The sequence below is a fragment of the Deltaproteobacteria bacterium genome (assembly GCA_013151235.1).
Lineage (GTDB): Bacteria > CG2-30-53-67 > CG2-30-53-67 > CG2-30-53-67 > CG2-30-53-67 > JAADIO01.
Window position 1 is genome coordinate 1 of record JAADIO010000041.1, and the last position, 42,076, is coordinate 42,076.

Genomic DNA, 42,076 nt, shown 5'->3' on the forward strand with positions numbered 1-42,076 from the left:
CTCCCCACAACAGAGGAAAACTCCCCTGCCCCTTGTCCCTATCCCGCGAAGATACCATCTCCCTTTCTTCTCTCCCTTACGACCTGCAGTAATGAACCGATATCTTATCATAAAAAAGGTTTCAGGAGCAGGAAAATCGTAATGGGACAGATTCATGCTCAGTGTCAAGGGGCGGTCTGCCCCGGAGGGTCTTGACGAGCCGACCGGAATCGATTTAAATCCCCCTGATAGAAGTCCGACCATGAATCCTGCCCCTGCCGATGAAAAAGGTTGTCGATCACCTGGAGATCGGTCAGGCCGATTACGTTGGATCATCCAGAACAGCATTGGACACCTGTGTCTTGCTATCCGGGAGGACCTTTCGACAGTCCAAACCGTGTACGCAGATCATTTTTCTGCGCCCGGTAGCCCTCGGGCGCCAAACGAATAAACCGTTCGGAGACCTTGGCGGCGCCAGCCGGGTTTCCTGTCAGCAGATAGGCCCTCGCCAGGTTGTACATGGCATCGTAATAGTAGGGGTTGCGCTTCAACGCCTTTCTGTAGGCATCCTCGGCTGCAGAGTAGTCCTTCGATATAAAATAGAGATTCCCGAGATTGTTGAAAACGGGACTCTCGGCTCCGTCAAGTCGTGACGCCCTCTTCAGATATTCCCCGGCCTTTCTGTAATCATTTTTCTTCAGGGCCAGTTCGCTCATGTCGAACCAGAGTCGCCAGTTGCCCGGATCGATCGATACTCCCTTTTTCAGGCTCTTCTCCGCTCCGGTCAAGTCGTTCCGGTCAATCAGGGCCTGTCCCAGCATACCGTAGAAATAGCCATCTTCGGGATATGCCCTGGAAAGCGTACCGAAGAACGAAACCTCATTATCGAAATTCGGTATCCGCTGCATCGTGCCTGCCGCATACAATACCAGCACCCCTGACACGGCAACGGCGGCCAACATGCCCGGCGAGACAGCGGAGGCATTCTTTAACGTAGAGCGCGCAATGGAGGCGCCGACAATGAAGAGCCCGACGGATGGAAGATAACTCATGTGGTCCGCTGATGCGTACAGGCTGTTGATCGGCATGAATCCGAGGACCGGCAGGAGAAAGATGATGAACCACAGCCCCCCGAAAAGGACCGTCCGCTCTTTGCGAAGAAAAAAGAGCAGGAACAGGAATGCAACGTCAATCACCACGGAGCCGGAGAAAGATACCCCTTTGAGGAAATAGAATCCGCTCAGGTGAACAGGCAGAAGGGATATGCGGAGATACTGCGCCAGGTTAACCGGAACATTCACCAGCCAGTCGGCAACCCTGATCGACCCGAGGCCGGCCCCCACCCTGCCGATCACGACGCGATGTACGACGACGAAAGCTGCAAGAATGAGCGTATAGATGCTGAAATCTCTCCATCCAATCACCGCTCGAAGATCCCGGTTCTTTCCACGCGACTCGTGCAGGTCGACGAGGAGGATGGTTGCGGGGAAGACAAACGCCAATTCCTTCGAACCGAGCGCAAGGAGGAAGGCGATACATGAAAGCACGAGCGAGACGGCTGGGCTACATCCCCTTTTCCGCCGGATGTAAAAGATCAGCGCCGGCAGAAGAAAGAATGAACAGAGTATGTCGGTCCGCCCGGCGATCCATGCGACCGACGGAGCACGGGCCGGATGGGCGGCGAACAGGAGGGCCGAGACCATGGCAATCCAATAAGCGTCCAGCAGGAACCATATGAGGATAAAGACCTCGAACGAGACCAGACCGTGCATGACGATATTGAACAGGTGATAGGAGAAAGGGGCTCGCCCCGAAAGATCATAGTTCATCAGATAGGTTATCGATGTAACGGGACGGTAGTAGGCGGACTGCCTTCCTTGCCCGATCGGACCGAAGGGGCTGGAAAATATCTGCGGGATAGACCGGTTCTCATGCACCTTCGGGTCCTTCAGGATCAGGCTGGTATCATCCCAGAGAAACCCGGCACGCAGGTTTCCCCTATAGAGGACGAGTACTTCCAGCAATATCAGAATGAACCCGGCGATAACCCGTGACGGTTTCATCGTCGTCACCCACCCCTTCCGCTCCGTTTGAATAGCGACTCCGGCGCCGCTTCTACAAGCATCATGATGTAGCGCCATATCCAGTGTGTATAAATCACGTTCCGTCTCCTCTGCTGCCCCCGGTATATCGACCGTGCCACAGCCTCCGGAGTGGATGTCAGCAGGGAAGGCAGGTTCATGCCTGCGGTCATCCTGGTCCTGACGAATCCAGGCTTCACCGTCATGACATGCACCCCTGCGCCGTATAGTCTGTTCCTGAGCCCTGATAGATAGGCGGTGAGCCCTGCCTTTGCCGATCCGTATATGTAGTTGCTCCCCCTCCCCCGGTCACCGGCGACCGAGCTGATCCCGATGATAAACCCCTCTCTTCGCCTTTCGAGATCACCGGCAACGATATCGAGGAGACCGGCCACACCGGTGTAATTCGTATTGATAATCCGACGCGCTTCGACCGGATCGTGCTCGGCTCTTTCCTGGTCTCCCAGGAACCCCACGGCCGAAACCACCCCGAGCGGTTTCTCTCCCAGCCCCTCGTAAAATGCCTCGTGTGAATCAAAGTCGAGTATGTCAAGTTCCCTCGCCTCGGCCCTGCGTCCGGTCCTCACACCAATGTCCGCCACCAAGGGAGCAAGTGTCTCCCCGGCATCCCGCGCAGCAAGGATCAGGTCCCAGCCGTGCCGGGCATACTCGAGCGCAACCGCTCTTGCAATATCGCTCTTGGCCCCGATGATCAGCAGAATACTCATATTCCCACCCTTTCAGACTGGAGCGACCGAAACGTACGGTCCATTCCGTTCTCCTTCCGGAATCGCCTGAACCTGTCTATCATCGGATACCCCTTTTCGAACGTATTCCTCCTTACGCGTACATCCTTTGCCAGATAGATCCGCCCCCCGTGATCGAGGACGAGTTCGTCAAGCCTGTCCAGAAGCGAAAAGAGTCCCGGCTCGATCTTAAAATCGAGCGCAAGGCTGTACCCTTCAAGGGGAAAGGATAGATAGTTGTCGTTTGCCGGTCCGTAAAGTTTCAGGACCGCCAGGAACGACCCTTTGCCGGAAGCGGATATGGTATCAAGAATCTGTGACAGGCCTTTGTAACTCATCTCCATCGGGAGTATAAACTGGTACTGCGTGAAGCCGTTTCTCCCATAGATCCGATTCCAGTGATCTACTGCGTCGAGGGGATAGAAAAATGTGTCCAGATCGACCCTGCTGCGTGATATCCGTCGGCGTATCCTTCCGTAATATAACCCGTTGAATGCCCGGACAGTCCGGCTATTCAACATACATGACGGAAGATTGAACGGGACGCCTGGTCTGCGGGACGGCCGGTAACACAAATCTCCGTCATCGGCGAAATCTCCGGTCATCAGTAATGCACGCCCAAGCTCCGGCCCACTCGCCAGGCAATCGATCCATGCAACAGAGTAAGGCACCTCCCGATATTCCTTGAAGGCCTCAAAGGTCTCGCTCAGGTCTTTTGTCTTAATGGTGGTCTGTTCCACATGTACAGAATGGATTCTTTTCATGCGGATCTTCGCGTCGAGTATGACGCCGGTCAAACCCATGCCTCCGCAGGTCGCGTGGAAGAGTTCGGAATTCATGCCGCTGGAACAGGTAAGGACCTCTCCGTCCGGCGTCATCATCCGGAATTCCACCACGCAACTACTGAAACAGCCCGCCACATGGTGGTTTTTGCCGTGCACATCGCTCGCAATGGCACCCCCCACCGTGATCAGCTTGGTGCCGGGAGTGACCGAGAGGAACCACCCCCGAGGCACAAAAACCTCAAGTATCCCGGAGAGAAGCGCTCCCGCCTGAATGTGGAGAATCCCTTGCTCACGATCAAAGCCGAGAAAACAGTCGTGCGGCACAACCTCAATCAGACTCCTCCCGAGGGCACTGTCTCCATAACTTCTTCCGTTCCCCCGCGGGATCATCTCATCGTTTGAATGCATAATATCCACGAGATCGCTCTCCCGCTCGAACAGGAGACGCCGACACTCTATTTCAGGATACATCCCCCAGCTCGTACAGAGCATAAGCTGCTATCCTCATTATTCGGTTCGAAGCCGCCGTAGACCAATTCGTCATCATCCGGCAAGTTTACAGATAGAGGATCCATGCAAAACAGACAATCCATCCGGCCAAAGTCCACTGGATGAAACGATCCTTCATTATAATCCTGGTGGGAGAACTGCTATCCTCCATGACCAGCGTAATCTGGAGATAACGGAGAATCCCCAGGATGACGAAAATAACGGTGATGTAGAGATAGTGACTGTGGAATTTTTCAACAATATCCTCCGATGTTGTGTAGATCGTGTATGCCACGATCACCACGGACGCCATGATCCCCATCGCTGTATTGAGAAAATGGATATTGTAGCCGTCGATAATCTTCCGCATCTTCTCTCCCGTGTCCAGATAGATCAACACATCGTCTCTCCTTTTTGCCAATGCCAGGAACAGCGCAAGGAGGAAGGTCATGACAACAATCCATATTGAAAGGGGGATCCCGGTCGCCGCCGACCCGATGAAGAGACGGAGGACGAACCCGATAGCAATGGTAATAACATCGAGTATTGCAACATGTTTTAGATAGAGGGTATAGGCGATATTCATGGCAGCATAAGCAGCAAGAATGAAAAATGCAACTGCTCCAAGGATGCTGATCAACCCACCCCCCGCGGCAGCCAACATAGCCATCAGAAAAAACGCCTGCGTGGCGGATGCGGCACCCGAGGCAAGGGGTCGGTTCCTCTTTTCCGGATGATGACGGTCCTTCTCCATGTCGTGATAATCGTTAAATATATATACAGCACCGGCCGTGAGCGAAAAGGCGGCAAAGGCAATGAATGCGTTCCACACAAGCTGGACATTCCCCACCCTGCCGGCGAAGAAAAGAGGTGCAAAGACAAAGAGATTCTTGATATGTTGATAAGGTCGCACTAAAAGCAAAAAATTCAGTCGGATATTCACTGGATCGGCACATCCCTTAAACGTCGACAATCAGTCTATTCCCTTGAATGGCAGGATTAGATATTACAGAGAGGCATACAGTCCGTCAAGAGGAATCCGTTCTGGACTTCCCCCAATTTTCAACGACTTCCTCCCCCTCTCACATTCTCTTTCCCTGGAGAGAGGATACTGAGAAAACGACGTTGGTCGCTTCGATTGAGAGAATGGAGATATTTCCCAGAATACTCAATAATGGATACGATCAGAATGGTCTCGCAGGTGCGGTACGTTTGTAGAAGATCGGATTGGAGATAATGCGGTGTTTCGGCGCACGAATCTCCACACGGATGTACCCCTTGACCCGCAAAGGGATAAATTCATACTCCTCGTCAAGGGGAAGTCTGCCGCTGAGAGTCTTGACGAGCCGACCGGAATCGATGAGGTCGGCCTCACAGAAGAGCTTTTCCTTTCCTTCGAGATAGACCGAGAGATGAACCTTCAGCGGCTTTCCCGCGCTCTTCACGGTCTCACCGGCATACGACCAGCTCAATCCGTCTTCGGTCGTGATGGAGAAATCGTCCAGCCGGAACCGATTTGAATCCCCCTGATAAACGGCATACATCCGCCCCCTGCGCATGGCGTCAAGCACTGCGTTGCGGCTCTTCTCTTTCACCAGGAAGATGGTCTGTCCACGCCGGAAGTCCGACCATGAATTCTGCCCCTGCCGGTGAAAATCGAGACCGCAGATCCCCCAGGGGGGGTTCTTGCGTTTTCCCGCGCAATACTGCAGAAGTGTACGGTCCCATTCCTTCCCCGGATCCGTCGCATGGATGGTATCTCCGTAGAGGGCTTCAAATCCGGTGTAGCCGTAGGTCCGCACAAGGTCCGATGGATGCGGCCCGGTATGCATCCGCACGGTCGGCAGGGAGATCCCGGCGATCTCTTTCCGGAAGACAGCCTCCCGGTCCCCGTAATGGGCCTCGGGATGGGCCCAGAAGGTCATCCCGCCATGTTCACGGACATAGTCAATCAACCGTTGATAGGGTGCAACCCCCTGGTCGCCGTGATAGGGGTCGAAGGGGGAACTCCGGAAAGGCTGCGCGTCCAGACCGCCGAGAATACCGATGATCAGCAGCACTTTGCCGGCGGTGCGGAAGATCCCCTTCCAGGAGATCAGTACCACACCGGCCAGCAGGAGCCCAAGGTAGACAAGGAAGCGGGGCAACAGGGCACGGACATTCTCCGTGGAGAAGCCGTTGTCCAGGATCGGAAGGTTGTCGATCACCCGGGGATCGGTCAGACCGATCACGTGGATATGTTTGCGCCAGTCGTGGGTAACCAGTTCCCCGCTACGGAGGGCCCCGGTCCAGTAATAGAAGGGAGCCGACTCCAGGCCCGGCACGAGGATGATCTCCGGATGGGCCGCATCGACGGCATCGACACGGGCCAGGTATTTCCGGATCCCTTCCTTCAGAACGGACCTGCGGGAACGGGTGAAAGAGAAGAGATGGGGAAATGGCGGCAGACCGTAACTCATCGCAATCCGGTCATGGTCGCTCAGAACGATGACATCGACCTGCCGCTCCCGGGCAAGTTTCACCAGTTGGTCAAGAGTGTGCGCACCGCTGCTGAATTCCGAGGTATGGACATGAACCACGCCGGTGAGGGAGATCCACCCGCCGGCCTCTCCCGGGATGCAACAGACAAGGCCCCAAAGGATCAACCCTGCAAGAAAGGCGGTAGACCGTATGACAGTCCTCATGGGACGTCCTCGTTCTCTTTCAGAAACTTTTTGACAAAAGATGGATCTCTCTTCGCCATCTTATGCAACCTCCACGGCATCGCGCAAAAGGTCCTGGACGATCCCGCCGTTCCCCGGATATTCGACGACCCGCACCTTCAGGGTCATAGGGTGAGTCCCCTCCTGCGCCAGTGTATTGTCAAATATGGTTTGCAAGCGTTCGATCAGGTAGCTCATCCCTTCCCCTTCCTCCGGGGTCATTACCACAAAACTCTCCCCCCCCATGTAGGAGACTACATCGGTGGCCCGGACATTTTCTTCAAAGAATCGTGCAATCCTTTGAAAACACCGTCTCCTCTCCTCCGGGTCGGAAAAGGCGGAAAGACGGCTCTGCAACCCTTTGAGATCAAAAAGTAGGAGGGCAAAGCTGTGATCACCGTAGCGGTCGCACCGCCGGATTTCGTCGATGACCCGTCGGCTCATATATTGAAAACTGGGCAGGCCGGTCTCCCGGTCAACCATGGCCACCTGTTCCGACCGGCGGAGACGTACGGCCAGTTTCTCTTCGACAAAGCCAAGGGTTTTGAGTGCGAAGAGGATTCCCATGGCAATCAGCGCCAGCATCATCAGAGTGTATTCCGAGGGAATCAGGGTGAGGACGAAGGCGGTCAGGCCGAGGTGAATACAGAAGAAATAGATCAGGAGGACGACTTTCTTCTCCCGGATACCGAGTCGAACCAGGCGGTGATGGAGATGTTCCCCGTCGGCGGAGAAGATATTCTTCTTGACCTTGCTTCGACGGATCACGGCCATCAGGGTGTCGAGCACGGGCACCCCGAGCGCAGCGAGGGGGATCATGAGGGCCATCATGGTCGCCCCCTTCTGCAATCCCTCAATCCCGACGACAGAGAGGACAAAACCTAAAAACATGCTCCCGGCATCCCCTAAAAAGATCCGGGCCGGAAAAAAATTATACCGGAGAAATCCGAGGCAACTCCCGGCCAGTACGGCCGTCAGCACCATCCCGGTCAGGTCGCCCCGGTGCCCTGCCACGGCAAAAAGCGTCAGGGATCCGATGAGGGCGACCCCCGAGGCCAGGCCGTCAAGCCCGTCGATCAGGTTCATGGCATTGACCATGGCCACAACCCAAAGAACGGTGACGATCCCCCCGGGGACCGGGCCGAGATGAAAATTCCCGCCCAAGGGGTTGGTGAGAAATTCGATTCGGACACCGGCCCAGGCAAGAGAAATCCCGGCCAGGATCTGCCCCCCCAATTTCCAGCGGGGCCGAAGAGAACGGAAATCGTCGACCAACCCGGTGAACAGGACCAGGGTCCCCCCGCAGAGAAATCCCGTGACCGCCTTTTCTTTCATATTCAGGAGATCGGGAAATTTGATCGCCGTAACGAGAAAAACCGCCATGAACCCGGCAAAGATCGCCACACCCCCGAAGTAGGGGATATTCCGGGCATGGATCTTTCTCCCGCCCGGCCGGTCAACACAGCCGAGCCGCAGGGCAAGATGTCCGGCCACCGGGGTCGTAACAAGAGATGAGAGCAACGCTCCGGTAAAAAGAAAGAGATAAAAGATCCAGGGGGTCATAATGTTATCCGGTCTTCCGGTTTGCGATCACCTTCTCGAAATCGCAGCGCTTCAAAGATAATTCAGGTACGGCGATCCCTTTTTGCTTCAGGCAAAGATCGTACACCGCAACAATCTCATCGACCATGGTCCCGGCATCAAACTTTTCGCCAATCCGCCGCCGGGCATTTTCCCCCATCCGAAGCCGCAGGCCCGGATCGTTGAGAAGCCGGAGCATCGCCTCCGCAAGGAGAGACGGTTCCCCGGGAGGAATCAATATCCCTGTTTTCCCGTCAACCACGACATCGGGGATCCCCCCGACGGTTGTCGCCACCACGGCTTTCCCGGAGGCACCGGCCTCGAGGAGGACTCGGCCCATCCCTTCGTAGAAGGAAGGAAGGATACAGAAATCACAGAGGGCCGTGATCTCGGCAATCTTCGTCCGGAATCCCGCGAAGATAACCGATGCCTCGATCCCGTATTCCCGGACCCGTTCACGCAGGGAGGGTTCCAGGTCTCCCTCTCCCACGAGGAGGAGTTTTACATCAGGATGTTTCTTCAACACACCGGTTATCGCCTTCAGCGCGACGGTGTGTCCTTTGCCTTCCCAAAGCTTCGAAACAAAACCGATCACCGGGTCCGTCATCCCGAGACCGAGTTCGTTCCGGAGCCGTCCCTGTTCCGCCCGGTCATACTTACGAAAGGCCTCCAGATCGATCCCGCTGTAGATTTTCGAGTACGCCCCCTCCTGGAGGATTCCTTCCCGTTCCGCCCAGTCGATCATCGGCTGGGAGATATAGATCATCCGGTCCGCCCATCGGGCGGCCCGCCGTTCCAGTCTTTTAAAAAGAACCCGCCGGATCCACGGTTCATTGTCGTGGAAGGAAAAACCGTGGACCGTATGGATCACTACGGGGGTCTTTGCAATCTTCCCGGCCAGTCGGCCCAGGAACCCCGCCTTGGAGTTATGGGTATGGACGACGGTGATCTCTTCCCGGCGCAGAATCCGCACCAGTTCGAAGAGGGCCCGAAGGTCCTTCACCGGATGGAGCGGCTGCACCATGTTCCGCACCTCGTGAACGGCCATGCCGTTTCCCCGGACAATGTAATTAAGCATCCCCCCCGGGGCGCAGGCAAGAGAAACCTCGAAACGATCCCGGGGCGTCCGTTTCATCGTCAGGTAGGTGTTGATCCCCGACCCGCTTACGATCGGGAGGGTATGGACGTGCAGGACCTTGATCCGGTTCATTCATGCCACTCCATGTCTGGCAGACCTGTCCGCAAATTCGACGACATTCGAGTGCGGCAGGGCAGCCTCCGCCCCGCGCAGAGAAACCAGTGGTCCCTCACCTGCGGCGGCAGCCCTCGGCCCTGCGGCAACAGTTTCCTCCACGACCTTTAAGACCTCCTCCGGACGGATTGACCAGAGGCAGTCCCGGTCCCGGCAATCAAAATTCGTACAAGGGCTGCAGACCACTGGATGATAAAGCAGATGATGAAACCCCTCCCCCCCGTAAGGACCATACCGACCCGGCTTGCCCGGTCCGAAGAGGGCCACGACGGGGATCCCGACCGCCACGGCCAGGTGCATCGGGCCCGTATCGTTCGTAACCACCAGGTCACAGGTTTCGAACAGCGCCGCCAGCTCGGGAAGGGAAAGTTTTCCGGCCAGATCGACGGGACGATGGTCCATCTCGGAGATAATCCGTTCTACAACAGGACGGTCGGCCTCACTACCGACGATCAGGATCTCCGCACCGGTCCTTTCCGTCAGCCGATCGGCAAGGGAGGCGAAATACTCCGCCGGCCACCGTTTATAGACGGCATCGCCCCCGGGGTTCAGGACAATACGAAGGCTTCCTCTTTTCCCCGCCTCCCCGGCCTGAAGAACCCCGGCGACACGGGAACGGTCTTTATCACTCACCGGAAACGCAAGCCCCTCTCCGGGATCTTCCGCCCCAACGAGGCGGACCACATCAAGGTTCAGGTCAACCTCATGACGGGAGGCAAAGGCCGGGTCCTCCCAGGAGTCATCGATTGCGGCATCATAGAAGGTTCCCCGTCCGTCGGTGTTCCTCCCAACGGAAAATTTCGCCCCCACCACCTGCAACAGCAGCCGGAAGCGGAAGGCACCGCGGCGGGAAAAGAGATGATAGAGATTGACCGCCAGATCGTATTGTCTGCTCCGGAGCTGACGGAGAAGATGGAACAACGGCTTGATCTCGGAGAGGACGATCCGGTTCTGCATCCCTTCCGTAGGGATCTCGAAAACATGGTCCACATAAAGGCATCGCTCCAGAAGAGGAACGCATTTCGGTGTCACCAGAAGATCAATCACCGCTTCCGGGAAGCGTGCCCGGAGAGCACGAAGAGCCGGTACGGCGAGGATCAGATCGCCGATTCCCGCCGCCTTGATCACCAGAATTCTCCCGGCCTTGCCCGACCATATTTTCGAGATCATCTCAACCCGCTCCTGTAAGAATACCTTCACGATGGGAGATTCGTTCCCGGTCAAGATAAAGACGGCACCAGACTTCCAGGGAAAGAAGCGCCCAGATCTGGTGCGTCATGACCCGTTTCCCCTGGAAATGATCGGCGATCATCGTCTCAAGACAGGCGGGCCGGAAAAACCCCCGTGCCGTCGACCGCGGGGCCAGCAGCATCTCCCGCACATACCCCTCCAGGTCCCGGCGGAACCAGGAACCGATCGGGACCATGAACCCCTGTTTTTTCCTGTTCAGGATCGCAGACGGCAGGACCCCTTTCATCATCTCCTTCATCAATCCCTTCAGACGGAGCCCCCTCATCCTGAACGAGGTGGGGAGGGCCGACATGAACTCCACGAGACGGTGGTCGCAGAAGGGAACCCGGAGTTCCAGGGAATGATTCATGCTCATGGCATCTCCCATCAAAAGGAGGTCCGACGGGAGATAGGTCGTCAGATCGTGCAGCACAACATTCCCGACATAGTCCCCTCCCCCCAGGCACAGCCGGGCCGCCCGCCGGGCTTCCCCTCCCTCCACCGGCAGCAGTTCCCGGAATTCATCCGTATAGAGGGAGTCTTTCATCTGCGGAGTCACGAAGGTCGTCCAGTCGAGATAACGCTCCGCCGGATCGGTAAGCCCCCCCCGGGCAAAACGCTTGATCCAGCCGCCGATATTCCGGCTCCGGGTACTCTCGGGGATCCGCTCCGCGAGGGGCGGGACCACCCCCCTGCGAATCCACGACGGGACACGGTCATAGAGGCGGGAAAGACGCGCCCCTAAATAGCGGGGATAGCCGAGAAAAATCTCATCGCCACCGATCCCGCTTAAAGCCACCGTCACAAAACGGCGGGTCTCCCGGGAGACGAGAAAGGTCGGGAGGGCCGAGGAATCGGCGAACGGTTCCCCCACGGCTTCGATGATTTCCGGAAGGAGGGAGACCACATCGGGAGCCAGGATAAATTCATGATGATCGGTGCCGAAGGCGTCCGCCACGATCCGGGCCTCGGCCAGCTCATTATAGGAGGCATCTTCTTCTCCGTAACCGATGGTGAAGGTCTTCACCGGCTCGCTCATGCACTCCGACAGGAAGGCGACGATACAGGCCGAATCCATCCCGCCGCTCAGGAAGGCACCGAGGGGGACCTCGCTGATCATACGGGACCGGACGGCATCACGCAGCAGGGCAAGGGCCTGTTCCTTCGCCTCTGCGAAGGAAACCTTCTCCCCGGCCTCAGGCATGGGGGGCGTCCAGTAACGGCGGATGTTGATCTCACCCCGGTGCCAGGTCAGGCAATGGCCGGGAAGAAGCTTTTGGACGGAACGGAAGATACTCATCGGCGCCGGGACATAGAGAAGGCTCAGGTAGGCATCGACCGCCTCAGTCCTCAGGGTATTCAGCGATGGGTCGGCGGCAAGGAGCGCCCGGATCTCTGAGGCAAAGAGGAGACGGTCCCCCTGTTCGGCGTAGACCAGCGGTTTGATTCCGAGGCGGTCCCGGACCAGCAGGAGACGTTCCGCCCTGCGGTCCCAGAGGGCGAATGCGAACATCCCCTGGAGACGGGAAAGGCAGTCCTCCCCGTAATCTTCATAGAGATGAACGATCACCTCCGTGTCGGAAAAGGTGGAGAACTCATGGCCTCTCCGGACAAGGTCCCGCCGCAACTCCCGGTAGTTGTAGATCTCTCCGTTGAAGACCACACAGACCGATTTCTCTTCATTGAAGATCGGCTGGTGTCCCGAGGCAAGGTCGATAATCGCAAGGCGCCGCATTCCGAGGGAGACGGAGCGATCCAAAAAGACCCCTTCGTCATCAGGGCCGCGATGAAAGATGGACCGGCACATCACCGACAGCAGGGATGGATCAGGCCTGCCCGCAATTCCAACGATTCCGCACAAAATTCCCTCTTTTCCAAACAAAATCAGGGAAGGATAAAAAGAGCTTTCTATTTAATTTTAATACAGTCAGCAAATTTAGACAATATTTTATTATCCAAAACATTGACGGGAAAAAGGGGTCAAAGGGGTCAAGTCTGCTCTTGGCTCACATTGATCCAGAAAAATTTTTCGTAAGGTAAGTCAAGAGCAGACTTGACCCCTTTATGGTTGAGATAACGGTTGATTTTAAGTATTGTTTAATTTATAATTTATATATAGTTATGTTGTTTTATTGGAGTAATACTTGAGATATTTTACCGTGGCCAACAAGAAGAAAAATCATGAACCGGAGAGACGGCTCATGACCCTCCTGAACCGGATCACCGGACTCGATAGGGAAGCCATCGGAACACTCCTTGAAAAAGGGCGGGACTGGGATTCTTTTTGCCGGACTTCCGTCGCCCTCCTTGCCGCTCCTCTCTTTTACTGGAACCTGAAACCGTGGGAAGGGCAGGAACCGATCGCCACCGAACTCATCCCCTTTCTCAGGGAGGAGTACCTGGAGACCCTGGCCCGGAACCTGTATCTCTTTCATGAGTGCGATACCGTCCTGGAAAAGCTGGCCGGCAAGGGGATCCCCGTCATCCCCCTGAAGGGAGCAGCCCTGGCACGGGACCTCTACCCTTCCATCGCCGTCCGTCCCATGTTCGATATCGATCTCCTGGTCCGCAGGGAGGATCTTCCCGCCGTCGACGAGGTCCTGCGGAAGAACCGGTACCGTCCCCTGTCCGCTCCGGACCCGGGTAAGGGTTTCACTTACGAAAGCCACTACATCAAGGAGACGAAGGCCCCCGTCGTTCTCGAGATCCACTGGAACCTGGGGGAAGAGAACCGCTACCGGCTCGACATCGACGGGATCTGGAGCCGGGCCGTCCCGAATGCCGGGGGAACCGGCCTTGCAATGTCCGCCGAAGATACGCTCCTCTACCTGGCCCAGCACTTCTTCAAGCACTATCTCTTCAAGCGGCTGATCTGGCTCTGCGACATCCACGAGTGGATCGGGCGGGAAGATATCCGCTGGGATCTTCTCATCGAACGGGCACAGTCCCAGTCGATCGCCACCTTCCTCTTCTATACCCTGAAGATCTACGAGGACTTTTATGAAACGGACCTTCCCATCCGTCCGGAATCGATCCTGAAGATCGGCCCCCTCCGCAAAGCCGTCCTGAACGGCTATGTCCGCCGTTTTCCCATGTTCCGCTCCGTGGAAAAGGAGAACTACCTCCGCCAGCGGATCTTCGCCTTCAGTTGCATCGACCGGATGCCCGACCGTCTACGCTTTACAATGGATGCACTGCGGCGGGACCGGGAACGGCGGTCTGCCTGAACGCTTTGCGGAAGGCCCTGAAAACTTCATCCGGGAGAATCCCCCGCATACAATCATGGGTCTTCACCCTGCACCAGCCCCGGTTACAGCCGATACAGGGAAGATCATTCATACGAAAGACATGGTGTTCCATGCCCTGCGGCCACCATTGAACCGCCTTCGTCGGCCCCATGAAAGAAAAGGTCTTTGTCCCCACGGCACAGGCCAGATGGAGGGGCCCGGAGTTGTTACAGATCAGAAGATCGAGCCGGGAGAGAAAGACCGCGAAATCCCGCAGGGACGGAAAGGGGGGCGCAACCTCCGGCCTCATCCGCATCCGTTCCTGTACCCGGCGGAGAATCTCCCAGTCGGACGGTCCGCCGCAAAGGACAACCCGTGCCGATCCTTTTTCAATCAGGAGATCCGACAGTTCAGCGAAATACTCCACCGGCCAGCGTTGCGTCCAGTGGGTGCCGCCGGGATGAACCCCGACGAGGGGAATTCCCTCATTTTTCCGGCCCACCGGATGACCCGGCCGGAACGGCTCCGTGGCGTTACCCGGCAGATCCAGCCGGACTTCCCGGGAGGGATTTTCAACCCCCAGCGGCACGAGGAGCGCAAGGAGCCGATCGACGGTATGTTTTTCACCGTCCGGTCCCGGCACAACCTCATCGAAGAAGACGCCCCTTCCGTCCTGACCGTAGCCGACGGAATAACCCGATCCGGCCAGTCCGGCAAGAAACGCGGGGAAGAGCAACCCGTCGGTGTTCAGGTCAATAACAAGATCAAATTCGTTTTCCCGGAGCGACCGGACAAGTCTCCGTATCCCGGTCAATCCTCCCCGACAGGTACCGACCATGACGTCATCCACCCCGGGACAAAGATCGAAGATTTCTCTGACGGCCGGAGGGCAAAGCACAAGGATTCGGGCGCCGGGGAAACGGCCCCGCAGGACGGAAACGCAGGGAAGGGAAAGAACGGCGTCCCCGAGCCGCTGCTGGGAAATAACCAGGATCCGTCCGGGAGATTCCGGGAACTTCCTTTTTGGTCTTCCCGCCCCGCAAAGAACGAGCAGGAAAAGCCCGCCCCTGCGAAGGGAAAGCAGGGATTTCTTCAGGAGGGACCGCATCCGATGAAAGATCATGAGGCCAGGATCTCCTCGTAGAGCAACTCGACCCTGCGTGCATGTTCCCGGAGGCTGAAATATTCCCGGACACGCTCCCTGCCCTTCTCTCCCATACGTAACCGCAAGGCAGGATCGTCCGCAAGTTTCCGCATCGCATCCGCCAGGGCATCGACATCCCCGAAGGGGACGAGCAGTCCCGTCACGCCATCTTCCACGATCTCAGGAACCGCATCGACGGCAAAGGCCACGACCGGTTTTCCGCAGGCCATCGCCTCGATGAGGACACGGCCGAAGGCCTCCGTCCGGGAGGGGAGGGCCAGTATGTCAACGGAAGACATGACGCCGGGGATATCTTCCCGGTAACCGGCAAAGGTCACGGTACCGGACAATCCCAGACGGGCCGCCTGCCTTTCCAGATCCTTACGATAGGGCGTCCGCTCTCCCACGATCAGAAGATGGAGACCGGCACCATCCTCACGTGCCTTCCTGAGCGCCCGGATCAGCTTGTCTCCCCCCTTGTCCGGCTCGATCCGTCCGATCAGCCCTATGACAACCTTTCCCGGCAGCCCGGAATCAGCCCGTTTCTCCGCCCGCCCGCCTGATTCATAGAGATTCGGGTCGAGCCCGTTATAGACGACCGTGACCTTCCGGCCTCGATCCCAGGGGAACCGGCCCGCCACGGCACGGGATATGGCAATTACGCGGGACGCCAGGGCATAGAGAAAACGGTCGTAGACCGGCTCCCTGGACGCGATCCGGACGTGCCAGACGAGGGGAATCCCCGAACACCGGGCGGCAAGCCCTGCATAGAAGGTCGAACGTGATGCGTTCGTATGGACTATATCCACGCCTTCTTCCCGCATGACCCGGACCAGGCGCCGGACAACCCCCGCCGCCTTCAGAATATCAAGCCCGCGTAACGTGCCGAAGGGGATAATCCTGTATGGAACGGCCAGCCGGTCCAAATGCCCGGCAAGCTTCCCGGGCTCCGGAAGAACAACCATCGGGGCGAAACGCGTGCGGTCAATCCGTTGCAACAGCACGAGGAGGCTCTGTTGCCCCCCACCCGCCATCTCAGCCGTATGCTCCACGAAAAGGATTTTCTTTTTTTCAGGAGGGACATCCCCCATTATTTTCTCCATAGTACAACCTTTCGGGAACAACAAATTCAGGCTGCAATGATCCGGTTGAGGCGTGATGCGATTCGGCTCCAGGTATACTCCGAATAGACTCGCTCCCTGCCTTGCCGGCCCAACTGTCGTCGGAAAGTGTTTTCCTTCAAAAGAAACCGTATGGCCCCCGAAAGCGACTCGATATCATCCGGCGTGACGAGCAGGCCGGTTTCCTCATGTACGACGGCATCCTGAATCCCGCCGGAACGAGACCCGATGACGGCTTTCCCCATGGCGTTCGCTTCCAGATAGACAATCCCGAACCCCTCCACGTCCCCGTCTTCCTCGATTTCCACCGGGGTCAGCACAAAGAGATCGCACAAGGAATAATAGGCGGGAAGAGATTGTTCTTCTACAAACCCGGCAAAGATGACCCGGTCTTCGATCCGGAGATCTTTGACCAGGGTTTCCAATCGGCTTCTTTCCGGTCCCTCTCCAACGATGAGATAGACCAGTTCCGGGAACTCCGGGGAGAGTTTTTTTACCGCACCGATCACCGTATCATGCCCTTTCCGCTTGACCAGTCTGGAAACCGTCAGGAGAACCGTTTTGTTACGGATTCCAAGCTGAGCCGCCAGCCGGGACGGGTCCGTATCCGCCGCCCATTTTTCCGGATGGATCCCGTTGGGAACGACAGTGATCCGCTCTCCCGATATCCCCAATCCCCGAATCGCCTCCGCGGTAAAACGGCTCACCGGCAATATCCCGTCGGCGCGCTGAAAGACCCGAATCATCCAGCGTTTGAAAAATTTGCTCCGCTGAGGTTCAAGAACATCCAGTCCGTGGGCAAAGACAAAATAGCGAACCCTCAGGAGATGAGACAACAGAAAGGAGACGATCCCGCAAGGGGACCAGGTGTTATTCACGACAATCCGGATTCCGTGCCGAACCAGGATGTACACGGCAAAGAGGGTGATCACGACAATATTGCCGATCAAAGAATCCCGCAACGGGTATCGGTAGACTCTTTTCCCTTGCAAATCCGGAACATCCCGGTCCATGCCGGGTACGTTCGGAGCGAGTACATAGACCTCGCCCCCTTGTTCCGTAAGCCCGGCAACGATCCCGAGGGCGTGCTCCGACATCCCCCCCGACATCGGCGGAAAATCAACCGTCACCATCAGGACCCGCTTAGGGTGATTCTGTTGTCTTCGCAACGGCATTTCAAATCCTTTTTCCTTGAAGGTCCCTTTTCTTTTCGTCACATCCGAACGATGGAAAAGAGTTCCTTGATTCGGTCTTCATAGGTATTCCCGGTCTGGATCTTCCGGAAACCTCTCTCACGGATGGTTTCCCGATCGTCAGGGTGCTCCAGGTAATAATGTATCTTTTGCCGAAGATCCTTTGCATCCCGATAGCAGATGACTTCGTCTTCCGGTTTCAGATATTTGGAAATTTCCTTCTTTTCATCCACGATCTGAAATCCGCCGCAACCGGCGATATCAAAAAAACGCTGGTTCACCCCTTCAATGTCATCGTAATGATGAAGGTTCAGGTTGATTCGTGAAGCGTTAATGACACGGGTATGATCCATCCCCCGGACATCATGCCCCGTACAATGTCGCCGCATCGGGTCCTCCCCGGAAAGAGTCCGCCATCCGTCTCCCCAGATTTTCAGATCCACGTCGATAAGTCCGCTGAAGTAGGTTTTTCGAAAGGGATACATGGACCCGATAAAACCGACATCAGCCCCAAAACGTTCCCTCTCCCCCGGCGATAACGCAAGCCGCTTCTGGATCTCCACATCATAGGCGTGGGCCAGATAATAGACATTGTTCCACCCTGCATTACGGAGCGTACGATTCCAGTAGGGGTTCTTGGTAAAGAAATAATCATAAACCGCGAGGGCACCCGCAACGCACGGATAAGCCATCGGCCGTGGATCGGGGAACCAGTTGATCAATGAACACCCTGCAATGCTCCGCGCCGCACGCAGTGTCTCCGGATAAATCAATTCCCCTTTTTGCACAAAGATCAGATCCGGCGCCTGATCCTTCACGACGTTCAGCAGACGGCTGTTCATCCTTCGCACAAGGAGTGATCGCAAACCCGGCGCACGGAGTCTTACCCCCTTTCGGTAATCGAAAACATGAACCTCATGCCCGCACCGTTTCAGCGCTTGTGCCGTGGACCATCCAAAGGAACTGTAGAAATGCACCGCAACAAGCAATATCTTCATTGAGCTTCCGCCTGATTCTCTTGAGGAACCCAATCATGGGACCGGTCGTCCGTGCCGGTTGCTCCGATCCGACGGATGATCTTCGCCGGATTACCGCCCACAAAACTCATCGAAGGGACATCCTTTGTCACCACGGCACCCGCCCCGACCACCGCACCGTCACCAATGGTCACCCCGGCCAGCACCATCGCATTCGATGCAATCCATACCCCTTTGCCGATCGTAATCGGCCGACAACGAACGACACGCCTCCTGTCTGCATCGAGACATTCCATATCATGATAGGGTGTGAGAAGCCGGACGTTGTGTCCGAAGAAAGAATGCGGTCCGATGGTGATCGTCGCCGAGTCATCACAGAAGGTGTTCTGAAGGGCAACGTGATCCCCCACGATCATGTTCCCCCACAAGAAGCGGAACCCCCGGGCAATCGTTACCTCCCGGCCGACATGAATATTGCGTCTTCGAAAACGGTGGGACATTGGATAAGTGAGCAATCTTCGAATCCACCCGGATAGTTTCACCCACACCGGCCTTTTGCCGGTGAACGATCGTAACCGGTGCGGACCGAAGCGTTGGCCGCAACTCCGGCAGATCCGGTCATCCCTTTCGTATTCTTCCATAGGAACCATTTTCGTACTTCCACATACAGGGCAACGATCCATCGTTTTCCTCATACACCGGGGGTCGAAACTTTCGCCGGCAGTAATTGCTGAAGGATGTTCCAATCTTCCCGGTCAAAGGTTCGGAGAAACAGGAGAACAATGACATAAACCGTGATTCCAAAAGGGATGGACAACAACAGGCTGTATTCACGAACACCATAAACGGCCATTCCCATCATACTGCTCCCGAGGATCGCCCGGAGCATGAAGGAGGAAATCTTCGGCACATAAACGTACTGCCGCACGGCCTTGTACGTGAGCGTCACCAGAATCACCTCCGTCAAAACGGTTGCCACACTGGCTCCTATAAACCCGTAAAAGGGGATCAGGATCAGGTTCATGACAACATTGACCGCCGCACAGATCACCATATTATAGGTTGTGCAAAGTTGCCGGTTGGCGGAATTCAGGAGATTCCCGAACATCGCCGTCACAAAAGACAAGGCCAGGGTCCAGCTCAGGATCTTCAGGGCCGATGCCGATGCCGCATAGTCGGCCCCGTAGAGCATACCGATAATCGGTTCCGCCAGCACCGCCAGTCCGGTCGCCATGGGGAACCCGATGAGAACGGAGTACTTCAGGGACCGTTCAAAAACTTTCTTCATTTTGTTCCTGTCCGTCTCGAAATATCTCGCGGTCATCGGGAAGAGGGCCTGGCTCAGCGCACCGGGGAGAAACATCAGGACTAGAACAATGTTATACGCCGCATTATAATAACCGACCACGGCCATACCGATCATCTTGGAGAGCATCACGGAATCGACGCGGGCAAAGATACGTACGAAAACACTCCCCATTCCGAACGAACAGCCCTCCCGGACAATTCTCCACCATTGATTGAGATGGAAGCGGAAAAAGATGATTGTAAACCGGGCCCTCAGGATATAAAAGGTCAACACGAAGTGAATCACATTGGCCGCCAGTACGGAAAAACAGAGGCCCACAACCCCATAACCGCTCATCAGAACAATGAGCCCGAAGGTGAGGACCAGTACACTACGCAGGACAGAGAGGATGGAACCGTATTCCATTCGTTCAAACCCCTGGAATACGGAAACCATGAGACCGCTGAAGGAATGAATCAGGTAGGCGGCTCCGAGGATGTAAACGATCCAACGAACTTCCGATCCATATCCGAGGAGCCGGGTAATGAATACGATGACCCCCAAGGTCAGCACGGTATAGACCAGTTTCAACGCAAAGAAATCGGTCAAAATGGACGAGAGTCCTTCCCGGTCTCTGGCAACATCACGAATCAACAATTTCGTCAGACCGAGATCCGCCCAGACCACCAGGATTTCCAGCAGCGCTTTCGCAAAGGCGTATTTTCCAAAATCGACGGCCCCGAGTTTTCGAGCCACGTATATAACGAGGACAAAGGAAAGCAGATTGATCAGAAGGATTTCCGCGGAGAGAAAGGAGGTATTTTTCGCAACGCGTCTTAAGGTACCCATATCACGACCGGCTCTCCACAATATGGTTTCCCAGCACCAGAACGTCAACGCTGCCGGCAAGATAGGATCGGATCGCGTCTTCCGGGGAACAGACAATGGGTTCCTCATGCATGTTGAAGCTGGTGTTGATCACAAGAGGCAGTCCGGTGATCCTTTTGTATTCTGAAATCAACGAATGATATTTCGGGTTGTCCTGCTGCCGGACAACCTGAGGACGGGCCGTACGATCGATATGAGCAACTGCGGGGGCCGTTTCAACCTTGGAGTCTTTTACATCATAGGTCATGGTCATGAACCTTCCGGCCACATCCGAAGAGGACCATCCCGAATAATATTCTCCGGCATCCTCTTCCAGGATGCTCGGGGCAAAAGGCATGAACTCCGTTCGCTTCAGTCTATCATTCAACCAGTCGTTAATCGATTTATCCGTCGGATCCGCAAGAATCGAACGGTTGCCGAGAGCACGAGGGCCGAATTCCATTCTTCCGGAGAAACGCCCGATAATTTTTTTCTCTTTCAGCAATTCCGCGGTTCTCCTTTCAGGATGTTCCTCATATCGATATCGAAGTTGATGTTTTTCAAGCGCCTTGCGGATCTCTTCATCGGTGAACTCCGGGCCGAAATAAACATTCGGCTGGAAGACGGGAAGAGCTCTTTCCCCTTGACGCAGGGACTCCCGGGCCCAGGCGTTCATCGCAGCACCGAGAGCGAGTCCACTGTCCGACATGGCCGGCTGGACATAGACCCCGTCCACACAGTCCAGCTCACGGATTCTCTGGTTCACCTTGACATTGCCGAAAACACCGCCGGAGAGCACGACATTTCGGATCCCGGTCATTTCTACGGCATCCCGAACCATATGGGTCACCGTATCTTCCGTCAGTTGTTGAAGCGCCGCGGCGACATCCGCTTTTTGCACTTCATCGAGCAAATCGTCTACAACGGGGATTTCCCAATGGTCATAATCTCTTGCCTTGAAAAGGCGGGGAATGTATTCGGAAAAAAAATCATGGCGCCGATCATCATATCGATTGATACGCTTGAACTTTTCATAACAGGTCCCGGCATCCCCATAAGCCGCCAGCCCCGTGATTTTTCCTTCATGACGGGACGGCTTAAACCCGAAATGTTTTGTAATAAAGGTATAGAGAATCCCGGGGGAATAATACCCGTTGAATTCACGAATCTTTTTCAGGCCCCCCTGACGCCCCGCACTCACGGAACCACAGATAGATGAATCACCAATCCCGTCAAGGGTAATGACGGTCGCATCCTCCCAGGGGCCGGTATAATAGGCGCTCGACGCATGCGCCTCGTGATGATCAACTTCGAAAATCCGTATCCCCTTCAGGAAGTCCGGCACAACTCTTTTGATCTTTTTTGCGGTCAATAGTGCGTAGAGTATGCGGTTCGGCATGAGGACGCCGGTCTCCCGGTAGGTCTTATAGACATATTGCAGCATCTTCCGGGATCGGGCAATCGGAGACAAACCGGCCAGCGCAATCACATCGATCTTTTCCACTGCGATCTTCGAGATCCGCAAAACCTCTTTGATGGAGAGTACCGGGAAAGCACCTTCACACTTTTTCCGCGTCAACCTTTCCTCTGAGACCGCGGCAACCACTTTCCCATCTTTCACCAGGGCCGCACCGCTGTCATGTGCCTGGGCGGGGCTATCTGCTGAATATCCCCAAATTCCCAACGTGATCATTTTGTGTCCCTCCGACGGAATTGTCCCGGTTTTCAGTGGAATTTTTTTCAATAAAAGATAACTGAATCACCAAGCCCACCAGAAACCAGAACGGCTCCATGATCCGGACAATGATGAACGTATTGGCCCCGATCGCATGAACAAACATGGCCGAACATCCGGCCAGCATCCCCAGCGCCAACCCTTTGGAATAGTCGGACCGACTCTTGCGATAGGCCGACAGAACCTCCCGGAAGAGTACGAGAAAGAGATACAGGAGGGCAGCAAGCCCTACGAGCCCGAGTTCCACCAACGTCCTGAAATACTGACCGTCGATGAAACCGTATCCGGTGATGCCATAGCCGAAAAGGGGATGATGGACGAAATCTTTCAGACATTGTTTCCAGCTCTTGACACGGGCCGATGTGGATGGATCCAGCGTCACCCCTTCGACCTGAATCGAATAGCGCCGGTTTCTTTCAAAGGTATAATGAAACCGTTCCTTGGCACTTTTCGGCGCAAGCAGCGGCGTCAATGCAATTGCCAGTACCGTAAAATAGATCAGCACAGTCCTCCGGCGGCTGAAAAAGAGGAAGGTCCCCACCATCGGAATCATGGCGATCCAGGAACTTCGGGAAAGGGTATAGATGAAAGGAATGGTAAAGAGTGCCGCCAGACCGAGATAAACGGCCTTTTTCTTCTGGGTCCGGACGGTCAGAAAAAACCCGCCGCAAAGGGAAATCAGCAGCAGAAGATATCCGCCGAGGGTGTTCGGTTCTCCGTTCGCTCCCTCGAAGGGGGCGGACACACGAACACCCGAAGGGATCTGCATCATCCCGTATATGGAAATAAGAACACCCGTGACGAGGATCGCTGTAACGAACCGGCGCATCTGCGCTTCATCCCTGACATAATTGACGACCAGGAAATAGACGACAAAGTATTCGAGGTACTTCAGAACATAGAAGAACCCGCTCAAGGGGCGCACCCGTCCGAAAAAAACGCCCAAGAGGGTGGAGAAGGCACAGATGGCGGCATAGAGAAAGAGGGCATGGTTGATCGGGGTCTTCCGGATCAGCCCCATCTCCTTGAAGAGCGCGGTCCGGGCAAACCAGGAGAGCCCGATAATCACGAGGAGAATATCCTCCACCCGAAGCACCACTTCATGACCTGAGCTACCGGCGACCTTGATTTCCGGAGAAAGGAGCATGGAGAAAATCAAGAGATAGAGGGCCGCCTCGATCCTGAGAATCGAGATCACAACGATGGCAAAACCGACCGCCATCTTGAGAGCCGTCGCCGTTTCAACCCGGGAGAGGGTTTGAGTCGTTACCACGGCCAGCAGGAAAAGAATAACGTAGAAGAGATTGACTTTTGTCCGGTTCGACAGGATCATGGCAACAGATACTCTGAGGGTTCAGGGTTCAAAGTTCGGAAGAGAACGGGCAGGAGACTGCGGGATGCGGCCGGCTTGCGGTAGTCGGAACGGCAGAGCCGCCGCAATACCTCGAATGCAATCATCCGGAATAAACATTCACGACTGCTGCCAGAACATCCCCATCAGAATCAAAAGAGCTGAAATCGTCAACAGGAAAAACTGGAACAGGGACACATGACTTTTCATCACCTTTAGCCTGGCACGCTGCAGCGATTTCTCCAAGCTCTCCAGCCACGCCTTCTTCCGGTCTTTTGCTTTACTTTCTTCTCCGTAGTATTTGGTCTGATACTGGGAGAGTGGATAATAACCGCTGATCTCGGCCGTAATGTCGTTTAAAACAATCCCTAAAACATTGGCCCGGACATTCTCCAGGTGCGTCTTGGCCCGTTTCAGGGCATTTCTCGGGATCCGGCCTGCCTGATAAACCAGGACCACTCCATCGACCTGGGGCGCGAGAATCGCGGCATCGGTGACCGGCAGGATCGGCGGACAGTCCATCAGGACGATATCATACTCTTTGCGAGCCTCTTTCATGAAATCGGTCATTCCCCTGGAACTGAGAAGTTCCGCCGGGTTGGGAGGGATCCCGCCGCAGGTCAGGATATGAAGGTTCTCCAGACCGGGAGTTCGCATGATATCATCCATATGGATCTTTCCCATCATCAGATCTGAAATATCCTTGACCGCCTCTCTCCAGGGGGTCTTTCCGAGAATCACGTCGGTCATCCCCGGATCTTTCGTCACACCGAAGATCTTGAAGATGGACGGCTTCCGGAGATCGCAGTTCACCAGCAAAACCTTGTTTCCCTCCTGGGCCTTGGTAATCGCCAGATTGGCCACGGTGGTACTCTTCCCTTCTTTTAAGGAGGAACTGGTAAAAAGAATCACCTGGCCCTTCTTCTTCAGGTTGGTAAACTGGATATTCGTCCGAAGGGTCCGGTAACTCTCCGCTACGGAAGACTTGGGTTTCAGCTGGGTGATCAGGTGGGCATGGCTCCCGAAAAGATCCTCCAACCGGGTTTCCTTGTCTTTGTTCTTGAGCAAGGTCTCTTTGATCTCGTTCACATCAATGTGCGGGATAACCCCGAGAACCGGGATCTGGAGATACCGCTCCACATCCTCAATGGTCCCGATAGAAGTATCAAGCGTTTCCCGGACCAGCGCCAGAACGAGTCCTATCATCAGCCCGATGATCAGCCCCACGAAGGTCGTGGACCAGAGCTTGTCGTTAATCCGGACGCCCCGGTCAGCCGAGCGGATCACGGTGACCTCGTCGGAGTGTTCCTTCTCCCGAATCTGTGCCTCCTGGAGCTTGGTCTGCAACAACGAATAGAGTTCTTCGTTTACCTTCACGTTTCGCTGAAGCCGGCTCAATTCGATCTCGTACTCTGGCAGTGTCTTGTTCCGTTCCTGCACGGCCGCCACCTGTTCTTTCAGGAGCTTTTCCCGCTGCGAATAGACCTCGTATTGATTGCGCAGTTCCCGAAGCATTTCCCTCTTGACATCCATGATCTTTTCGTCCAGGGCCTTGACCTGCGGATGTTCCGTCGTGTAATCGATGAGCAGATTGTTCCGGTTCAGAATCAGATCAACGAGTTTGCTGTTCAACTGGGCCAGGATGCTATTGCCGGTTTCAATATAGGGACGATCGGAAAGCATATCCCCCAGCGTGGCGATGGACAACTTCTCCAGCCGTTTGATCATCCTCTCCGTTTCGTCGGTCTTACGCTTTACGGTTTCCAGTTGTGTCCCGACCGTCTCCAGCTTATCCAGGGTCATCCGCACCTCACCATCAAGGGAGACCACTTTATTCTTCTCTTTGAAGTCCCGCAGGTACCCTTCCGCCGTCCTCAGTTTACGACGAGTATCCAATAGCTGATTCTGGATGAATTCACGGGTCCGTCTGGCCTCATCGGTCCGGCGATAGACATGATAGGACCGGTATTCTTCAACGAGGGCGTTCGCAATCCGCTTCGATTGTTCGGCATCATCAGAGGAGACAATGACGTTGATAATGTTCGTATCCCCTTCCTGTTCCGTCCGGATCTGCCTTTGGACCTTACGCAATACGCCAAGGTAACGATCCGAGGCCTGGATCTCCTTCAGGGTCAGATCCTGCGGGATCAGGCCCAGAACCTTGCAGGCCCGGGCCACCACCGGGGTACTCTTGATTACCTCGGATTCACTGGCGATGTTATCCCAGGAGTTCCAGCTCAAGGTCTCAAGAAAAAGGCCGGCCACGGTACGGCTCTGCTCAATCTTGACGCTTGAAGTAGCCTCATAGATTGCAGGTTTCGTCACGGCGAAGAAAAAGCTCAACAGGGCAATGAGCAGGGTCGTCATCACGATGAGGCGCTTCCGCTTCAGGAGAATAATCCCGTAATCTCTCAGGTCGAGTTCGTACTGCGAAGTATCGATGGATTTCATAATACCTTTCCATATATAGAGAGGTTAATCTTCCGGCTCACGTTATTTCGTCAGGGTTCGAACACCCTTTCTATTCAGGTCGATTGTTGTACGCAGGGCCTCGAAGTTATAGGGAAAGAGTACTAAATCGAGGGCCGGCCTAACCTGTTGCAGGAAATGGCTCAAACCTGCAATCTTCGTTCTGGGCACATAGATGATATCATTGTTCCGGAGTGTCAGATTGTCGGAAAGGTCCCCCGTCCGGAAAAAATGCTTGAGATTCACAGGGATCACCTCCGGTCGGGAGATATCTCCCCGAATGAGCCGCACGCTCTGTACCACGGCATCCTTGGTGAAACTTCCGGCCTGCCCGACGGCTTCAAGAACGTTCATCCCCTCTTTCAGGTCGAAGACCCCGGGATTCTTCACCTCACCGAAGACAAAGACCTTGCTGACCCCCGCGGAGGTTTCCGGGATAAAAATCGAGTCCCCCGGATAGACGGGAATATTCTGGGAGAGGTCGGACTGAAAGATCGCTTTATAGAGATTGACGTAGAGGGTCGTGCCGTTCTTCCGGGTCACGGCAATCTTTTTCAGGTTCGCCGTCGGTTTCGGCCCGCCTGCAAGAGTCACCAGCTCCACAATCCGGGTCGGTTTTGTCAGGGTATAGATCCCCGGACCGGTCGGTTGTCGGACCAGGGAGTTGATGGCACCGAGAAGGATCACCTCCTGACTGTGATGTTCCTTGATGAGAATATCGACGCGGGGGTGCTTGAAATATCGGCTTAATTGCTTCGTCAGCAGATGGTCCAGCTCCGTAATCGTCAGCCCGGAAACCTTCAGATCGTCCACCATGGAAAAAGAGAGGGTCCCATCCGGACGGACCGGCACCTCATACTCGTCGGCGCTGAACTGCTTCCAGAAAGTGATCTTCAGTATATCTCCGGGACCGATCCGGTATTCATTCAGCATCTGATTCTTTTGGAATTCCTTCTGTTTCTTCCGGTCCTCTTCGCCGGGCGCCAGTCCGTCATCCACGCTGCGCAGATGTGTCACCACCACATCAACACGGCGGTTGGTCACCCCCTTGGCCCGAAGGGCCGCGCTCACCGGTTTCCCGTCGGCAAAACCGACCGTCGAGATCCGGGAGGACGGAATGGAAACTCTCCCTGCCAACAGGTCCCGGACCGCATCGGCCCGCTTCCTGGAAAGGGCCATGAGGGAACTCCCGTCGACAACCGATTCGCCGGTCTGGGCATGCCCCTCGATTCGGATACTCTCCACGCTCGGGGAAATCCGGATCAGATGAATCAGTTCCGCCAGGACGCTCTGTCCGGCGTCGGTGATCTCTATCCCTGTTGTTTTGAAGGGGATCCCGAACCGGGTAATTGCCCGGTAGGGCTTGACCGGATGTTCCGGCTCCGCAGCGACCGTGGGTCCGGCGGCATGCGCGCCCGTGTGTCGGCCGCCTAACCAGACCTGGACTCCTTCACTGTAGCTTGCCGCGACCAGATCCCGGTTCCCGTCGCCGTCCACATCGGCTACGGCCAGTCCGTAATAGGAACCTCCCTCCGGCAACTGTCCCTGAGAAAGGAGCCACCCCCCCGCACGGGAGGCAAGCCAGAGCCGGACACCCCGGGAGTTCACCGAGGTCGCTGCAAGATCCATCCGGCCATCGCGATTAAAGTCAGCCGCATCGACATCCCAGAAAAATCCCCGGTTCACGGGAAAAACGGCATCCTCCCAACCGCCCTGCCCGTTTCCGTACCAGACGCGTATCCCATGATAATAGGTGGTCGCCGCAATATCGATACGGCCGTCTCCATTCAGGTCCGCCGCCGTGACCCCCCAGAAATCCCCTTCCTTCGCCGGGGAGGGGAAGGCCGACCAAGCCCCGTCCCCGCTGCCCAGGAAGATCCGGATCCCGCCCGGATGACCCCAGGTTGTCCCCACCAGATCGAGTCTCCCATCACCGTTCAAGTCGGTCACAGCAACATCCCGGTAGATATGGGCGGCATCGGGACCGATTTCCGCGGTCCAGTTCCCGCGACCGTCCCCCAGCCAGACCTGGAGCCCGCCGTTCTCTTCGCCGGAGCTGTTGGCGCCGATAATATCGAGATGCCCGTCATGGTTTATGTCAACACATTTCAGGGCATTGTAGCTCCCCAGATCGGCAGGGGAGTTCCCTTTCCACCAGGTGCCGTCTTTTTTCTGAAGGAAGACGACCACCCCTTTTAAATCCTGCTGTCCACCGATTATCATATCCAGCCGACCATCACTGTTCAGGTCTCCCAGTGCAATCGCCCGCACATCACCGCTCACGGCAGGCCCCCGGGAAGCACGCCACTTACCGTTGCCGTCTCCCATCCAGAGGGCAATCCCGCCGGGGAGAAAGGAACCGGCGGCAAGATCAACAACTCCGTCACTATTGATGTCCCCCTGCACGACACAATGAAAGTGCCCGGCATGGATGGGGCCGGTTTCCTGCGACCAGAGGAGGGTCTTTCCCGACCCGCTCCCGATCGCGGCACAACCCGCAAGAAGCAGGCAGAAAACACAGAACAAACTCACGGCAAGACGACTCACCATAGGATCTTCTCCATCTTTCAGACAGTTGCAAAGGAATACAAATGACCGGTACTTAATAAAATTCTATCATAGACCCTCAACCTGTCAAGAAATTTGTATCGGAATTTTGGCACTTCTCTTGTAAGTGTTATCGGAACATTTCAATCGGAACTATAGAATCTTTTTCTGAAAGATCTCTTTTTAACAATTCAAACACAACTTCAGTTCCGTCAAAAAACAAACGACGTAAAGTGTGACGAAGACACTTCCGAAGGAGTTGTACACTCCCGTAATTTTCTTGACAAGAATAGGAATTTTAACTAAATTAAAAGAACTTACACGATTTCCGAGGCCTTCTTAATGAAGAAAGTGAATATCTTCCATCTCGTTCTGACCACGCTGATCATTCTCTTCGTGGCGGATATCTCCATGAAGATAATCAACAGCCGTCTTGATCTAGACCTGCCGGAACAGACCACAAAGAAACCGACCTTCTCCGGGGAAAAAACCGTGAAACCCTTTTCCGCCTTCTCCCGAATCGCCGAACGGAAACTCTTTGAGAAACCGGCTCCTCCCGATACGGAGAAAAACAACCAAGAGGAGGATCTCTCCGATCATCCGCTGACAAACCTGAAGTTGATTCTCAAGGGGACTGTCGTCAGCACGAAAGGCAACTCCTTTGCCGTTATCGAGGACGAAAAATTGCGATCCCAGGACCTCTATCATATCAATGACAGCATCAGCAGCGGCGTCACGATCGCCTCGATCCTGAACGACCGTGTGGTCATCAATCGGAACGGTAACAAGGAATTGCTCCTCATGTTCCAGGAGGACAAAAAAGGTCGTCATACACCTGCACGATCCGATCGACAAGCCGCGTCGCCGCTGGTCATCAAAAAATCGGAAATCCGGGAGGCCGTCACCGATCTGCGCTCCATCATGCGGGATGTGCGTATCATTCCTCACTTCGCATCGGGGAAACGGGACGGATTCACCGTGACTTATGTCCGGAGGGGAAGCCGGCTCGCGGAACTCGGCCTGCTCCGAAACGACATTATCAAGGACATCAACGGTACCCCGGCCGGCAATTTCAAGAACATCTTCGAGATCTTCAATAAATACGCCGATTCGGACAGTCTGGATCTCGGGATTGAACGAAATAATGAATACATGAACATCAGTTACACACTGGAATAAGACAGCCGGCACAGCTCACAGCAATCGCAAAAATCGGGACTCACTATTGACAATCAGGAGCGGAGAATGAACTTAAAAGGGACAAGAACTTTTTTCTACACGGTTCTGTTGGTCAGCATGATAATCCTCCCATGGGTCCGGACTCCGGTTGTCTCGGCCGAAGAACTGATCACCATGAATTTCGAAGATGCCGATATACGGATTCTGATCAAATTTATCAGTGAAATCACCCAGAAAAACTTTATTATCGACGACAAAGTCAAGGGGAAGGTGACCATCATCTCGCCGGAGAAGGTAACCATCCCCGAGGCCTACAACGTCTTCGAATCCATTCTGGATCTGAAGGGATTCACCCTGATCCCTGCGGGTCAGGTCATCAAAATCGTCCCCAGTTCCGAGGCCAAGCAGCGGGGCATTCAAACGATTGTAGGCAAGGTTTCCGATCTCGGCGACCGGAAGGATGAATTCGTTACCCGGATCACCCGGCTGCGGTACGTCAATGCCGATGAGATTGCGACCCTGATTCGTCCCCTCTTCTCCAAGTACGGGAATCTCATCCCCTACAAGGAGACGAACACTTTGATCATGACCGACATCAAATCGAACCTGCACCGGATCATGTCCATCATCAATCAACTCGATGTCAAGGGATACCATGCAGAGCTCTACGTCATTCCCCTGCATTATGCCTCGGTCAGAACAATCTCGGACCATCTGAACAAGATTCTTGAACAGGGAGGAGCGGGTCTTCGGACCTCCTCGATTCGCAGGGTCCCTAACCGGCGCCGAAGGTCATTGACCGCGGGGACGGCATCATCCGTCTCGGGCGTCTCCACCTCGGCCAAGATTATCTCCGACGAACGGACCAACTCCCTGATCGTCCTGGCCACGAAGAACGACTACGAAACCATTACCAAGCTCGTCGAAAGACTTGATGTCAAAGCCCCCTCCGGAACGGGACGGGTCAACATCTACTATCTTCAGAACGCCATCGCCGAAGAGGTCGTTGCCGTTCTCAACAAATTCATCACCGGCATCAATGCAGAAAAACAGAAAAAGGGAGGCCGGGGAGGCACCCGGCTTCCCAGCGAAACGGATATCAAAATCGTTGCCGACAAGGCGACCAATTCCCTCATCATTGATGCCAACCCCCAGGATTACAAACAGATCAAGGACGTCATCGAGAAGCTCGACATTCCTCGTGCCCAGGTCCTGATCGAGGCCCTGATCATGGAGGTGCGGGGGAATGACACGATCTCCGTCGGTGTCGACTGGGAGACCCTTGGCGGGAAGATCGGGAAAGACGACTCCATTGATCGCCTTGGTTTCGGCGGCTCCATGGTGCAGGGAGATCTGGGGACAACGATCGCCGCTATTAATGCGGGAACCGCTCCTCCGCTGACCGGATTCAACCTCGGGGTCTTCGGAAATTTTATCGAATTCAACGGTCAGAAATTTCCTACGATCTCCGCCCTGATCAAGGCCGTGGCCAGCCGGTCCGATACGGATATCCTCTCAACCCCCCAGATCCTGACCATGGACAACGAGGAGGCAGAGATCAAGGTCGGCGAGAACCGCCCCTTCCTGACCCAGGCCCGGACCGGCGGACAGGGTGTTAATGATGTTTTCCAGACATTCGACTTCCGCGATGTCGGCGTCACCATGAAGGTGACCCCCCACATCAGCCAGAATGGTTTCGTCCGGTTGAAGCTTTTCCAGGAAATCTCCAACGTCAATGCCCAGGCCACGGAAGGGACGGGCGCCACGGCACCGGTCACGACGAAACGGTCCGCCGATACAACCGTTACGGTTCAGAACGGCCACACGATCGTTATCGGCGGGCTGATCGGGAATGATGTCACGCAAACGGAGAGCAAGGTCCCCTGTCTGGGCGACCTGCCCTGGATCAAGTATCTCTTTCGTTCGACACGCACGGAAAAGACCAAAACAAACCTGATGATCTTTCTCACTCCTCACATCATCATGAACCCCACGGAGGCGGCCCAACTTTCCGAATTGAAGGATCACGAGTTTAAAAAGTACCAGAAGAAAGACGCCCCGATGGAGCCCAGCAAACATTTTTACGGCCCGGAAGGAACCGCACCGAAGGAAAGTACCACACCGGCCCGGAAGGTGGCCGAGCCAACGGACAAAGCTGTCCTGCACAGGACCCCCCATCCAACCCCTTCCCCGGCACAGACCCGTCCGGAACCCCGGAAGGACCCGACACCGGAAGAAACACTCCCGGAAGGAAGCAAATGATGAACCCGCAGAACAAAAGCATCGGGATGCCCCTTTTGAAGAAAATCCCGGAACCTCAGTTGAGCGAAGAGACACTGAATCGAATCCCCCGCAGTTATCTCAAACGTTTCCTCCTCTTTCCCTTTTTCGAGGACGACAGCGGAGTCCGGGTGGCGATTTCCGACCCGGCGAACATGGCCCCGCTGTACGACCTGGGCAAATTACTGCTCAAGCATGTCGAACCCTACACAGCCACGGAGGAGGAGATCAACCGGAGCATCAACCTCTACTTCGGAAGTGCCACCGATACGGCCGAGCGGGTCATCGACGATCTCTCGGGGGAGGAATTCGAAAATATTGCCGAAGAGTTGGAAGAGGTGCAGGATCTCCTCGATGCCGAAACCGAGGCGCCGATCATCAAACTGATCAACCTGATCCTCTACCAGGCCGTAGAGTCCCGGGCCAGCGATATCCATCTCGAACCCTATGAAAAGGACATGCTGGTCCGATACCGGATCGACGGTGTCCTCTACGAACGGCTCCAGCCTCCGAAAAAATTTCAGTCTGCTCTGATCTCCCGGATCAAGATCATGGCGAACCTCAACATCGCCGAGAAACGTCTCCCTCAGGACGGCCGGATCAAGATCAAGATCGCGAACAAAGAAGTCGACATACGGGTCTCTATCATCCCCACCGCCTTCGGGGAACGTGTCGTTTTGAGGCTCCTGGACAAGAATGCCACGATCTTCGACCTCGAAGATATCGGCCTCGTGGACCGGAACTATAAACTCTTTTCCCGCATGATCCGGAAGAGTCACGGCATCATCTTAGTCTCCGGACCGACGGGAAGCGGGAAAAGCACAAGTCTCTACGCCGCGCTGAACAAGATCAATTCCCCCGACAAAAACATCCTCACCATCGAGGATCCGATCGAATACCAGATCAAGGGAATCGGACAGATCCAGGCCAATCCGAAGATCGACCTGACCTTTGCCAGGGGACTCCGGTCCATTCTCCGCCAGGACCCGGACGTCATCATGATCGGAGAAATCCGGGACTTGGAGACGGCGGAAATCGCCATCCAGGCCTCACTGACAGGACATCTTGTCTTTTCCACACTCCACACCAACGATGCCGCCGGAGCGATCACCCGGTTGACCGATATGGGGATCGAGCCCTTTCTCGTTTCCTCCTCAATTCTCGGGATCATGGCCCAGCGCCTGGTCCGGGTGATCTGCCCGATCTGTAAAGTCTCCTACAAACCGACCCGGGCCGAATTAGAGGAGCTGGGCCTGGATCCGGATCGTGTGAAAAATCCGGTTTTTTCACACGGAAAAGGATGCGATCAATGCCTTGAAACCGGATATCACGGAAGGACCGGGATCTATGAACTGATGGTGGCAAACGACAACATCAACAAACTAATTATGCAGAATGCAGACTCAAACCGGATCAAGGAAAAATCGGTTCAAAACGGAATGCGAACCCTTCGGGAAGACGGCGCCTATAAGGTCCTGCAAGGGATCACCACCATTGAAGAGGTCCTTCGGGTCACGCAGGAGTAGGAACAGAAACCAGAAATCAGGAATTAGAAACTGGGGATCAGCAATCGGCAGCCGGCAACAACCGGCAATTTCCGTCTCAAATTCTTTAGATGCAAGGCGCTCGATTTTTGAGTTTGATGATTAACGTGGGAATTACCCAAGGCTTTACGAAAAGATCCGATCGCCCCGCGCGAAGGTTTTGAGGAGTAATGAAGAACGGTTGGTCATCTTTATTGGGTAACAAACATTGATGAAGTCGTAAAAAGTCCGTTCGACCCTTCGACACGCTCAGGGCGAACGGTGTAAGTCATTGATATTCCGTTCGTGGTGAGCTTGTCGAACCATGAACGGAATCCGAAAAACGACTTTTTACGACACCATCAAACATTAAATTCCGTTTCAAATGCTTCAGATGCAAGGCGCGCGATTTTTGAGGAATGAGGCGTACATTTTGTACGCTGCAGTGACGAGGAAATCGCAGCAACGCCGCAGATGAAGTATTTGAGACGGAATCAAAGAGCCTATGGCAGTCTACGAATACAAAGCCCTCAACAAAAAAGGCAAAACCATTACGGGGGTCATTGATGCCGATTCCACCCAGGAGGCACGGAGCAAACTCCGGGAAGCGGAAGTCTTTCTGACCGATCTTTACGAAACAACCGCCGTCCAGGGAAAAAAGAGTTCCGCCAACATCGTCCTTTTTGCTCGAATCCGCCCCATTGAGATCTCGGTCATGATCCGGCAGATCTCCACGTTACTCAACGCGGGGATCCCCTTAGTGGAAACTCTGTCGGCGGTGATTGAACAGATCGACAATAAGGGCTTGCAAAAAATCATGTCCCAGGTCCGGGAATCAGTCCGGGAAGGAATGAGTTTTGCCGATGCCCTGTCCCGTCATCCCCGTGCCTTCTCATCATTGATGGTGAATATGATCCGCTCCGGCGAGAGCAGTGGCTCTCTGGACATTGTCTTGCTCCGGCTGGCCGATTTTCTGGAACAGCAGGTCGAGCTGAAACGGAAGGTCGGATCGGCATTGATCTACCCGGCGGTGACCATCTCGATTGCCCTGATCGTCCTGCTCTTTCTCCTCATCTATGTCGTCCCGTCGGTGACGCAGATTTTCGCCGACATGAAGCAAACCCTGCCGTTGCCTACGGCAATCCTCATTGTCATCAGCCGTTTTACCCAGAACTACTGGTGGCTTTTCCTTTTTCTGATTCTTGCCGTCTTTTCCGGCATGAAAGCCTATACCCGGACCGAGCAGGGACGGATCCATTTCGATCGTCTCAAGTTAAAAATGCCTCTCTTCGGATCTCTCGTCCGCAAGATCGCCATCACCCGTTTTTCCCGGACCCTGGGGACACTTCTGAAAAACGGAGTCCCCCTGCTGAACGCGCTGGACATCGTCAAGAACGTCGTCGGAAACAAGATCCTGGAGCAAACCATTGAAGATGCCCGAACCCATATCGGGGAAGGATCCACGATTCATGAGCCCTTAAAACGGAGCGGTGTCTTCCCTCCGATTGTCATCCACATGATCTTCGTAGGAGAAAAGAGCGGCACACTGGAGGAGATGCTGAACAAAGTGGCCGACACCACGGACAATGAGATCAACTCCACCATCAGCACTCTGACCTCCCTGTTGGAACCGATTATGATCGTCGGACTGGCGCTGGTGGTGGGCTTTATCGTCCTCTCGATTCTGCTGCCGATCTTTGAAATCAATCAATTGATCCGATAATGAAACAGGAGGTTGCCCATGCTCGACCGGAAAGGCTTTACCTTAATCGAACTGTTAGTGGTCCTGGTCATTCTTTCGATCCTGGCCACCATTATCGGTCCCAAACTCTTCGGCCGGACGGAAGAGGCCCGGAGGACCGCCGCTATGGTGCAGATCCGGAATATTGAAAGCGCACTGGCCCTTTATGAACGGGACAACGGAAGTTTTCCCACGACTGAACAGGGCCTCAAAGCCCTTGTTGAAAAACCGTCGGGCGATCCGGTCCCCCCAAACTGGCACGAGGGAGGATACCTGGACAAAGGGAAGGTCCCGCTCGACCCTTGGCACAATCCCTATGTCTACCTCTCCCCCGGTGTCCACAGCAAGGAATATGATCTGGAATCCTATGGGGCGGATGGGGAAGACGGCGGCGAAGGGAAGTATGCGGATATCGAAAGCTGGAACCTGGAATAAGCCGGGGCAAGGGGGCTTCACTCTCCTTGAGTTGATCGTCACCCTTCTGCTGATCACCATCGTCCTGAGTTTTACCCTGCCGAAGATCGGGAATGTCCTTTATTCCACGGACCTCAGGGAGTCGGTGCGGCAATTGCGGGCATTGCTGACCGCGGCCCGAAGCCTGGCCGTCGCGGAAGGAATCCCGCGACGGATTGTCTGCGATCTTTCCAAAGGAGAAATACATGTTGAACGGGCGGTGTACCACAAAGAAGGCGAAATCGAAACAGTCCGCTACGAGATGGATTCATCGATCCTGATCCATCGCTATACCCTTCCCCGCCACGTGAAGATCGAAGACGTGATCACCGAAAGCGGTGACAAAATCACGGAAGGAACGGCGACCCTCCGCATCGGGATCAACGGCATGATTTTCGGGAACCGGATCCATCTATTGCAGAAAGAGAAACAGTACACACTGGTGATCAATCCTCTTACGGGGAGAATCACTGTCGAACAAGGTTATACGGAGGAAACCCGGAATGCCGACAACGGGGAATAGAGGTTTTACCCTGATGGAGGTCATTTTCGCCGTTGCCATCATGGGAATCTCTCTCGTCACGCTCCTGAACCTGCAGATCAAGACGATTCGGCTGCAACAGGTCACCAACCATACCGAGGAAGCCACCCTCCTGGCCCAGGAAATGATGACCCGAAAGATGCTCGAAATTACGAGCAGCCCGTCCATGCCGCAATATTTCGATGAAGGGGATTTTGAGAAAGAGGAGTTTGCATCCTATCACTGGGAATATACTCTGTCGGCCACGGATGCCGATTCCCTCTTCCGGATCGACCTGACCGTCTTCTGGAATCCGGAAGACAAGAAAAACAACTCCGTTACGCTTTCCAGTTTTGTCACGATGAAGGCGGCCGGCCTATGATCCTTTACCGTTCCGAAAAGGGCCTGACCCTGTTAGAGGTTCTTGTTGCGATCGTGATCCTCTCAATTATCCTGGGTGTGATCTATTCCTCTTTCCTGGGAACGACGAGAACGGCCTCGATTCTGGAATCGAGTGAAGATGCCTACCAGACGGCACAGGCATTCTTCGATATGCTCTCCCGTGAACTACGCGGCACTTATTACCGAAAAGGAAGGACGCCGGCCGGACTCCTCGGTATCGCCTCGGAATCGAGAGAAAACCCGACGGATGCCGTCTATTTCCTGACCACCTCGCTGGGGCGGCGTACTCCGAAGAGTACCGACGGAACCCTCGCGGAGGTCGGCTATTTCTTTGATGTGGACGAGCTGAGCAACACCCGGCATCTGATTAAAAGTATCGACATGACCCCCGACATGGACCTTCGGAAAGGAGGAAAGTTTTATCCTTTAACGGACCGGGTGAAAAGTCTGAAATTCTCTTATTTCCAGGCCCGGGAGAACAAGTGGTTTGACCAATGGAAGAAACCCGATCTGCCCGACCTGATCCGCGTGGAGCTGACCGTCCTCGACGATCAGGACCACCCGATTTATTTTCGGACCACCCTCCAGCCGATGCTGCGCCGGGGTAAAAAAATCAGGGGGAACCCGGTCCCATGAAAACAGACCACGTCAGAGAAGGCAGGCGGCATAATGAGCGGGGGATCGCCCTGATCCTCGTGCTGCTCGTCGTCGGGGCACTTTCCGCTCTGCTTCTTGACCTGAACTATACCACCCGGATCAACCTCCATCTCGCTGACAATTTCCGGGACCAGACCCGTGCCTCCTTCCTGGCACGGGGAACCCTGGAGGCGGCCATCGCCCTGTTGCTGGCCGACGAGAACTTTGACTTCGACGATCCCGACAGCCCAGAGGATGCTATTTGGGCCACTCCCAACGTCCACGAAGAAGCAGGAGGCACCATCCGGATCCAAATGGCCATTCACGATGAAGATGGAAAGATCTCCATCAACGATACGAAGAATCTTTTCCTGAAGAACTCCACTCAGGCGGGTCGGCTTCCCGGGCTCGCGCAGAACATCCAGTCCGTCCTTACACTGGACGACACCGTCATGGATTCGATCCAGGACTGGATTGACAGCGATAACGTGGTATTCAATTTCGGCGCCGAAAACGACTATTATCAATCACTTGATCCACCCTACGAGATCCGTAACGGAGAGATCTGGGACCTGACGGAGCTTTTCCGGATCCAGGGGATCGATGACCGTATTTATTACGGGGGCACCGAGGAAGTCCCCGTGGGACTCTCCGACATCTTCACCGATATCGGCGGGGATGACAAACCACGGAAGATCAATGTCAACACGGCTCCCGATGAAGTACTGGTCGCTCTCGGCGATCGATCCTTTGCCGATGAAGTCGAAGCGGCACGACCGATTGAGTCCTCGGCCGACCTGAAGGGACTCAACGGATATAGTGCCCTCCCCGAAAACATCCGGAAGATGCTCGATGTAAAATCGACCTACTTTTCCGTCGACACCAAAGTCAAAGTCAACCGGATTGTGAAATCCGTTTATGCAGTCTTGAAAAGAATCCCAAATAATGATACGGTAAACATCGTCTACTGGCGCGAGGAGTAAAGAGCGGATATGTCAAGAATCATTACAGCAATTGAAATCTTCCGGGATGCTCTTTACGGTGTCGAGATCGGCGTGCAGCGGAAGCAGGTCGAAATTCTCCGGTTGATTGAGGAACCGTTGCGGAAAGATGCACTCACGTCGGAGGGGCTTTCGCTCTTCTTCACGGAGCACCAATTACACAAGGAGGAAGTCATTACCTCCGTGTCCGGAGACATGCTCATCACACGAAGAGTCTCCGTTCCGTTCCGGGATCGGGGCAGGATCAACAAGATCCTCCCCTTCGAACTGGAACCTCTCGTTCCCTTCCCCCTTTCCGAGCTGGAGATCTGTTACCGGGTCCTGGAGCAGGATCGCGACCGAAGCAACCTCCTGGTCTACAGCCTCCCGAAGAAGGTGCTGGATCAACGTTCGTCACTCTTTGCCGATGCCGGAATTCCCCTTCAAATGATCGGGGTTTCTTCCCTGGCGGCGGCAAATGCACTCTTTACCCTCAAACAGATCGAAAAAAGCAAGACCATCCTCCACCTTCATGTCCTTCCCGATTTCAGCATCCTCTCCATCTACCGGATGGGCGTGTTGCAACACTTCGTAAATCTCACTTGGGGAGGGCAGGATCTCACAAACAAGCTGACGTCCATTACCGGACTGAATGTGGAGACACTTCCGGAACGTTTTTCCTCCCTCACCCCGACGGAAAAAGATGAAATCACCCGTGCCCTCTCGGGGGGGGAAACCGAAATCGCCTCACAGATACGGAAAGAGTGTAACCTTTACCTGATGCAGCCACAAACGAGCATGCCCGAGACCCTTTATGTGACGGGATACACTACCGGACTTCCGCTCCTCATTCCGCTCCTTGAGAAAGCCGTTGAGGTGCGGGCCAAAACCCCCGATCCTTTGCCTGCATTGAAACATTCCCTTGCGGAAGGAACCCCGGGGACGGGTCTGCCGGCCCCTCTCGGTCTGGCTTTCATGTGGATGGGGAAGGATGCTCTGGGGAGCGTATTCCGCAGACAGAAAACCTCCTTTTTCTCAAGCATCATAAACTCCAAACAGGAACTGCGCCATGCGCTGATCATTGTGGCCATCCTGATCGTGGGATTTTTCACGGACTTTTTTGTGGGGATCCAGGCAAAAGAATATCACTATCACCGGCTTCAACAGGAAATGCGCCTACTCTTCCATGAGACATTCCCCGATGTAAAAAATATTGTGAATGAACTGGAACAGATGAAACTGAAGATGAAGGACCTGGAAAAACAGAATGAGATCTTCAAAACTGTTTTCGGAGAGAAACCTTCCGCCCTGGAGGTTCTGAATGAGCTGAGTGTCCGGATCCCCAAAGACATTGAACTTGCCATCACGGATTTCACCATTGACGACAAATCGATCCGCTTCACGGGATGGACCGATACCTTCGAATCGGTGAACAAGATCGAAAAGGAACTCAGAAAGTCAACAATCTTTGTGAATGCCAAGGTCAGCAACGCCAAGGTCGGCAGAAACAAGAGCCGGATCAACTTCCAGATATTAATTCCATTCAAGAAATAACGGGATTCTCCTGAAAGGGACGAAATGGCATTGCACCTGTTATCACGGCGGGAATTCGATGAAGGTAATTTCCATCATCAACCAGAAAGGAGGGATTGGAAAGACCACAACGGCCATCAATCTCTCGGCTTGTCTTGCGGAATTGGAGCAACGGGTACTCCTGATCGATATGGACGCCCAGGCCAACGCCACAATCGGGCTGGATATCGATCCGGCCCGGTGCCGGAAGACCGTATACGATCTTCTGATCAACGAAGAAACGCCCTTCGAGGATGTCCGCTGCAAGACGATCCTGGATCGACTCGATCTCCTTCCGGGGCACATGGACTTGGCCGGTTGCGACGTTCAACTCGCACAAAGCACCAATCGTCCTTATCGGCTCGGCCATGCCCTGCAACGGGTGGACGGGGAATATGACTATACCATTATCGACTGCCCTCCCTCCCTCGGGGTGCTCAGTTTGAATGCCCTTCTGGCGTCGAGCGACATCATTATCCCGACCGAGGCAAAGTATTATGCAACCAAAGGATTCGACATGTTGAACAACATGCTGACCACCATCTCCATGCAATTAGGACACCGCATCCACCTCATGGGGATTCTGATTACCATGTTTGACAAAAGAACGACCCTGAACCGCATTTTTTATGAACAGATTCATGAATATTTCGGGGACAAGGTTTTCAAGACACGAATCCCGAGAAACATCACCCTGAGCGAAGCGGAAGTGTACCGAAAACCAATCATCCGATATGCCGCCAATTCGACAGGAGCGAAGCACTATCGCCGTTTGGCCATTGAAGTCCTTTTCCATGAATAACGGCAACCGGGCCGTCCGGTAAAACATTCAGAAAGTGATCTATCCATGCCAGACAAAGAAGACGAGCTTCGGAAAAAGACGAAAGAAAATCTTGACCCGAAAGGATGGGAGGCCCTTCTGGAGGGCGTTCCTCCAATCAACACACAAGCCTCTACACCCGACCCGGCCCCGTCCTCTTCGGAGCGGAAAGAGCATGTTCTCCGGGTCACGGATGAAACCGGTTTGACATCGGAGCAGACCCTCGCTGCGGAACCCGTTATCCCACCGGAAAAGACATCGGGCAAAGGTGGCGCCGGCGATCATGGGAAGGACCTATCCCGCGGGGAGAGTTCCTCAATGGAAGCGGAGGAAACGAAGGAGCATCTACAGCTCCCCCCCCCGGACCCGGAAATCAACAAGAAGAATCGATTCTCCCTTCTTGCGGACCGGATCCGCAAATTTCCTCAGATCCGGAAGGCCCTGCAGTATTATCAGCACATCAGCCTTCGGGAACAGCGAATGGTGCTGGCCTCGATCCTTTTTCTCATTCTCATCTTTGTCTATTCCTTGATCCTGGGGCCTCTTATGGATCGCAATGCCCTGCTCAATCGGAAAATTAAAAAAAAGAGGGAAGAGATCACGGAGATGGTTCGTCTGCGATCCTCGGTCGTGCAGGATCGGGGCGGAATGGACCGGATCCGGAAGATCATCGAACAGCGGGGCAAGGATTTTTCCGTTTTTGCCTACCTGGAACAGTTGGCCACAAAAGCGGAGATGAAAGACAAGATCATCTACATCAAACCACAGCGGGAAACCCCGGTCGGTCGCTTCAAGGAATCCCTGGTCCAGATCAAACTCGAAAAGATCGGAATGGAAGCGTTGACGCGATATCTTTATCAGATCGAAACCTCGGAAGACCTTCTCTACATCAAAAACCTTCGGATGAAACAGGGCAAAGAAAGGGGGCAAACCGGACTGAACGTCACGCTCTCCGTGGGAACCCTGATTCTGGGAAGCTGAAAGTCTTTTTTCTTCATCCAGTTCCTGGATGGAGAAAAAAAGCGGCAGGGAATTTTTCCCTGCCGCTTTTTTTATGACAGTTTTACGACCTCCTTCCTACCAGCGCACCTTGCTTCCCTTCCTGCGAAGCAGAGCCAACACAAAGACCGGAAGGAGAAGCAGAACCACCGCAGGCAGGCCCTCCATCGGGGTGACCGGTGAAGAGGAAAGGGCACACCCCCCCCC

The 42,076-nt window shown here is 54.8% G+C and carries 32 protein-coding genes and 1 pseudogene (1 of these 33 cut by a window edge); 13 read left to right on the forward strand and 20 right to left on the reverse strand.

All coding sequences use genetic code 11. The features are described 5' to 3' along the window. Positions 1 to 344: 344 nt before the first annotated feature. The 9 genes from GXP58_08050 to asnB all read right to left on the reverse strand — a co-directional run bounded on the left by GXP58_08050 (position 345) and on the right by asnB (position 12,706). Entirely contained in the window at positions 345 to 2,120 is a 1,776-nt protein-coding gene (locus GXP58_08050; GenBank protein ID NOY53557.1) for a tetratricopeptide repeat protein, read from the reverse strand. Continuing rightward, the gene (locus GXP58_08055; protein NOY53558.1) at positions 2,048 to 2,788 is read right to left on the reverse strand and encodes an SDR family oxidoreductase; all 741 of its coding nucleotides are present in this window, start codon (positions 2,786 to 2,788) and stop codon (positions 2,048 to 2,050) included. Before GXP58_08055 ends, GXP58_08050 begins: the two co-directional genes overlap by 73 nt. After that, the gene (locus tag GXP58_08060) at positions 2,785 to 4,083 is read right to left on the reverse strand and encodes an FAD-binding oxidoreductase (GenBank protein NOY53559.1); all 1,299 of its coding nucleotides are present in this window, start codon (positions 4,081 to 4,083) and stop codon (positions 2,785 to 2,787) included. The genes GXP58_08055 and GXP58_08060 overlap by 4 nt, the downstream gene beginning before the upstream one ends. Positions 4,084 to 4,147: 64 nt before the next feature. Continuing rightward, positions 4,148 to 5,023: a UbiA prenyltransferase family protein gene (locus tag GXP58_08065; protein ID NOY53560.1), complete on the reverse strand. Its 876-nt coding sequence runs from the start codon at positions 5,021 to 5,023 to the stop codon at positions 4,148 to 4,150. Positions 5,024 to 5,264: 241 nt separating this feature from the next. Further along, a complete protein-coding gene (locus GXP58_08070) occupies positions 5,265 to 6,764 on the reverse strand; it encodes a hypothetical protein (protein ID NOY53561.1) in 1,500 nt (499 codons plus the stop codon). Between the two features lie 60 nt (positions 6,765 to 6,824). Beyond that, the gene (locus GXP58_08075; protein ID NOY53562.1) at positions 6,825 to 8,345 is read right to left on the reverse strand and encodes a diguanylate cyclase; all 1,521 of its coding nucleotides are present in this window, start codon (positions 8,343 to 8,345) and stop codon (positions 6,825 to 6,827) included. Positions 8,346 to 8,349: 4 nt separating this feature from the next. Next, the gene (locus GXP58_08080) at positions 8,350 to 9,573 is read right to left on the reverse strand and encodes a glycosyltransferase family 4 protein (GenBank protein NOY53563.1); all 1,224 of its coding nucleotides are present in this window, start codon (positions 9,571 to 9,573) and stop codon (positions 8,350 to 8,352) included. Beyond that, positions 9,574 to 10,785, reverse strand: a complete 1,212-nt coding sequence (locus tag GXP58_08085) for a glycosyltransferase family 9 protein (protein ID NOY53564.1) — start codon at positions 10,783 to 10,785, stop codon at positions 9,574 to 9,576. A gap of 1 nt (position 10,786) precedes the next feature. Beyond that, the gene (gene asnB, locus GXP58_08090; GenBank protein NOY53565.1) at positions 10,787 to 12,706 is read right to left on the reverse strand and encodes an asparagine synthase (glutamine-hydrolyzing); all 1,920 of its coding nucleotides are present in this window, start codon (positions 12,704 to 12,706) and stop codon (positions 10,787 to 10,789) included. 283 nt (positions 12,707 to 12,989) lie between these two features. Here asnB and GXP58_08095 point away from each other — a divergent pair, with 283 nt between their 5' ends. Beyond that, positions 12,990 to 14,072: a nucleotidyltransferase family protein gene (locus GXP58_08095; protein ID NOY53566.1), complete on the forward strand. Its 1,083-nt coding sequence runs from the start codon at positions 12,990 to 12,992 to the stop codon at positions 14,070 to 14,072. Here the strand turns inward: GXP58_08095 and GXP58_08100 are convergent. The 10 genes from GXP58_08100 to GXP58_08145 form a co-directional block, all read right to left on the reverse strand. After that, positions 14,026 to 15,195, reverse strand: a complete 1,170-nt coding sequence (locus GXP58_08100; protein NOY53567.1) for a glycosyltransferase family 9 protein — start codon at positions 15,193 to 15,195, stop codon at positions 14,026 to 14,028. The two genes, GXP58_08095 and GXP58_08100, sit on opposite strands and share 47 nt — an antisense overlap. Further along, positions 15,192 to 16,319: a glycosyltransferase family 4 protein gene (locus tag GXP58_08105; GenBank protein NOY53568.1), complete on the reverse strand. Its 1,128-nt coding sequence runs from the start codon at positions 16,317 to 16,319 to the stop codon at positions 15,192 to 15,194. Before GXP58_08105 ends, GXP58_08100 begins: the two co-directional genes overlap by 4 nt. A gap of 26 nt (positions 16,320 to 16,345) precedes the next feature. Further along, positions 16,346 to 17,512 (reverse strand): glycosyltransferase family 4 protein, encoded by a 1,167-nt coding sequence (locus tag GXP58_08110; GenBank protein NOY53569.1) that lies wholly within the window; start codon positions 17,510 to 17,512, stop codon positions 16,346 to 16,348. Between the two features lie 38 nt (positions 17,513 to 17,550). Beyond that, complete coding sequence (locus GXP58_08115) at positions 17,551 to 18,528, reverse strand: glycosyltransferase (protein ID NOY53570.1); 978 nt, start codon at positions 18,526 to 18,528, stop codon at positions 17,551 to 17,553. After that, entirely contained in the window at positions 18,525 to 19,148 is a 624-nt protein-coding gene (locus GXP58_08120) for a hypothetical protein (protein NOY53571.1), read from the reverse strand. The genes GXP58_08115 and GXP58_08120 overlap by 4 nt, the downstream gene beginning before the upstream one ends. Positions 19,149 to 19,198: 50 nt before the next feature. Next, positions 19,199 to 20,644 (reverse strand): flippase, encoded by a 1,446-nt coding sequence (locus GXP58_08125; protein NOY53572.1) that lies wholly within the window; start codon positions 20,642 to 20,644, stop codon positions 19,199 to 19,201. A gap of 1 nt (position 20,645) precedes the next feature. Beyond that, positions 20,646 to 22,355, reverse strand: coding sequence for a carbamoyl transferase (locus tag GXP58_08130; GenBank protein NOY53573.1), 1,710 nt, complete (start codon positions 22,353 to 22,355; stop codon positions 20,646 to 20,648). Continuing rightward, positions 22,318 to 23,730 (reverse strand): O-antigen ligase family protein, encoded by a 1,413-nt coding sequence (locus GXP58_08135; protein NOY53574.1) that lies wholly within the window; start codon positions 23,728 to 23,730, stop codon positions 22,318 to 22,320. The genes GXP58_08130 and GXP58_08135 overlap by 38 nt, the downstream gene beginning before the upstream one ends. A 138-nt stretch (positions 23,731 to 23,868) precedes the next feature. Beyond that, positions 23,869 to 26,199, reverse strand: a complete 2,331-nt coding sequence (locus tag GXP58_08140) for a polysaccharide biosynthesis tyrosine autokinase (protein ID NOY53575.1) — start codon at positions 26,197 to 26,199, stop codon at positions 23,869 to 23,871. A gap of 42 nt (positions 26,200 to 26,241) precedes the next feature. Further along, complete coding sequence (locus tag GXP58_08145) at positions 26,242 to 28,767, reverse strand: OmpA family protein (protein ID NOY53576.1); 2,526 nt, start codon at positions 28,765 to 28,767, stop codon at positions 26,242 to 26,244. Between the two features lie 339 nt (positions 28,768 to 29,106). Between GXP58_08145 and GXP58_08150 the strand changes: the two genes are divergently transcribed. The 12 genes from GXP58_08150 to GXP58_08205 all read left to right on the forward strand — a co-directional run bounded on the left by GXP58_08150 (position 29,107) and on the right by GXP58_08205 (position 41,851). After that, positions 29,107 to 29,943: a hypothetical protein gene (locus tag GXP58_08150; protein ID NOY53577.1), complete on the forward strand. Its 837-nt coding sequence runs from the start codon at positions 29,107 to 29,109 to the stop codon at positions 29,941 to 29,943. Between the two features lie 66 nt (positions 29,944 to 30,009). Then, positions 30,010 to 32,205 carry a type II secretion system secretin GspD gene (gene gspD / locus GXP58_08155; protein NOY53578.1) on the forward strand — a complete coding sequence of 732 codons (2,196 nt, stop codon included), beginning with the start codon at positions 30,010 to 30,012 and terminating at the stop codon, positions 32,203 to 32,205. Continuing rightward, entirely contained in the window at positions 32,202 to 33,749 is a 1,548-nt protein-coding gene (gene gspE, locus GXP58_08160) for a type II secretion system ATPase GspE (protein NOY53579.1), read from the forward strand. Before gspD ends, gspE begins: the two co-directional genes overlap by 4 nt. A 502-nt stretch (positions 33,750 to 34,251) precedes the next feature. Beyond that, the gene (gspF, locus tag GXP58_08165; protein NOY53580.1) at positions 34,252 to 35,469 is read left to right on the forward strand and encodes a type II secretion system inner membrane protein GspF; all 1,218 of its coding nucleotides are present in this window, start codon (positions 34,252 to 34,254) and stop codon (positions 35,467 to 35,469) included. Positions 35,470 to 35,487: 18 nt separating this feature from the next. Next, complete coding sequence (gene gspG, locus GXP58_08170; protein NOY53581.1) at positions 35,488 to 35,922, forward strand: type II secretion system major pseudopilin GspG; 435 nt, start codon at positions 35,488 to 35,490, stop codon at positions 35,920 to 35,922. Continuing rightward, entirely contained in the window at positions 35,840 to 36,463 is a 624-nt protein-coding gene (locus GXP58_08175) for a prepilin-type N-terminal cleavage/methylation domain-containing protein (protein ID NOY53582.1), read from the forward strand. The genes gspG and GXP58_08175 overlap by 83 nt, the downstream gene beginning before the upstream one ends. Further along, positions 36,444 to 36,842, forward strand: a complete 399-nt coding sequence (locus GXP58_08180) for a prepilin-type N-terminal cleavage/methylation domain-containing protein (GenBank protein ID NOY53583.1) — start codon at positions 36,444 to 36,446, stop codon at positions 36,840 to 36,842. The genes GXP58_08175 and GXP58_08180 overlap by 20 nt, the downstream gene beginning before the upstream one ends. Further along, on the forward strand, positions 36,839 to 37,498 hold the full coding sequence (locus tag GXP58_08185) for a prepilin-type N-terminal cleavage/methylation domain-containing protein (GenBank protein ID NOY53584.1): 660 nt from the start codon (positions 36,839 to 36,841) through the stop codon (positions 37,496 to 37,498). Before GXP58_08180 ends, GXP58_08185 begins: the two co-directional genes overlap by 4 nt. Further along, positions 37,495 to 38,481, forward strand: a complete 987-nt coding sequence (locus GXP58_08190) for a general secretion pathway protein GspK (GenBank protein ID NOY53585.1) — start codon at positions 37,495 to 37,497, stop codon at positions 38,479 to 38,481. The genes GXP58_08185 and GXP58_08190 overlap by 4 nt, the downstream gene beginning before the upstream one ends. A gap of 9 nt (positions 38,482 to 38,490) precedes the next feature. After that, complete coding sequence (locus GXP58_08195; protein ID NOY53586.1) at positions 38,491 to 40,032, forward strand: pilus assembly protein PilM; 1,542 nt, start codon at positions 38,491 to 38,493, stop codon at positions 40,030 to 40,032. A gap of 58 nt (positions 40,033 to 40,090) precedes the next feature. Continuing rightward, positions 40,091 to 40,852: a ParA family protein gene (locus tag GXP58_08200; protein NOY53587.1), complete on the forward strand. Its 762-nt coding sequence runs from the start codon at positions 40,091 to 40,093 to the stop codon at positions 40,850 to 40,852. A gap of 45 nt (positions 40,853 to 40,897) precedes the next feature. Continuing rightward, entirely contained in the window at positions 40,898 to 41,851 is a 954-nt protein-coding gene (locus GXP58_08205; protein NOY53588.1) for a type II secretion system protein M, read from the forward strand. A gap of 82 nt (positions 41,852 to 41,933) precedes the next feature. Here GXP58_08205 and GXP58_08210 read toward each other — a convergent pair. Beyond that, positions 41,934 to 42,076: pseudogene (locus tag GXP58_08210) on the reverse strand (carboxypeptidase regulatory-like domain-containing protein) (it continues 4,738 nt past the right edge of the window).

Excerpts from the sequence above, each read along its gene's own strand:
- GXP58_08195 (NOY53586.1), top strand. The coding sequence starts at position 38,491 with ATGTCAAGAATCATTACAGCAATTGAAATCTTCCGGGATGCTCTTTAC.
- GXP58_08140 (NOY53575.1), bottom strand. The coding sequence starts at position 26,199 with ATGAAATCCATCGATACTTCGCAGTACGAACTCGACCTGAGAGATTAC.
- GXP58_08085 (NOY53564.1), bottom strand. The coding sequence starts at position 10,785 with ATGATCTCGAAAATATGGTCGGGCAAGGCCGGGAGAATTCTGGTGATC.
- GXP58_08145 (NOY53576.1), bottom strand. The coding sequence starts at position 28,767 with ATGGTGAGTCGTCTTGCCGTGAGTTTGTTCTGTGTTTTCTGCCTGCTT.
- GXP58_08125 (NOY53572.1), bottom strand. The coding sequence starts at position 20,644 with ATGGGTACCTTAAGACGCGTTGCGAAAAATACCTCCTTTCTCTCCGCG.
- GXP58_08060 (NOY53559.1), bottom strand. The coding sequence starts at position 4,083 with ATGCTCTGTACGAGCTGGGGGATGTATCCTGAAATAGAGTGTCGGCGT.
- GXP58_08190 (NOY53585.1), top strand. The coding sequence starts at position 37,495 with ATGAAAACAGACCACGTCAGAGAAGGCAGGCGGCATAATGAGCGGGGG.
- GXP58_08105 (NOY53568.1), bottom strand. The coding sequence starts at position 16,319 with ATGGAGAAAATAATGGGGGATGTCCCTCCTGAAAAAAAGAAAATCCTT.
- GXP58_08070 (NOY53561.1), bottom strand. The coding sequence starts at position 6,764 with ATGAGGACTGTCATACGGTCTACCGCCTTTCTTGCAGGGTTGATCCTT.
- GXP58_08075 (NOY53562.1), bottom strand. The coding sequence starts at position 8,345 with ATGACCCCCTGGATCTTTTATCTCTTTCTTTTTACCGGAGCGTTGCTC.
- GXP58_08175 (NOY53582.1), top strand. The coding sequence starts at position 35,840 with ATGATCTGGAATCCTATGGGGCGGATGGGGAAGACGGCGGCGAAGGGA.
- GXP58_08135 (NOY53574.1), bottom strand. The coding sequence starts at position 23,730 with ATGATCCTGTCGAACCGGACAAAAGTCAATCTCTTCTACGTTATTCTT.
- GXP58_08130 (NOY53573.1), bottom strand. The coding sequence starts at position 22,355 with ATGATCACGTTGGGAATTTGGGGATATTCAGCAGATAGCCCCGCCCAG.
- gspE (NOY53579.1), top strand. The coding sequence starts at position 32,202 with ATGATGAACCCGCAGAACAAAAGCATCGGGATGCCCCTTTTGAAGAAA.
- gspG (NOY53581.1), top strand. The coding sequence starts at position 35,488 with ATGCTCGACCGGAAAGGCTTTACCTTAATCGAACTGTTAGTGGTCCTG.
- GXP58_08080 (NOY53563.1), bottom strand. The coding sequence starts at position 9,573 with ATGAACCGGATCAAGGTCCTGCACGTCCATACCCTCCCGATCGTAAGC.
- GXP58_08150 (NOY53577.1), top strand. The coding sequence starts at position 29,107 with ATGAAGAAAGTGAATATCTTCCATCTCGTTCTGACCACGCTGATCATT.
- gspF (NOY53580.1), top strand. The coding sequence starts at position 34,252 with ATGGCAGTCTACGAATACAAAGCCCTCAACAAAAAAGGCAAAACCATT.
- GXP58_08180 (NOY53583.1), top strand. The coding sequence starts at position 36,444 with ATGCCGACAACGGGGAATAGAGGTTTTACCCTGATGGAGGTCATTTTC.
- GXP58_08115 (NOY53570.1), bottom strand. The coding sequence starts at position 18,528 with ATGAAGATATTGCTTGTTGCGGTGCATTTCTACAGTTCCTTTGGATGG.
- GXP58_08110 (NOY53569.1), bottom strand. The coding sequence starts at position 17,512 with ATGCCGTTGCGAAGACAACAGAATCACCCTAAGCGGGTCCTGATGGTG.
- GXP58_08185 (NOY53584.1), top strand. The coding sequence starts at position 36,839 with ATGATCCTTTACCGTTCCGAAAAGGGCCTGACCCTGTTAGAGGTTCTT.
- GXP58_08205 (NOY53588.1), top strand. The coding sequence starts at position 40,898 with ATGCCAGACAAAGAAGACGAGCTTCGGAAAAAGACGAAAGAAAATCTT.
- GXP58_08100 (NOY53567.1), bottom strand. The coding sequence starts at position 15,195 with ATGATCTTTCATCGGATGCGGTCCCTCCTGAAGAAATCCCTGCTTTCC.
- gspD (NOY53578.1), top strand. The coding sequence starts at position 30,010 with ATGAACTTAAAAGGGACAAGAACTTTTTTCTACACGGTTCTGTTGGTC.
- GXP58_08200 (NOY53587.1), top strand. The coding sequence starts at position 40,091 with ATGAAGGTAATTTCCATCATCAACCAGAAAGGAGGGATTGGAAAGACC.
- GXP58_08055 (NOY53558.1), bottom strand. The coding sequence starts at position 2,788 with ATGAGTATTCTGCTGATCATCGGGGCCAAGAGCGATATTGCAAGAGCG.
- GXP58_08120 (NOY53571.1), bottom strand. The coding sequence starts at position 19,148 with ATGGAAGAATACGAAAGGGATGACCGGATCTGCCGGAGTTGCGGCCAA.
- GXP58_08050 (NOY53557.1), bottom strand. The coding sequence starts at position 2,120 with ATGGCGCTACATCATGATGCTTGTAGAAGCGGCGCCGGAGTCGCTATT.